This is a genomic window from Paraburkholderia sp. RL17-373-BIF-A, assembly GCF_046030175.1.
In the GTDB taxonomy this organism is placed as follows: Bacteria; Pseudomonadota; Gammaproteobacteria; order Burkholderiales; family Burkholderiaceae; genus Paraburkholderia.
This window is the reverse complement of the sequence record NZ_JARESO010000009.1, coordinates 230,032-283,380: the sequence shown is the minus strand read 5'-3', so window position 1 is coordinate 283,380 and position 53,349 is coordinate 230,032. Positions and strand designations below refer to the sequence as shown.

Here is a 53,349-nt window from a genome sequence, read left to right as displayed (position 1 = left end):
CCCCCCGCTCGACCCGTTTGAACGCCCCCCTGTCCCACTCAGCGCCCCCGGCAAATCTCCATACGCGAGAGTCTGGAGCCTGTCCCGTAGGCGACATTTGCAATAGGTCACGAGTAGTCGCGGCCTCATCGAGCTAGCGCGTCCCGCCTGGATTCCAGCAGCCAGGCGGTGCGTAGTCGCAGCTATCGCAATCGTGCATGGTGCACGACGCGAGGGATGGTCGCATGTTCACGTTTCTAAATACGGAGACTTACATGAACACGCACTGCGTTGACACTTCGTTTGCCAACGAACTTTCGGACCTGATGGCTGGCATCGCCAGCTTTAATGAAGTGGCACGCGCTACGCGCGACGCTTTCACATCTCGCAATTCATCACCCGAAAAATTTCGCGGGATGCCGGATGCTGCATACGCACGCGCTCGCGTGAAATCACTCAAGCAACGTAAAACGTCCGACTCATGCCCTCAGAGCATCAGCCGCCTTTGCTTGCTCCGTGCAGAGCGGCAAGCTGAGATGAGCGTCAACGAGTCAAGTGCAGAGAGCCCGTCGGCAACTGCGCCACTCCAGACGCAAATGCCGGCGCCTATCGTCGTGTCTAGCGGAAATCAACTCTATGAGGTGACAATTCTGACTCCGGAGATTCTTCGGGAAGGTTGCTGGCGGCAACCAGGTGGCATTAGCTTGAGCTGGTCGTCTTTTCGTGCATTGACTCGGGTCTTTTGCCCTGTTTCGAGTGAGCAGGAAATTGAGAACGTTGAGCACTATCTCGCAGCGTTGCCCACACGGACAATCGTTGCCTGTCACAACGCGTATCTTGACGACCTGCTTCGCGCACCCATCAAGCATCGGCGCACGAAAGAAGTAATCAAGCTGCGCCAAGCTATGAGGTCTGCGTCGGTCTGGACGGAAATGAGGGTGACACTTAGACCCGTATCGCATGGTCAGCTCCAAGAGCCGACTCCGATGCGCTATTTGAATCGATGCCGCCCAACCGAAGCGGCTCGAATCAAAATCTTGAGTAACGAGATTCAAGCAATCAAAGACGAGACATGTCGAGTCGTGTGTCGCCCGCCTCGCTCCCCGAGGTCGAATCTCAAAAATATCGAGCGCCTCAGTGCCAGCGACAGGTCGAGCGGTCAATTGTGAAACGTTAAAGGAGCTGACCATGGCTTTCGGACTTTTGACCGATATGTTCGCCACCTATCCCCTGCCAGCGTTCGACACGGCCGATACGATTCACCTGGCTGCTGATGGCATTCACGTCTCAAAATGGAAGAGTGAAGCAGAGCTTGAGACTCTGGTCGAGCGATACGGCGAAGGTTGCCGGGACGACCCTCACTTACCGGCGTCGACGGATACTGGGAGTCGGCGATGACTATCAATCTTCCGACCGCAGCCCCCCTGAAATCCCAGTGGCAAAAGCTGGAGAATCGTTGGTTCAGGGAAAGTCCAATTGGGACTGCATCACCACCATATTCCGACGACGAGCTACGGGCGGAGCTTGAGCGGCTCGGAACGCCTCTTGACGGCCAAAAGTACATTTGGACCGCCCGTGATAACCCGCCGTCGAGAAAGGTCCAATCCCGAAGTGGCAATGTCATATCTTTCTACACCTCTCGGAAGATGGGGCAACGGGTTGCAACTGAGAGCCGCAAGGCCGAGTACGGCGCAGTAGTGAGGTATGACTGGGATGGCACAACGCGTGAATTCTATTGCCAGCCACCGCAGGTCAGAATTCGAGTTGAAACTGAGAAGAAACGGCCTGACGGCACGGTGACCATTTATCAGGCGCCCACCCCCTACACGCCGGACATTCTCCGACTGACACCCCACGGAATCTACGTCGATGAGTGGAAAACCGAAAGGGACCTCGAGAAACTTGCTGAGGAGTATCCACGGCGCTTCTTCAAAGACGATGAGGGGACGTGGCGCTGCCCAGAACGCGAGCGCTACTTTTCCGCACTGGGCATCACGTTTTGCCTGCGTTCCGGCAACGAGAACGGCGCCGTATTTGTTTCAAATCTCGAGTTTCTTGAAGACTACCTCTGCAATAAGTGTGCGCCGCTAACCGACGGTGCCTGGCGGGCAATTGAACAAATAACCCGCGATTCCTGCCCGATGACGTTGGGCCTACTTCTCACACGCGCCTATCCCGAGCGCACTCCGTGGAACGAGCCTCTGCTGGTCGAGACTCCGCCCGACGCGTTCCTCGTCGATGACGTCTACAAGGCAATTGCTGACCAGCGTATTTTCGTCGACCTGGAAAATGATGACTTGAGCGAGCCACATGACGTTGTACTCTGCAGCTCACGTGTACAACTCGAAGCGCTTCAGTTCAACCGGCCTGTTACGAAGGCGGTCAGCGACAAGGTTACATTTGACGTTGACATGGGCACCGAATTTATGTTCAAGGGGCGCCCCGGGGTGTTCGAGGTTTCGTTTGCCAATTCAGAGTCTATTCATTATTTCGACCAGCACACCCGTAATGGTGGCCTGATGCCGGTGGCAGAATTCGAGCGCGCACTGTTCAACCGCGAAATAATTTTGCTTTCATCTACCGCGTCCACCGACGAACGCCTTGCTCAAATTGACGGCCTCACCGACTATCAGATTATCGAGGGCAAAAATCGATTCCTGATGGTCAACGCCCTTGAAGCCGGCAAGCAGGTTCGATGCAATCTAGGCAAAAGGCAGGTACAGCGAATACTGAGAGCGGTTCGCGCGGCAGGCGAATCGTTGCCCGCCCGCCGAAGAGCTGCAACTCCGAAGCGTCGCAGCGGGGGACGCCGGCAGGTTTCAGAAAGACAGCTAGAACTGATTCGTGAAGCCACTGAGCGAGGTAACAACCCAACCAATCCGAACGGGGAAGCCTCCTATCAGTTGTATATCGAACTGAGCCAAGAGGCAGGCGTGGACCTCGTCTCGAGAAAGACGTACTACTCTCACCGAAAGAAATTTATCGATTTAAAAGCACGCCAAGGTCCAAGGTTCGCATACAACGAGGAGCCAGCGACCTGGTACCTGCATGTTGAGGACAAGATACACGGTGGACGTCCCTTCCACCGCGTTCATATCGACCACACAAAGCTGGACGTCTTCATCAAAATCCGAGGCAAAGGCGGTAGGATTTTTCGAAGGCGTCCTTGGCTCACAATCGTGATGGACGCCGAGACACGAGCAGTATTGGCTTTCTACCTGTCAATTCATGCGCCGAGCACCATCAGCTGCATGATGGCGATTCGGGCAATGGTGCGAACGTTCCGACGTACACCCGCAATTATCGTCGTTGACAATGGAAAGGAATTTCATTCCGCGGCGTTCAACAAACTTTGCGACCTTCTGTACATCACGCTTCAGTTCCGCCCCGCACACAAATCCCGTTTTGGCGGCGTCATGGAGCGCTTGTTCGGAACGACAAATACCAAGCTTATTCACTATCTGGTGGGCAATAGCAAAGCATTACGCAATGTTCGTACGGTCACGAAGTCCGTTGACCCGATACGAGCCGACCTGATGAGCTTTGCTGAATTGCATGGTCTTCTCGATGAATACTTCTTCCGAGAATACAACCTGCAGGTTCACCCAGCGCACGACCATGCGCCCATCGAATACATGAATTTTCGATTCGCTGTCACAGGACGTCGTCTTGCAAGATTGACTCCCTACGATTCGTATTTCTACATCCTGACGTGCATACCTCCATCCAAAGGCGACACCCGGCAACTCGACAAACAGATGGGCGTCAAGATTGGTCATGTCTGGTATTGGGCTGACGAGTTCGCCGACAAGTCAGTCCGCCCACAGAAGCTCCCCGTTCTTATCGACATGTGGGACGTGAGCATCGTTTATGCATTGCTCAATGGCAAATGGGTCCGATGCCAGTCGAAGCTGCTCATGAAGTATCGCAGGCTGACCTACGTCGAATGGGGGTATGTGATTCACGAAGTTCGTATGCGCATGCACGGACAACCCGACGAAGCGTTGGAAACCGCGATGTACGAAGTCCTCAACGGCCACAATCTTCCGGACGTAGCATCCTTGACGGCGGCTACCCGTCAAGTCTATGGCGATGCGCGTCTCATTGAAGACCATACAGCAGCCCAGAAGGAAGCATGCCTCGACATGCCTATCACCACGCCCGCAGAGTCTGGACCGCCCGATGACGACAGCGTCATGCGCATCCCTTTACCCAAGGCGAATAGGGGCCACTTCAAGATGAATTACAACTCGCTGCCCACGTCCCAGCCACTTTAATCAAGGAGGTGTTATGAGCTCAATAACATTCGAACAGGCGGTGAACGGAAGTCCAAGCCAAAAGGGCGAATACATCAAATCCCTTCGCTTCATGCATCGAAACCTTCAAACGGTCCTCGGAGAAGTCGAGAGACATATGATTCCAGGCGCAGGCCTCTCTATCACTATAGTCGTTGGTCCAGCGGGCGTTGGCAAAACAACATTTGCCACACTCGAAACGGAGGCCCTGCTGAAGCTCTATGATGTGGAGGTACGCGAAAATCCTGGCGTGATTCCGGTCGTGTTGAACAGCATTGACGCCGCGGACGGCAAGGAAATCAACTGGCAACTGTTGTATCAGCATCTTCTCGACGACCTTCATACCTTGACCCCGGACATTCCCATCCAGCCCGGTACCGGCCGGAAGCACAACGACATCGTCAAAGGCTACCGAGCGGCGTTCGAACAAGCTCTTCGCAACAGACGGGTTCGTCACCTTCTATTGGACGAAGCGGTGCACTTAACCGATTCGAAATCGGACCCGCTTCAATACGGCAATCTCCTTAAGTCTATCGCTAACCGTGGAGAGACGAACCTGTTGCTTTTGGGCGCCTACGGCTCAGAAAAGCTGGTCCGCGCCAGCGGACAGCTCGCACGACGCATCAGTGTCGTCCACTTCCCGCGATACCACCCCACTCAAGACGACTTCGACGCATTCACGCAGTTCATCAAAGACCTCGCGAAGCATCTTCCCCTGCCGTTCAAAGTCGACCTCGAAAAGTACGTCGAGAAACTCTTCTACGCTCATTTCGGCATTCCTGGATATGCAGTTAAAACCCTGGTCAGGGCGGTAATTGCGTGCGCGTATGAAGGATGCCAGTCATGGAAAGATGACTATATCTGGAGTTCGCTACCCTCTGAGGCCGAATACGAAACGATTGTGTCCGAGACGCTGGAAGGAGAGCAGAACATCAAGCCATATCTCTCGTCGCCGCATCCCATTGCCTATCCAAGCGAGGCCGAAATGCTTGCGCGCTTCGCAGCAACTAGGGCACGACGTGCCAGTGACGATATGCGAGGGTTCCGTCGATGAAAGGTCTGTTTCGTTCGCGGTTGCCCGGCGGTTGGCCGGAAGACGCGCCGCCGCGCTCAATCCTCTTCAGCCTTCCACCCTACGGATGCTCTGGCGAAGACCGCGAGTGTCTGGGTAGCTACGTAACTCGTTTGGGTATCGCCCACAACATATCCCGCTGGACCTTGGCATATCGAATCATAGGGCCGGCTGCGCAGGAGCTGTTTGACGTCGACCCAGGCCGAATGGCTCGCGACATTGGACGTGCTGATTACGTGGCCAGTGTCTCTAGCCTAACGGAGGTGACCCATCACTGGGCCCATGCGCTGAACGGTCTAACACTCCGCACTAACCTGCAGGTTTGTACGCTGTTGCCGTTGAGAGGCCTCGTCTCGCCGCTCAAGCTAATGTCGAGCAAAAGGCGATTTTGTCCCGGCTGTTACAGGGAGGACCAGCGGATGGGACGCGACCCTTATGAGCGACTGCTATGGCATATTGACGCGGTCATTGCCTGCCCGTTGCACAAAGCGCGGCTTGTCGAGGTGCCCGAGCAGAAACGCAACGCCAACTCCGGCAACCAGGCCGACGCGTGTCAGGCTAAGGCCGAAATGCTGGATGTGGAGTCGACGTCGCTCCGTCCAGCGTCAGACTACGAGGTCGAGAGTGCGCGTCTCGTTGCAGAGCTGCTTGACGATGCGCTCTTCTTTCCTGATTGCATCTATTCACCATCCGCACAGTCCGCCTTCCTCAACCATGCCATTCATACTCTGTTCGAAGGAAAATCCGCGTACTTCGCGGCACACCTTCGCGTCGGCAAATCGCAGATGTATGGATGGGCAAAAGGCGATGTACGCATGAGCCTGCCGCGGCTTGCACTGACCGCCTATTGTTGCGGCTGTGCAATCGCAGACATATTGCTCGGCAATCGCGTGATGCTTTCGCTGCGTCCTGCGCCGGAGTGTCAGAGCGTTCGATTGATTGAGAGCGGGGTCACAGGAGCTCGACGCCCGATGGAAGAGCTCCGCGCGGAGCTTGCGGCGCTAATTCGGGGAGGCGACTTGAGCAGTGCTAGCCAAGCTGCCAAGACAATCGGGGTCTCGCGCAAGTTCTTTCGAAAAAACTTTCCGACCGAGAACGCTCTCGTGATTCAGCAAAGTCGAGAGCGCGCGGAGGCTCTTCGAATCGAGGCACGGGTAGATTACGACCAACTTTATCTCGCAGAACACAACTCGCTCCGACACGCCGGAATCTATCCTGCTCGAAGGCGCGTGGTCGAACGCATGCGCGGGAAGGTGAAAAATTTGGGGAGACACCAGGATGCGCAAAGAGCACAGTTGAAAGCTCATGCTTCTACCGGCGTGCGCTTGGCAGGGCGTGCTGGCAGGCTGGCGGGAAGTCCGAGAGTTGGACAGCCGGAGGAACGAGTCTAACGCGGGACTTGTTGTGCGCTGCTGGTATTACCTACAGATGTCGTTTACGACATTTGTAGGGTAACGACACACTGCGTAAGCCCTTGAACGAGATCGACTCTCTATGGTGCGCCCGGCTGGGATCGAACCAGCAACCCCTGCCTTCGGAGGGCAGTACTCTATCCATTGAGCTACGGGCGCTTCAACACGAAAGCGCGGCAACCAGAACGGATGCGACGCCAAAGCGAGACCGAAAGGATACCCGGTTTCGGCCACACCGTCCACCGGACGGCCCCAATGACGGCATTCGGCGGCTTTCCGACAACCCTCGCGATGCGGGTAAACGCCTGCTGAACACCCCGCCGCGCCCCTCGCCGCCGTCGAAATGTTCCGTCTATAATCGTCCGTGGCTGATTAAAGAACAAGAAGTTGCCGTCACGCTGTACCGCTCACATACCCACGGAGACGAGACAAGCATGAGCGAAGCACCACACGGAGCCCCGATCAAAACCCCCGGACAGCTCGTCGCCGCGATCATTGCCAGTTTTGCGGTACCGATCGTCATCATCGTTCTGCTAGTGATCTACGTCGACAATTCGACGCGCACCGGCGCCGGCACCGACTCTCTCTCCGAAGCCGAGGTCACCGCCCGCATCAAGCCGTTCGCCCAGGTCGACATTCGCGACGCCAACGCGCCGCGCGTCTACAAGAGCGGCGAGGAAGTCTACAAGGCCGTGTGCTCCGCGTGTCACGCGTCGGGTGCGGCAGGCGCGCCGAAATTTACCAATGCTGCCGACTGGGCGCCGCGCATCGCGCAAGGCTTCGATACGCTGCTGCACACTGCCCTCACCGGTAAAGGCGCGATGCCGCCGCGCGGCGGCACCAGCCCGGACGACTACAGCGATTTTGAGATCGCCCGCGCGGTCGCCTATATGGCCAACAACTCCGGCGGAAGCTTCCCTGAACCGGCTCAGCCGGCAGCAGGCGCCGCTGCGGCCTCCGGTGCAGCAGCGGCAGCGCCGGCCGGCGCTTCCGACGCGGGCGCGGCTCAGGCCGCCGCAGCGATGGCCGCCATGGCCAGCGTGCCGCAAGCGGCCGCGCCGGCAGCGGGCGGCACGCAAAGCGCGGACGCGTCGCAAGCCGGCAAGGCGTTGTATCAGCAGGTTTGCCAGGCCTGTCACGCGGCTGGCGTGCTGAACGCACCGAAGTTCGGCGACAAGGACGCCTGGGCACCGCGTCTGAAAGAGCCAATGGACACGGTCTATAACTACGCGCTGCACGGCAAGGGCGCGATGCCTCCGAAGGGCGGCTCGACTGCCTCCGACGCGGACGTGAAGGCCGCCGTCGACTACATGGTCAGCGCGGTGAAGTAAGACGCACCGCTCGCGGCGTTTGCCGCGTGACAAAAAATCCCTGCACCGTGGCGACGCGGCGCAGGGATTTTTTTATATCTCGGCCAACAGACACGCCTACGAGATTCGCGTTATGCGCCAGGTTGGGCGCTGTCCGCGAGCGGCTGCGCACTCGACGTTTCGAAGCGCCCACTCAAGGCTTCTGCAACAGCGCCTTCAAACTCGCGAGCCGGTCTTTCGGCGACATCGGCGCTTCTTCGGGCGTCGGCGGCGGGGCATCGTCGAGCAGCATTTCGGGGATGAAGCGCGACGGCTCGCACACCACCGTTTCACGCGCGCGCTTGCGCTTCTTGCACCAGTTCAGATGCAGGCTGCGTTGCGCACGCGTGATCGCCACGTACATCAGCCGGCGTTCTTCTTCGATGCGCGCGTCGTCGATCGGCTCGTCGTCCGGACCGCCGCGATGCGGCATGATGCCTTCCTCGACGCCCACCAGAAACACGTGCGGATACTCCAAACCCTTCGACGCATGCACCGTCGAAAGCCGCACCGCGTCGGGATCTTCCTCGCGGCCTTCGAGCATCGACATCAGCGCCACGGTCTGGATCAGGCCGAGCAGACTCTTGCCGGTGTCGCCGAGACCGTCGGCGGTGTCGTAGCCGGTGGCTTCGTCGTTCGCCGCGCCCGCGGGCTCAGCCTTGGTGCCTTTGCGCTTGAGCCACTCCATGAACTCCAGCACGTTTTGCCACTTGGCCTGCGCCTGGCGTTCGTCGAACGCATCGTACAGATAAGCCTCGTAGTGGATCGCGTCCATCAGTTCGTCGAGCAGCGTGCCGGCGGCATCCTTCTCGGCACGATCGGTGAGGCGCTGCATGAAGTCGCAGAACACGCGCATGGGTTCGATCTGCCGTGGCGACAGACGCGCCTCGATGCCGCCCATGTACACGGCCTCGAATAGCGACACCTTGGCCTGGCCCGCGAACGAGCCGAGCGCCTCGAGCGTCGTATTGCCGACGCCGCGCCGCGGCGTGGTGATCGCGCGGATGAACGCGGGGTCGTCGTTCGCGTTGGCGATCAAGCGCAAATAAGCGCAGATGTCCTTGATCTCGGCTTTGTCGAAGAACGATTGGCCGCCGGACAGCACATACGGAATCCGTTCACGCCGCAACACCTGCTCGAAAATGCGCGCCTGGAAGTTGCCGCGATACAGGATCGCGTAGTCGCGGAAATTCGCGCGCCGCTCGAACTTGTGTGCCGACAGGCGAAACACCACGGACTCGGCCTCGTGCTCTTCGTCGTTGCACGGCGTGACGGTGATCGTGTCGCCCATGCCGTGTTCGGACCACAGCTTCTTTTCGAACAGCTTCGGATTGTTCGCGATCACGTTGTTCGCGGCGGTCAGAATGCGCACCGTCGAACGGTAGTTCTGCTCCAGCTTGATCAGATGCAGCTTCGGAAAATCCTTGCTGAGCTGGCCGAGATTCTCGAGCGTCGCGCCGCGCCAGCCGTAGATCGCCTGATCGTCGTCGCCAACCGCCGTGAACGCCGCGCGCTTGCCGGCCAGCAGTTTCACCAGTTCGTACTGGCAGGCATTGGTGTCCTGATACTCGTCGATCAGCAGATAGCGCAATTTGTTCTGCCAGCGGTCGCGCACCTGCTCGTTCTTTTCGAAGAGTTCGGCGGGCAGACGGATCAGGTCGTCGAAATCGACCGCCTGATACGCATGCAGCGTCGCCACGTAATTGCGGTAGACAATCGCGGCCTGATGTTCGTCCTCGTTCGCGGCGATCGCGATCGCCTGCTCGGGCATGATCATGCCGTTCTTCCACAGCGAGATGATCGACTGGATCTTGCGGATAAAGCCCTTGTCCGTCGAGCCGACCTGCTCCTGGATCATGCCGAAGCAGTCGTCCGAATCCATGATCGAGAACTGCGGCTTCAGGCCGACGTGCTCCGCTTCCTGCCGCAGAATCTGCACGCCGAGCGAGTGGAAAGTGCAGACCGTCAACTGATTGACGGGCACTTTGCGGCCTTCCTTGCCGGGCGTGGTCAGCGTCTTGCCTTCGAGCAGCTTGCCCACGCGCTCGCGCATTTCCAATGCGGCCTTGTTCGTGAACGTGACAGCGGCGATGTGACGTGGCTCGAAGCCCTTGGCCTCGATCAGGTGCGCGATCTTCTGCGTGATCACGCGCGTCTTGCCGCTGCCTGCGCCGGCGAGCACGAGACACGGACCGTCAAGATAACGGACCGCTTCATTTTGAGCGGGGTTCAGGCCTGCGGACATCGTCTGTGGATGGGTGATGCGGTTGAAAGCGGCGGTTGAGGGCGTAGCGGAGCGGCGACTGCCGGCCGAAGGCCCGGGGGCATGCTGCGCGGCCCCGGCGGCTGGAACGGGTGCCCTGCGCGGTGCGAGGGTGTTCCGGCCCGCTGCGGTTCGCGCGAGAGGAGCGATGTTAACACGGATGCATGCAACGGATGCCCGCCTCATAAAAGCAATATCCGATCAACATGCGCCGAGCCGACGACGCTGACGGTCCACCTTCAGGACATGCCACAATTGCGGTGTTGCGCGCCGTCGCCGCGGTGGCAAAGCGGCGCGCCGATTTTGCAGGAAGACAAGCATGTCCGCATCGCTGAAGATTGGATTGATGGGTTACGGTTTCGCCGGCGCGACCTTCCATGCGCCGGTGATCGAGCACTGCGGCCGCGCGAGCGTCGCGGCCATTGCCACGAGCCAACCCGAGCGCGCGCTCGCCGACTATCCGCACACGAAGGTGGTGGCCGACCTCGACGCGCTGCTGGCGCTCGAAGAAATCGACTGCATCGTGATCGCCACGCCGAACGATACGCACTTCGACCTGGCGCGCCGCACGCTGGAAGCGGGCAAGCACGTGGTGGTCGACAAACCGGTCACGCTGAACGCCGCCGACGCCCACACGCTGGCCAACATCGCGCTCGCCCGGAGCAAACTCTTCATACCGTTTCACAACCGTCGCTGGGACGGCGATTTTCTTACCGTGCGCGACCTGCTCGCGAGCGGCGAATTGGGACGGATCACGCAATACGAATCGCATTTCGACCGTTTCCGGCCGGAGGTGCGGCAACGCTGGCGCGAGGAAGCGTCGCGAGGCGGCGGCTTGCTGCTGGACCTCGGGCCGCATCTGATCGACCAGACGCTGGCCCTGTTCGGCGCGCCGCAAACCGTGTCGGCCACCGTGCGCACCCATCGCGACGACGCCGGCGCACCCGACTACGTGCATATCCAGCTCGGCTACGGTGAGTTCGAAGTGGTGCTGCACGCCAGCGCGTTGACGGCACTGGTCGCGCCGCGCTTCACCATCCACGGCACGCGCGGCAGCTATATGAAATACGGCCTCGATACGCAGGAAGATCAGTTGAAGGCGGGCCTGCGGCCGGGCGACGAGGGTTTCGGCGCCGGCAATGCCGCCGGTGTGCTGCGCGTGCAGGAAGGCGATCAGGAGGTCGAGCGCGAGTTGCCGACGCGCAATGGCGACTACACCGGGTTCTACATCGCGGTGGCCGACGCCATCCGGCACGGCGTGAAATTCCCGGTCAGCGCACAGGACGCCGTCGACGTAATGACGGTTATCGAGCTTGCGGCGCGCAGTTCGGAAGAAGGCGTCCGGCTGCCGTTTGAGCGGATTCGCTGACGATTTGGCCGGCATGTCGAAACGGCTTGTGCACCTAAAATAGCACTCGCCACCCATGCCGCGCGGGCCAAACCCTGACAAGCCCGAAAGGAACATAACGTTACAAATAAGGCCGCGCTGCCGGTCAGCGCGGCCCGGCAGTCATCCGTTGCTACCGGGTAGCACCACACAACGACAATGACTTCCGGAGAGTCCATGCCCCGTACTATCCGCGCGCTCGCCGCGTGCGCCTTGCTCAGTTCCCTCGCCGCCTGTGTGGTGGCGCCTCAACCCCAGCCGGCGCCTCGTCCCAACCCGCAACAGATCGCGGATCAGCGCCTGCGTCAGGTCGACGGCCGCATCGACAATCTCAGCCGCCGGATCGACAACCGCGTGAATCAGGGCTATTACCCGCCGCCCCAAGGCGGCGCGCTGCATCATCGTCTAGACGTGATCCGTCAGGAAGCGCACGACATGGCCGCGCAACATGGCGGCGGCCTCTCCAGCGACGAACAGCGCGTGCTGAATCAGGAGCTGGACAACGCGGCGCACGCCATCGGCGAATAATCGCGCCGCACGTCAGGTCAGGCACCAAAAGCAGCACGAGCGCGGCATCACGTCCCGCGCTTTTTTTGACAGGCGCGAGAGCGGTGCGTCAACCGCCGCGCCGCTCGCGGGCCTTTATTTGACAAGCCCCCGGCCCTCGCGTACATTCGCCGCACGCGTCGGGAGAGCGCGCTGGCCGCTGAAAATCGCAGGCCGCGCCGCCGAAGGGGCACACCCGCAAACTCTCAGGCAAAAGGACCGACCGCGTCGAAAAACCCGCGTCCAGGCAACATCGAGGCACTCGTTTTTCGCACTCTGGAGAGCGGCAGTAGCCGTCTGCATCGTTTAATCGAGCAGATTCTGGCAAGCTGCCCACCGAAGGGGCGCGCGTTTCACCGCGGCACGTCAATGTGATCACGGTGGCGCAATCTCTCAGGTATCGAGGACAGAGGGGTCATGCAGGACCACGCTCGCAGCCAGAAGGCCGCGAGGCGTAGCGCCGCATGGCCTTTTTTGTTTCGCGAGATGCCCGAGGCCCCATGACCGAACTCAAACACACCCCGCTTCACGCCACCCACCGTGCGCTCAATGCCCGCATGGTCGATTTCGGCGGCTGGGACATGCCTGTCAATTACGGCTCGCAAATCGACGAACACCGCGCCGTGCGCACCGACGCTGGCATGTTCGACGTCTCGCACATGTGCGTCGTCGATTTCACCGGCGAGCGCGTGCGCGCCTTCTTCGAATACGCGCTGGCGAACAATGTCGCCAAACTGCAAACGCTCGGCCGCGCACTGTACTCCTGCCTGCTGAACCCGGACGGCGGCGTGATCGACGATCTGATTGTCTATTACTTCGGCGAAGATCACTTCCGCGTGGTCGTGAACGCTGGCACCGCTGATAAAGACATCGCCTGGTTCGGCCAGCTCAACGCCGAAGGCGGCTTCGGCCTGACCATCACGCCGCGTCGCGACTTTGCGATCGTCGCCGTGCAAGGCCCGAACGCACGCGAAAAAGTCTGGCAAACCGTGCCGGCCGCGCGCGCCGCCACGGAAGCCTTGAAGCCCTTCAACGCCACTCGCATCGAAAACACGCCGTTCGGCGAATTGACCGTCGCCCGCACCGGCTACACCGGCGAAGACGGCTTCGAAATCATCGTGCCGGCGGATCACGTCGAAGCGCTGTGGAACGCATTGCAAGCCCAAGACGTGCGCCCGGCCGGTCTCGGCGCGCGCGACACGCTGCGCCTCGAAGCCGGCATGAACCTGTACGGCCAGGATATGGACGACAACGTCTCGCCGCTCGACGCCGGCCTCGCCTGGACCGTCGACCTCACCTCGCCGCGCGACTTCGTCGGCAAAGGCAAGCTGGAAGCGGACGGTTCGCAGGCCGCGTTCGTCGGCCTGATTCTGCTGAAGGACAACGGCAAGGCGGCAGGCGTGCTGCGTGCTCATCAGAAAGTCGTCACGCCGCAGGGCGAAGGCGAAATCACCAGCGGCACGTTTTCCCCGACCATGCAGGAATCGATCGCCTTCGCGCGCGTGCCGAAGGGCGTGCAGCCAGGCGACACCGTGCACGTTCAGATTCGTGACAAAAACGTTCCTGCAAGCGTGGTAAAACTGCCGTTCGTGCGCAATGGCAAAGTGCTTGCGGTTTAAGCAACCGGCGCGTTCGTCCACTTTTTTCAAGTCACTACCGAATCACACCGCATAGGAGCATCCGATGAGCATCCCGGCCGATCTGAAATACACCGAATCGCACGAATGGGTCCGCACCGAAGCGGACGGCACGCTGACGGTCGGCATCACCGACCACGCGCAGGAAGCGCTCGGCGACATCGTCTTCTTCGAAGTCCAGGAACTGGGCAAGACCGTCACGGCAGGCGACACCGTCGCCGTCATCGAATCGGTGAAAGCCGCTTCCGATATCTACGCGCCGGTTTCGGGCGAAATCATCGAAGCGAACACCGCCGTGGCCGACACGCCTGATTCGGTGAACAGCACGCCGTACGAAAGCTGGCTCTTCAAGATCAAGCCGGCTGCGGACGCCACGCAGGACCGTCTGATCGACGCCGACGCGTACACCAAGTCAATCGGCGCCTGATTCACCTTTACGTTTAACCCGACAGGTGCGGTGTCCTTTTCGAACGGACAGCCGCACCGCCAGGAACACCCATGAAGCTCGAACACCCGGATCGTCTGATGAACCGCACTCCTCTCTCGCTCGCCGCGCTCGAAGTGCATGACGCCTTCGCCGAACGGCACATCGGCCCGGACGCGGCCGACCAGCACGCGATGCTCGAAGCCCTCGGCTTCGCGTCGCGCGCCGCGCTGATCGACGCCGTCATTCCGAAGACGATCCGCCGCACCGAAACGCTGCCGCTCGGCCCCTTCGCGCAACCGAAGAGCGAAGCGGAAGCGCTCGCCGCGCTGCGCGAACTCGCGGACAAGAACCAGGTGTTCCGCTCGTACATCGGGCAGGGCTATTACAACGCGCACACGCCGACGGTGATTCTGCGCAACGTGCTGGAAAATCCGGCGTGGTACACCGCGTACACGCCGTACCAGCCGGAAATCTCGCAAGGCCGTCTGGAAGCGCTGTTGAACTTCCAGCAGATGATCGTCGACCTGACGGGTCTGGCGATCTCGAATGCGTCGCTGCTCGACGAAGCCACCGCTGCCGCTGAAGCAATGACGTTGCTGCAACGCATCGGCAAGCCGAAGTCGAACGTGTTCTACGTGGCCGACGACGTGCTGCCGCAAACCATCGAAGTGGTGAAGACGCGCGCCACGCCGGTCGGCATCGAAGTAAAGGTGGGCCCGGCTGCGGAAGCGGCGAATGTGAACGCGTTCGGCGTGCTGCTGCAATACCCGGGCGTGAACGGCGACGTGCGCGACTACCGCGCGCTCACCGAAGCAATCCATGCAGCGGGCGGCCACGTGGTGGTCGCCGCCGACCTGCTCGCGCTGACCGTCCTCACGCCGCCGGGCGAATGGGGCGCGGACGTGGCCGTCGGTAACACGCAGCGCTTTGGCGTGCCGGTCGGCTTCGGCGGCCCGCATGCGGCATACCTCGCCGTGCGCGACGAATTCAAGCGTCAGATGCCGGGCCGTCTCGTCGGCGTGACCGTCGACGCGCAAGGCAATCCGGCCCTGCGTCTCGCGCTGCAAACGCGCGAACAGCATATCCGCCGCGAAAAGGCCACCTCGAACGTGTGTACCGCGCAAGCGCTGCTCGCGATCATGGCCAGCATGTACGCCGTCTATCACGGCCCGCACGGTCTGAAGACCATTGCGCTGCGCGTGAACCGCATCGCTGCGTTGCTGGCGGAAGGCGCGAAGCAGCTCGGCTACACGCTCGCCAACGAAAGCTTCTTCGACACGCTCACGTTCGAATCCGGCGCGCGTACGCAAGCGCTGCACGACGCCGCGCAAGCGAAGCGCATCAATCTGCGCCGCGTGAGCGACACGCAAGTCGGCCTGTCGATTGACGAAACCACCACGCGCCGCGATCTGGCCGATCTGCTCGAAGTGTTCGCGCAAGCCGCGGGCGCGAAAGACGTGCCGCAAGTCGACACGCTCGACGAAAAGCTTGCCGCGTCGAACACGGCGTCGGTCCCCGCCGCGCTCGAACGCACCAGCGCGTACCTCACGCACCATGTGTTCAACCGTCACCATTCGGAAACGGAAATGCTGCGCTATGTGCGCAGCCTGTCGGACAAGGATCTTGCGCTCGACCGCTCGATGATTCCGCTCGGCTCGTGCACGATGAAGCTGAACGCGACCTCGGAAATGCTGCCGGTCACGTGGCCTGAATTCGGCCAGATCCATCCGTTCGCGCCGGCTGAGCAAACCGTCGGCTACCGCGAAATGATCGATCAGCTCGAAGAGATGCTGGTCGCGGCCACCGGTTACGCTGCCGTGTCGCTGCAGCCGAACGCCGGCTCGCAAGGCGAATACGCCGGCCTGTTGATCATTCACGCGTATCACGCGTCGCGCGGCGAAGCGCATCGCAATGTCTGCCTGATTCCTGCTTCGGCGCACGGCACGAACCCGGCGTCGGCGCAGATGGCCGGCATGCAGGTGGTCGTGGTGGCGTGCGACGCGCAAGGCAACGTCGATATCGAAGACCTGCAGAAGAAGGCCGATCAGCACGCCGACAAACTCGCGGCGATCATGATCACGTATCCGTCCACACATGGCGTGTTCGAGCAGAACGTGCGTGAAATCTGCGAGATCGTGCACGCGCACGGCGGCCAGGTGTATGTGGACGGCGCGAACATGAATGCGATGGTCGGCCTGACCGCGCCGGGCCAGTTCGGCGGCGACGTCTCGCACTTGAACCTGCACAAGACCTTCTGCATTCCGCACGGCGGCGGCGGACCGGGCGTCGGGCCGGTGGCGGTCGGCGCGCACCTCGCGCAGTTCCTGCCGAACCAGATCTCGTCGGGCTATGAACGCGCGCCGAACGGCATTGGCGCGGTGTCGGGCGCGCCGTACGGTTCGGCGTCGATCCTGCCGATCTCGTGGATGTATATCGCGATGATGGGCGCGAAGAATCTCACCGCCGCGACCGAAACCGCGATCCTCAACGCGAACTACGTCGCGAAGAAACTCGCGCCGCATTATCCGGTGCTGTATTCGGGCCCGGGCGGACTGGTCGCGCACGAATGCATTCTCGATCTGCGTCCGATCAAGGAAACCAGCGGCATCACCGTGGACGACGTCGCCAAGCGTCTCGCCGACTACGGCTTCCACGCGCCGACAATGAGCTTCCCGGTGCCGGGCACGCTAATGGTCGAGCCGACCGAATCGGAATCGAAGGAAGAACTCGACCGTTTCATCGAAGCGATGATCGCGATCCGCGAGGAAATCCGCGCCGTCGAAGAAGGCCGCTCGGACCGCGAAGACAATCCGCTGAAGCACGCGCCGCACACGGCAGCGGTGGTCATCGCGAATGACTGGAAGCACGCGTATGCGCGCGAAACCGCGGCGTATCCGCTGCCCACGCTGATCGCGAAAAAGTACTGGCCACCGGTCGGCCGCGCGGACAACGTGTACGGCGACCGCAACCTGTTCTGCTCCTGCGTGCCGATCGCCGACTACGAGTAAGCTGGACAGTTATCGCGCATCGCCCGTTGCCTCGAAAAGAGGCGGCAGGGCGGTGCGTGGTTCTGCCCTCGGTTCTCTGTCGCTCCTGGCCGCAAACGGCTAACATCACACACCGAATCAGCCTAACGAGGAGTTTCGCATGGCGCGAAAGGTGCGATTGATGCAAAGCCGGACCGAAGCAACGCGAGCGCCGACATGGCGGCAAGCCTGCACGCTGCTGTTGGCTGGCGCAGCCGTGCTGCTGCCGCTGCGGCAAGCACAGGCCGCGATGAATTTTTGTGCGGCGCCCGCCCTGCAAACCAGCGAACGCACGAACGCCGATCCCGGCGTGAAAGCGCTGGTGAGCAATGTGCAGGCGCATCTGAACGATCAGCCGCATGCGCTGGCGAAACTGCACACCGAAGGCACGCTGCCGCACGAGGGCATTTACGACCAGAGCGTCGAAGCGGAGAAAGATCTCGATCTGTTGCGCGACGCCGCGCTCGCCTGGCGCGCCACCAGCGACGACCGCTATCTCAAGCTCGTCGACCGCTTGTTGTTTGCCTGGGTCACGACCTATCAACCGAGTTTCAATCCGATCGACGAAACCCGTTTTGAAGGACTGATTCTCGCGTACGACATGACGGCAAGTGCGTTGCCGGTGAAAACGCGCAATGCGTCGATGGCGTTCCTGACGAAACTCGCGAACGGCTACATCGGCCAAATCGACGCGCAACCTCGGCCGCTCAAAGGGACGTTCAAGAACAACTGGCAGAGTCATCGGATCAAACTGATTGCGATGGCCGCGTTCACGCTCGATAACCGCAAGATGATCAACGCGGCGCAGCGTCTGTTTGTCGAGCATATCGGCGACAACATCGAGCCAGATGGTTCGACAATCGATTTCAGCGAACGCGACGCGCTGCATTATGTCACCTACGATCTGCAGCCACTCGTGACGGCCGCGCTCGCCGCGCGCCGCCATAACCGTAACTGGCTGCCGGAAAAGGGCGCGGACGGCGCCTCGCTGCAAGCCGCGCTCAACTGGCTGGAGCCGTATGCGGCCGGCAGCAAGACGCATGAAGAATTCGTGCATTCGAGCGTTCCGTTCGATGCAAGACGTCGCGAGGCCGGCTTGCCCGGCTATTCGGGTCAGTGGGACCCGAAGAACGCGACGGAACTGTTTCACCTGGCGGCGCGCCTCGACGGGCGCTATACGCCGATCGCGCTGCAGCTCGCACCGACGCCGCCCGCGTGGCTCGCCGTGTGTTTGCCGCTGTCGGCGCGGTAAACCAACTCATCATCAGCAGGGAGCAGTAAATGGCAGTCAGCGTGTTCGACCTCTTCAAAATCGGCATTGGTCCGTCCAGTTCGCATACGGTCGGGCCGATGCGCGCGGCGCTGATGTTCGCACACGGGCTCGAACGCGATGGGCTGCTCGCTGCGACCGCATCGGTGAAAGTGGATCTGTACGGCTCGCTCGGCGCGACGGGCAAGGGGCACGGCACCGATCGCGGCGTCATGCTCGGCCTGATGGGCGATGCGCCCGACACTGTGGACCCGGACACGATCGTTGAACGGCTCGAAGCCGTGCGCCTGTCCCGCAAGCTGGCGCTGCTCGGCACGCACGAGGTGCCGTTCGTGCAGAAGGATCACATTTCGTTTTATCGTCAGGCGCTGCCCGAGCATCCGAATGGTCTGAAGTTGCGCGCGTTCGACGCGCAGGGCGAAACGTTGCGGGAATCGACCTATCTGTCGGTGGGTGGCGGCTTCGTGGTCACGGCTGGCGCGCCGAACACGAAGGTGCTGAGCGCCGTCGATCAACTGCCGCATTCGTTTCGCAGCGGCAACGAGTTGCTCGCGCTGTGCGAATCCACCGGCAAGAGCATCGCTCAACTGATGTGGGACAACGAGCGCGTCTGGCATACGGAAGAAGAGACGCGCGCGGGCTTGCTGAAGATCTGGGACGTGATGCAATCGTGTGTATCGCGAGGTTGCGGCATCAACAATCCGGACGCCGACGGTAACTTGCCCGGTCCGTTCCAGGTGAAGCGTCGCGCGCCGCAGTTGTATCGCGCGCTGTCGGGCAATCCTGAACTGGCATTGCGCGATCCGCTGTCGATGATCGACTGGATCAATCTCTATGCGATCGCCGTCAACGAAGAAAACGCCGCCGGCGGACGCGTGGTGACAGCGCCGACCAACGGGGCGGCCGGCATCATCCCGGCCGTGCTGCATTACTACACGCGTTTCATGCCGGGCTCGAATCAGCAAGGCGTGATCGACTTCCTGATGACCGCCGCGGCGATCGGTATTCTGTACAAGCTGAACGCGTCGATTTCCGGCGCCGAAGTGGGTTGCCAGGGCGAAGTGGGCGTCGCGTGTTCGATGGCGGCGGGCGCGCTTGCTGCCGTCATGGGCGGCACGCCACGCCAGGTCGAGAACGCCGCGGAAATCGGCATGGAGCACAACCTTGGGCTGACGTGCGATCCGGTCGGCGGCATGGTGCAGATTCCGTGCATCGAACGCAATGCGATGGCATCGGTGAAGGCGGTCAATGCGGCGCGCATGGCTTTGCGCGGCGATGGCAGCCATTACGTGTCGCTCGATTCGGTGATCAAGACCATGCGCGAAACCGGCGCGGATATGAAGACCAAGTACAAGGAAACGTCGCGCGGCGGGTTGGCGGTGAATATCGTCGAGTGTTGAGTTGCGCGCTTTCCGGGCTTTACGATGAATGACGACGCGGGCTATAAGGCTCGCGTTTTTATTCGCGCGGCACGTGATGCGCGAGCACCAAGGTTGCGCTGCGCCGTGACAGCGCAGCCGCGCTCGGCGTAAGCTGTCGAAGCGCCGCATCGGCTAGCGTCCTGCCGACGGCGGCATCCTCACATCGCACTCATGCACTGCCTGGAGGCTTCACCGCAATGTCGCAGCCGAATGCTCCTGTTTCCGGTTCCGCCGCCGCTCAAACCACTGGCGCGCGTCTCGTCGTCGATGCTTTGCTCACGCACGGTGTCGAGCGTGTTTTCTGTGTGCCTGGCGAGAGTTTTCTTGCCGTGCTGGATTCGCTGCACGACGAGACCGAACGCATCCAGACCATTGTTTGCCGTCACGAAGCGGCTGCGGCGAATATGGCGGAGGCCGTCGGCAAATTGACCGGCCGGCCAGGCGTCGCACTCGTCACACGCGGACCGGGTGCCACGCATGCGTCGATCGGCGTGCACACCGCGTTCCAGGATTCCACGCCGATGATTCTGCTGATCGGCCAATGCGCGCGCGAGCATCTCGACCGCGAGGCATTCCAGGAGATCGACTATCGGCGCATGTTCGGTCAGATGGCGAAGTGGGTCGCACAAATCGACGATCCGAAACGCATTCCCGAATATCTCAGCCATGCGTTTCACACGGCGACTTCCGGGCGTCCAGGGCCCGTGGTGTTGTCGTTGCCGGAAGACGTGTTGAGCGATGCATGCGAAGCCGTGGCCGGCGCGCCGGCGTATCAGCGCGTCGCGGCGTCACCGTCGGCGGCGCAGATCGAGAAGTTGCGCGTATTGCTAGAAGGCGCGCAACGGCCGATGGTGATTGCGGGCGGCAGCGGCTGGACGCCTGCTGCGTGCGCGGACTTTCGACGCTTCGTCGAAAACTGGCAACTGCCGGTTGGACTCGCGTTCCGCTTTCAGGACACACTCGACAACGAGCATCCGAACTATGCCGGCGACGTCGGCTTGGGTATCAATCCGGCGCTGGCGCAACGTATCCGCGACGCCGACGTGCTGCTCGCAATCGGACCGCGTTTGGGCGAAGCGACGACCAACGGCTACACGCTGCTCGACATTCCGAAGACCAAACAAACGCTCGTGCATGTGCATCAAGGTGCGGAGGAATTGGGCCGCGTGTATGCGGCGGATCTGCCGATCGTTTCCGGCATGCCAGAGCTGGCAGCGCTGCTTGCGGAGTTGAAGCCTTCGTCCGATAAACTCGCCTGGTCGGGCGCGACGGACGAGGCGCATCGAGCGTATCTCGACTGGCGCAAACCGCGTCAGATTCCTGGCGACGTGCAGATGGGCGAAGTGATCCAGCAGTTGCGCGCGCATCTACCGGACGACGCGATTCTCACCAACGGTGCGGGCAATTACGCGACGTGGCTGCATCGGCACTTTTCGTATCGCCATTACCGTTCGCAACTCGCGCCGACGAGTGGCGCGATGGGCTACGGCGTGCCGGCGGCGATCGCGGCGAAGTCGATGTATCCGCAACGCGCTGTCGTTGCGCTGGCCGGCGACGGCTGCTTCATGATGGCCGCGCAAGAACTCGCGACGGCGATGCAGTATGACCTGCATGTGCTGTTCATTGTGGTGAATAACGGTCACTTCGGCACGATCCGCATGCATCAGGAGCGGCACTATCCGAACCGCGTGCATGGCACCGGGCTCACCAATCCGGATTTCGCAGCGTTCGCGCGTTCGTTCGGCGCGCATGGTGAGACGGTGGAGCGGACTGAGGATTTTCTGCCTGCGCTAAAGCGTTCGATGGAGGCGAAGTGCGCGGCGGTGATCGAGATTCGCATGCCGCAGGAAGCGAGCACGCCGGGCGCGACGTTGGAACAGATTCGTGAGCAGGGGAGGAAGATGCGAGGGGAGTAGTTGCGTTGTCGTGCCATTCGGCAGGCGACGTCGCGAAGTACCAAACAAAAAGCCCTGCGTTCGAAAACCGCAGGGCTTTTTTTGCATCGGCTGCCGCGTCAAACCATCACGCGGCAGCCGAGTGCTCTAGCAGGCAGAGCTGCTTACTTCCCACCCACGCTTTGCAGCGTCGTCCACTTGCCGTCGACAACCTTGTACAGCGTGATGCCGCCGTTCTTCAGGTCGCCCTTGCTGTCGTACGCGAGGTTCGACGCCGTCACTGCCGGCATCGAGGTCTTCGCGAGCACCGGCAGGTACTTGGCCGGATCGGTCGAGTTCGCCTTCTTCATTGCGTCGAACATGGCCATTGCGCCGTCGTAAGCGTACGGCGAGTACGTTTGCACGTCTTCGTTGAAACGCTTCTTGTACTTCGCGACGTAGTCCTTGCCGCCCGGCATTTCTTCCAGCGGCAGGCCGGCGAGCGATGCTACCGTGCCGTTCGCCGCGTCACCCGCGATCTGGATGAACGTCGGCGTGTGGACCATTTCGCCGCCCATCAGCGGCGCCTTGATGCCCAGTGCCTTCATCTGCTTGACCATCGGTGCCGCTTGCGAATCCGCGCCGCCGTAGTAGATCAGATCCGGTTGCACCGACTTCAGCTTGGTCAGGATCGACTTGAAGTCGACGGCCTTGTCGTTGGTGTATTCACGATCGACGATCTGGCCGCCCGCTGCCTTCGCTGCCTTTTCGAACTGATCCGCCAGACCTTGGCCGTAGGCCGTGCGGTCGTCGACGATCACGATCTTCTTCATGCCCAAGGTCTTCACCGCGAACGTGCCGGCGACCGAACCTTGCTGCGTGTCGGACGTCATCATGCGGAACGTGGTCTTGAAGCCTTGTTGCGTGTATTCCGGCGCCGTCGCCATTGCGATTTCGGGGATGCCCGCATTCGCGTAAATGCGCGAAGCCGGGATCGTGGTGCCCGAGTTGAAGTGGCCGAGCATGCCCTTGATGCCGTCATCCACCAGCTTCTGTGCAACCGTCGTGCCGGTGCGCGGGTCAGCCTGGTCGTCGGCCGAATCCAGCACGAAGCGGACTTGCTTGCCGCCGATCACCGGCTTGGTCGCGTTCATGTCTTCCACTGCCAGCGTGATGCCGTTCTGGAAGTCCTTGCCGTAGTGCGCCTGCGCGCCCGTCATCGGGCCGGCGAAGCCGACCTTCACATCTTCCGTCGATTGAGCATTGGCCGTCCCCGCCAGCGACATCGCTGCAACCAGTGCAGCGCCTGCCAGCTGTTTCATCTTGTGTTGCATAGCTTCTCCTTGGTACCAGGTGTGGATGGAGCGGTTTCGGGGTCGCCGTACCGCTTCCTTCTTTTTTGAAAAGATCGTTAAGGTTCGCTCAACCGATCGTCATCAAATTCGCATTACCGCCGGCTGCTGCCGTATTCACGCTGACCGAGCGTTCCGTCAACAGACGCTCGAGCGCGTAATCCTCATCGCCGCTTTCCAACGCGCGTGCCGCGACGCCCTGCACCGAAACGATCGGGCCCGGACGCTTCGCGACTTCCTTCACCAGCGCCAGCAGTTCGTCGCTATCGCCTTCGAACAGCACGGCGTCGAACGGCGTGTCAGCGCTCTTCTTCACGCTCGCATGTGACTTCAGCGATGCGGGCAACTGCGCCACCAATTGTTCACCAGCAGCGCCTTCGAACAACGCGCGATTTCCCGTAGCCAGCGCCGCGGCGAACTGCACGCGCGCACCGCTCGCCGTCGATGCAACACACAGCACCGTGCCGCGCGCGCCGAGCGTGTACGTGTTGCGCTCGCCAGTCGGTCCCGACAGTACCGCGGTGGCGCCCGCCGGCACATGCGACAGATAGCCGTCGCAGCGTGCGGCCAGCACCGGCTGTTGTTCAGCAATCAGCCAGTCGCGATACGCCGTCAACGCAGCGGACGGATTGTCGCTGTTTTCTGCTGCGTGCGGTACATCCGCGACCAATGCCTGTGCGAGCGACTTCGGCAAACCGGCCGGACGCGTCGCCAATAAACGCTGCAGATACAGCGCGCCGCCCGCTTTCGGACCCGTGCCCGACAAACCTTCACCGCCGAACGGCTGCACACCCACCACAGCACCGATCACATTGCGGTTCACATAAATGTTGCCGACGTGAGCGCGGCTGACCACGTGAGCGATGGTTTCATCGATGCGCGTATGGATGCCGAGCGTCAGGCCGTAGCCGGTCGTGCGGATCTGTTCCAGCAGCTTGTCGAGCTGGCTGCGGCGATAACGCACCACGTGCAGCACCGGGCCAAACACTTCGCGCTTCAATTCGTCGATGCTGTCGAGTTCGATCAGCGTCGGCGGAACGAAGGTGCCTTGTGCGCAACCGTCGGGCATCGGCAGTTGCTCGACCTTGCGGCCTTTCTCGCGCATCGCCGCGACGTGCGAGTCGATGCCGCGTTTCGCGTCGAGGTCGATCACCGGACCGACATCGATCGACAGACGATCCGGATTGCCCACGGCGAGTTCGCGCATCGCGCCGGTCAGCATCTCCAGCGTGCGGTCCGCAACATCGTCCTGCAGACAAAGAACGCGCAGCGCGGAACACCGTTGACCGGCGGAGTCGAAAGACGATTGCAGCACGTCCGCGACCACCTGTTCAGCCAGCGCCGACGAGTCGACGATCATCGCGTTCTGGCCGCCCGTTTCGGCGATCAGCGGAATCGGCTTGCCGTCCGGATCGAGGCGGCTCGACAGCGTCTTGTTGATGAGGCGCGCCACTTCCGTCGAACCGGTGAACATCACCGCGCGGGTGCGCGGATCGGCCACCAACGCAGCGCCCACCGTTTCACCATTGCCCGGCAGCAGTTGCACTGCGCCCGCCGGCACGCCGGCTTCGCGCAGAATGCGCACGGCTTGCGCGGCGATCAGCGGCGTTTGTTCAGCCGGCTTCGCGAGCACGGTGTTGCCGGCAGCAAGCGCCGCGGCTACCTGGCCCATGAAAATCGCCAACGGGAAATTCCACGGGCTGATACAGACCACCGGACCGAGCGGGCGATGCGTGTCGTTGGAGAACTCGTCGCGAATCTGCGTGGAGTAATAGCGCAGGAAGTCGATTGCTTCGCGGATTTCCGCGACCGCGTTGGCCAGCGACTTGCCGGCTTCACGCACCACCAGACCCATCAGCGTATGCATCTGCGCTTCGAGCAGATCGGCGGCACGCGCGAGGCAATCGGCGCGCGCTTCGACCGGCGTGGCTTGCCAGATCGGTGCAGCGGCGACGGCATGCGCCAGCGCGGCGCTCACATGCTCCGGCGTCGCTTCCACGACCGTGCCGACGAGGTCGCGATGATCCGCCGGATTGCGCACGTCGCGCGCGACGCCGACGGCGATCTCGTTGTCTTCGAGCATCGGCGCGGCACGCCACGGATGATGCGCGCTCGCCAGCAACGCCGACGACAGCGACGCCAGCCGATGCTCGTTCGACAGATCGAGGCCCATCGAATTGAGACGCTCGGCGCCGTACAGGTTGCGCGGCAGCGGAATCTTCGCGTGCGGCGCGCCGAGCGGCACGATCTTCGAGGCTTCGTCGACCGGGTCGGCGATCAGGTCCTTGATCGCGACGCTTTCATCGGCGATACGATTCACGAACGACGTGTTCGCGCCGTTTTCCAGCAAGCGGCGCACGAGGTACGCGAGCAGCGTTTCATGCGTGCCGACCGGCGCATACACGCGGCACGGACGGTTCAGCTTGTCGCGGCCGGTGACTTCCTCGTACAGCGGCTCGCCCATGCCGTGCAGGCACTGGAACTCGTACTGGCCGGGATAGTAGTTATTGCCCGCGAGGTGATAGATCGCGGAGAGCGTGTGCGCGTTGTGCGTGGCGAACTGCGGATAGACCGCGTCGGGCGCGCTCAGCAGTTTTTTCGCGCACGCCAGGTACGACACGTCCGTGTAGATCTTGCGCGTGTAGACCGGATAGCCTTCGAGGCCGTCCACTTGCGCGCGCTTGATTTCGGTATCCCAGTACGCGCCCTTCACGAGGCGCACCATGATGCGGTGACGGCTACGGCGCGCCAGATCGATGATGTAGTCGATCACGAACGGGCAGCGCTTCTGATACGCCTGCACCACGAAGCCGATGCCGTTCCAGCCGGCCAGTTCCGGATCGAAGCACAACGCTTCGAGCAGGTCGAGCGAGATTTCGAGGCGGTCGGCTTCTTCGGCGTCGATGTTCAGGCCGATGTCGTAGCGGCGCGCGAGGATCGCGAGCGAGCGCACGCGCGGCAGCAGTTCGCTCATCGTGCGTTCCTGCTGCGAACGCGAGTAGCGTGCGTGCAGCGCGGAGAGCTTGATCGAGATGCCCGGGCCTTCGTAGATGCCACGGCCGCCGGCAGCCTTGCCGATCGCGTGGATCGCCTGTTCGTACGACGCGTAGTAACGCTGCGCGTCAGCTTCGGTGGTGGCCGCTTCGCCCAGCATGTCGTACGAGTAGCGGAAGCCGCGCGCTTCGTACTTGCGGCTATTGGCCAGCGCTTCGGAGATATTCTCACCCGTGACGAACTGCTCGCCCATCAGTCGCATCGCCATATCGACGCCCTTGCGGATCAGCGGCTCGCCGCCCTTGCCGATCAAACGCGTGAGCGCCGACGAGAGACTCGTTTCGCTATTGGTCGTCACCAGCTTACCGGTAATCATCAAGCCCCAGGTCGCGGCGTTGACGAACAGCGACGGCGCCTGGCCGACGTGCGATTTCCAGTCGCCCTTGCTGATCTTGTCGCGGATCAGCGCGTCGCGCGTGGCGCGGTCGGGAATGCGCAGCAGCGCTTCGGCGAGGCACATCAGCGCCACGCCTTCCTGGCTCGACAGCGAGAACTCGTGGATCAGCCCTTCGACGCCACCGCCCTTGCTCTTCGTACGCAGCGTCTCGACGAGCTTGCCGGCCATGGTCTGCACATCGCCCGCGAGGTTCGCCGGCAAGCGCGCCTGACCAAGCAGGAACGGCAAGCATTCCGGCTCCGGACGACGGTAAGCGGCCGTGATCGCCGCGCGCAGCACCGACTGCGGTTGCACGTTTTGCGCGAACTCGAGGAACGGGTGCGACGCGCCGTCTTCTTCCTGCTCGACCGTGGCGCCGTCGGCGAGATCCGCCGAGCCCGTCACGCCCGACAGCTCGGGCGGCAACTGACCGTGCTCGATCTTTTCGAGGTACGCGAAGATGGCCTGCTTGATGAGCCAGTGCGGAGTGCGTTCGAGACGAGTGGCGGCATCTTTCAGCCGGGAACGCAGGAGGTCGTCGACCTTGACGCCAAGGGTGGTGCTAGCCATGTTTCCTTCTTCGGATACCAGACGAATGTGCTGGAAAAAGACTAAAAGTTGGGCGAATCGTACGCCTCCCAATAAAAAGGTGCAACCATGTTAAACGCATGGTTGCACCCTGACGGGAGCCTTGTGCGGCGGGGGTTTGCGCTAGATGGCGCTGAGCGCGGGTACGGCGGTTGCGCTTAGTACTTTCCCTGGCGTGATTCTTTTTGCATTTACCCTTATCAGAACAGGTCGGCGCGCCGTTATACGGAACATAGCGGCACGCGGCCTCCGGGGACGCACAAAAAAACGGTACGGGGTTTTAGAGGACAGGCGAAATGGAAAAGTGGCTGGTGATATTGGGCATCTGGGCGATGTGCGCGACTTGCGCGGTGCTGTTCATCCGCGGCGCGACGCGTGGGCCGGGAAGGCGCGATGCCGAGGGACACACGCCCGCGGCATCGCGCGCATCGGCGAGCGACGCGCGGACCGCATTAAACGAGTGAATGGTCGCGTCCGGCGTTCCGTGCCGGACAGAGCGACGCCGATCTCCGGCTGGCACAGCGGCAGGACGCATGCACCGCCCGGCTCGACGCCGCGGCGTGGCTTAGGCGCGTGTCAATGTTGATGAAGCGGTTCGAACTGTGCGCAGCTGTCGCCGGGCGAAACGAGTTGATCGTGCAGCCGGCAAAGCCGGCTGTCCGCCACGCTCGCGCCGAACGCAGAACCGAACACCGCGAGACCCGGAATGCCCTGCTCTAACGAATCCCGATTCTCAGCGCGATACCGGCAGCCCGCGCAGCACGGCGCGCGCGTTTCTTCGCGCGCCTGTGCCGTGCTGTCGATGCGGGCCGCGTTGCGCATCACGAGCCCTGCCCCACGCTGTTCCAGTACGGCGCGAACACGTGCGCGGACAGCGCGTAGCCGATGGCGATATTGACCACCACGCCTACCGTAAAGGCGAGGAACGGCTTCAGGCCGGTGGCGGTGAGCGAGCGTAAGCGCGTGGTTAGCCCGATGCTCAGGAAGCAGAAAGTGAACGCCCACGTGCGCAACGCCGTAATCGGCGCGACGAATTCGGGCGTCACCACCTTGCGGTAATCTGCCAGTGAATAGTGGCTGGCAATCCACGTCACCAGCGCCGACGCGATCACGAAGCCGATCACGAACTTCGGAAAGCGCGCCCAGATCTCGCCGGCATTGGCCTTGGCTTTGACGCCGCTGTCTTGGGACTCCCAGCGCGTCGTCGCGACGATCGCCAGCACGAACGCCCAGATCCCGATCCAGATATCGCGGCCGACCACTTTCATCAGCGTGAACGCCTGCAATGACGCCTCCGGCGCGCCCGCAATCGCGCCGCCCGCATGCTTCGCGAAATCGCCATACGCTTGCGCGGCCGCGATGCCGGCGGCGTCGGCGAATTCCGACGTGCCTATCCAGGCGCCGGCGACCGCGGTCGACAGTCCGAGCGAGCGGGACGCGAACGGCAACACGAAGATCATCACGATCGCCCACAGCACGACCAGTGTAATCGCCACCGAAGCCTGTTCGCGCTTGGCCCGCACCGCGCCGGCAATCGCGATCGCCGCCGAGACGCCGCACACCGCGCCGCCGACGCCGAGCACGGCGGCAAAACGCCGGTCGAGGCCGAATGCCTTCGCGGCAAAGAAAATCACGAAGAAGGTGACAAGCGAGACGACGGTCGCCTGGCCGACCGCCACCGGTCCCGCCCACACCAGCAATGTGAACGGTAACGTCGCGCCGAGCAGCACGATACCGACCTTGATATAAAACTCGACGCGCAAGCCGGCAGAAATCCATTCAGGCAGCGTGAACACGTTCGAGATCAGCAGGCCCAGCGCCAGCGCGACGAGCGGCGGCTCGAGGTTGTACTTCGACGCGTTGACCCACGCGCCGAGCGTGAAAATCAGCGCCGACGCGATGAACAGAATCAGGAACGACGCCAGGAACGCGCCGATCCGCTGCTTCAGCGCTGCCAGGCTCACGCCGAATAGCAGGGCGAACGCGATAAACAGCGCGGCATAGTTGGGCAAACGCTTGCCGATATCCTGCGCGGCCTGCGCCACGCTCGACCATTTAGCCGGCGCCACCGCCAGCCACTTGATGCTGCTGCCCGACGCGAATAGCGCCCAGGCGACCACGATCACCAGCAGGCCGACCCACACTGCCCACCAGTCTTCAGTTGAAAAAAGTCCGCCACCGTGCGTGCTGTGCCGATTCGTCGGCGCCGCGCCGGGTTGCAGCGTCGGATTGGTATCGCTCATCGCCATGCCCCGAGGAAGTTGAGGTGCATCGGCGCGGGAATGTTGGAGTTTTGCCTGAAGGTGCGCCGATCCGGCGAAATATAGGCGAGCGGCGTCGCAAAACGAAACGACCATTCGCTCTAAGAATATGACCGAAAGGAGTAACGACGGCGTCGGCCCGGCGACGCGCCTTAGATGTCGAGCGGATCGACTTCGAGATTCCACCGCAGCACGCCTTTCAGACCGCGCAGCAGCGGCTGCCAGGCGCGCAAGGTCGCCTGCAAAGCGGCCCGCGACGCGCTCTCGATCAGCAACTGCGCGCGATGCACGTGCATCACCTTGACGATGGTGAGCGGCACGGCATCGTAGACAGTCACGCGTTCGGCGGCTGGAATACCGGTGAGTTCGGCCGCCGCCTGCTGCAGGAAGGCGAGCGCGGCTTCGAGCGTGCGGCCTTCGGCGCGCAACAAAGCCTGATAGACGAATGGCGGCAAGTGCGCGTCACGCCGCTCGGCCAGCGTGGAGTTGGCAAAGCCGACGTAGTCGTGGCGGCCTAGCGCGTGGTAGAGCGCGTGGCGCGGATAACGTGTCTGCACCAGCACTTCGCCGGGCAGACCCGCGCGGCCTGCCCGGCCGCTCACCTGCATCAGTTGAGCGAAGAGTCGCTCGCTCGCGCGGAAGTCGTGGGAAAACAGCGCGGTGTCGGCGTTCAGCACGCCGACCAGCGACACGCGCTGGAAGTCGTGACCCTTGGCGATCATCTGCGTGCCGACGAGGATGTCGACCTCGCCCGCATGGACGTCGGAAAACAGCGCCTGCGCGCTGCCTTTGCGGCGCGTGCTGTCGGCGTCGATTCGCAATATTCGGGCGCTGGGCACCGCGCTTGCCAGTGTTTCTTCGACGCGCTGCGTGCCTCGGCCCATCGGCGCGATGTCGACGTTGCCGCACTCCGGGCACGAGCGCGGAATGCGCGCTTCCCAGCCGCAATGGTGGCAGCGCAGTGCGCGCTCGGGCTTGTGGAGCACGACATAGGCGCTGCATCGCGGACAACCGGCGACCCAGCCGCAGGCATCGCAAGCAAGCTGCGGTGCGTAACCGCGGCGGTTCAGGAACACGAGGCTTTGCTCGCCGCGTTCGAGTCGCGCCTTCAGCGCGGCGATCAGCGGCCCCGACAAGCCTTCCACCGATGCCCGTCCGCGCCGTCGCTCCTCTTCCAGATCGATCAGTTTGACGGTGGGCAGCACGGCCTCGGCGACGGCACGGCGCGACAACGTGAGCCGTTTGTAACGCCCCTGGTCAGCCTGCCACCAGCTCTCCAGCGACGGCGTGGCCGAGCCGAGCACGACCGGCAAGTCGAGTTGCTTGGCGCGATAGATCGCCAGATCGCGCGCCGAATAACGCAAGCCTTCCTGCTGCTTGTAGGCCGGATCGTGCTCCTCGTCGACGACGATGATCGCGAGCTTGGGCAGCGACGCCAGCACCGCCAGTCGCGTGCCGAGCACGATGCGGGCGCGGCCGGTGTGCGCGGCGAACCAGTTGCGGGCGCGCTCGCCTTCCGCGAGACCGCTATGCAGTGTGACGATCGACGTGCCTTCGAGCGCGGCGAAGCGTGCGCGGAAGGCCGCCTCGAACTGCGGTGTCAGATTGATTTCGGGCACGAGGACGAGCGCCTGGGCGTCGGGCTTCGCGGCCAGTATCTCGGCGAGCGCACGCAGATAGACCTCGGTCTTGCCGCTGCCCGTCACGCCGTGCAGCAGGAACGGCGCAAAGCCTTCGGCGTCGCGGATTGCTTCGACGGCGGCCGCCTGCTCATCAGTGAGCGTGGGCAGCGTGGGCACGGGCGCGTCAGGCGAAGCGGCGGCGGCAAGGACGGCGGCGGCCTCGATGATGTCCAGCGCAACCCAGCCTTCCGCTCGCCACGCGTCGAGCGTCGCGATCGCTTTCGGGTGCAGAGCGCGGGCGTCGGCGGCAAGCAGGAATTCTGTCTCCGCCAAGGCCTGCGCCAGCTTGCGCAATGCACTTGCCCGAGCCGGCAGGGCATCGGGCAACGCCGTGCGGCCTTCAGGCGTCAGGCTGTAGCGCTCTTCCGGTGCGAACAGGCGCGACCAGCGGGACGCATCGCGCAGCGCCTGCGGCAACGCGGGCAACGCGACTTCCCCGAGACCACGCTGGTAATAGTCGGCAGCGAAGGCAGCCAGCTTCAGCCATTCCGACGATATCGGCGGACAAGCGGTGCATACGCTGCTCACCGAGCGAAGACGGTCGGACGGTACGTCGCTGTGAGCGGTCACTTCGCAAACGAGCCCGACGACATGGCGCTTGCCGAACGGCACGCTCACCAGGATACCCGGCGCGACGGGTTCGGGCGTGTCGCACCGGTAGTCGAACAGGGTCGGCAGCGGATGATCCAGCGCAACGCGGACGAACACGTCACTCACGCGCGAGTGGAGATCAGAAGAATGGGCGCGACACGACGCCGCATCTTGGTGCCCGTTACGCAGACGGTGAACCCGTCGAAGTTAAAGTAAAACTTCAATTTCGGCGCTAAGTTTTGGATTCCGCTGAACAATTGCAATCGGTCCGCGTGCCTGTGGATAACTTTGTTGAGAACTTTGCCCGGACAGCCCGGGAACCGCGCCGCAGCGGCCTTCTGTGGGATTCCGCACATTCTGTACTGATGCCGTGAAACCCTTGCCAGACAAGGCTTAGATCAAATGCGCCTGCAATGTGCAAGGGCCAGGACGCGACTAAAGCTTCTACCGCGCCGCAGCGTGATGAATGTGCATAAGTCAAGTCTTGACTTTCTCAGGACCGCCATCTGACGGCCCGCTAGCTGCAAATTTTCCCTTAGGCCGAGAGCCCAGTTCGCTGCGTTGCAACAAAAATTGGTAACGATTACGGCTTCATACCGGTGCATGAGCGCCACTGCGAATCGCCCGGCTGTGACGATGCACCTCGTCCACGAGTTCGGCGACGTTCTCCGGCGGCGTGAACTGCGAAATGCCGTGGCCGAGATTGAACACATGGCCCGGGTGATTCCCGAAGCTGTCGAGCACCGCGCGCGCTTCCATGCGGATCGCAGCCGGCGGCGCGAACAGCACCGAGGGATCGATGTTGCCTTGTAGCGCCACCTTCCCGCCCACGCGCTCGCGCGCCTTGCTCAGGTTCACCGTCCAGTCGAGGCCGACCGCATCCACGCCGATCTCGGCGATCTCGTCGAGCCACAGGCCGCCGCCCTTCGTGAAGGTGATCACCGGCACTTTTTCGCCGTCGTGATCGCGCTTCAGCTGGCTCACCACCTGCTGGATGTAGTGCAGCGAAAAGCGTTGATAGACGCCGTCCGCCAGCGCCCCGCCCCACGTGTCGAAAATCATCACGGCTTGCGCGCCTGCTTCGATTTGCGCGTTCAGGTAAGCCGCGACCGAGCGCGCGTTGACGTCGAGAATGCGATGCATCAGATCCGGCCGCGCATAGAGCATCGACTTGACCGTGCGGAAATCCGCCGAACCGCCGCCTTCGACCATATAGCACGCGAGCGTCCACGGGCTGCCCGAAAAACCGATCAGCGGCACGCGTTGACGGCCTTGGGCGTCGGTGAGCGCGGTGCGAATTTCGCGCACGGCGTCGGTCACGTAGCGCAGCGTCGCGTCGATGTCCGGCACCGCGAGACGCGCGACGTCATCTTCCGTGCGTACCGGGCGAACAAACTTGGGACCCTCGCCGGTCACGAACTCGAGGCCGAGCCCCATGGCGTCGGGCACGGTCAGGATGTCGGAGAACAGGATCGCGGCGTCGAGCGGGTAACGCTCGAGCGGCTGCAAGGTGACTTCCGTCGCGAACGCCGGGCTCTTTGCCAGACCGAGGAAACTGCCCGCTCGACCACGCGTGGCGTTGTATTCCGGCAGGTAGCGGCCAGCTTGCCGCATCAGCCAGATCGGCGTGTAGTCGGTCGGCTGGCGCAGCAGCGCGCGCAGGAAAGTGTCGTTCAGGAGTTTATGGGCCACGTTGCGTACGACTGAGGGCAAAGGGGCATTTTACCGGACCCGGCTCACCGCATCGTGCTTGATCCGGCCAATAACTGTTGTGCGCGTCGCTCGCGGCCGGTTTTCCGCAGGTTGGCCGTGGCGTCGCGACCTGGCTGAACGGCCAATGTTCAAGCGCGAATTGCCGGGCTATTATCCAACGGACTTACCAAACAATTACATACAACCAAGGAGACTCGATGAACAAGGCAGCATTCGCACTGCTCGGCGCGCTGGCCAGCGTTTTGATGCACGCCGGCGTGGCCGGGGCACAGACCAGCGCCACCGCCGGCGCGCCCTCGCGGCTCGACGACATCCTCGCGCGCGGCACGCTGCGCGCCTGCACGACTGGCGACTACAAACCGTACACGTTCTATAAGACAGACGGCCAGTTCGAAGGCATCGATATCGACATGACGGAGTCGCTCGCTAAATCGCTCGGCGTCAAGACGGAGTACGTTAAAACGTCATGGTCGAACCTGATGAACGACTTTGTGGCCAAATGCGACGTCGGCGTGGGCGGCGTGTCGCCGACCCTCGAACGGCAAAAGCGCGCGTTTTTCACAGAGGCCTACATGGTCGACGGTAAGACGCCGATCGTTCGGTGTGACGACGGCAACAAATATCAGACCGTGGCGCAAATCGACCAGCCGGCGACGCGCGTGATCGTCAATCCGGGCGGCACCAACGAGCGCTTCGCGAAACAGTACTTTCCGCATGCAAACCTGACCGTCTATCCGGATAACGTGACGATCTTCAAGCAGATCCTCGCCGGCAAGGCGGACGTGATGGTGACGGATGCGTCGGAGACCCTGTTGCAGCAGAAGCTGAATCCGGGACTTTGCTCGGTGCATCCGGACAAGCCGTTCCAGTATGGAGAAAAGGCCTGGTTGCTGCCGCGTGGCGATGTGGCGTTCCAGCAGTACGTCGATCAGTGGTTGCACCTTGCGCGCGCCACAGGCGAATACCAAGCTATTTCAGATAAATGGCTGAAGTAGCGTAATGCGTTTTTCGGCCGCCTTCTTTTCGGTTTCCACTGTAAGGCGGTGTCGGTCGAGAAACGCCAAAAGGACCTGCCTCACGCGCCAATCATGTAACGGTGCAGGGTGCTGTTAAGTAAAAACCGAACAATACCGTCAAATCCATTAACCAGCGAACCGGCCCTTGTGCCCCGATTGCGTATAGGAGGGATGTTGCAACGCAGCCAGGCGACATTATTTGGATTCCGGAAATCGGTCCGGGTGGGCAAGCACCTGTAACACGGGCGATTCCTGTTCCAAAAGATGAACGTGCAACCATTTCATGCGGAATCGACTTAACGGATTACGCCGCATTATGCATCGCGAATAGCATCAATCATGCGTATGAAATTGCGAGCGAGTCATCGGTAAAAATTGCGTTTTAAACGTTTCCTTTTGGCAATTTATCCTGCAGCGCCTTATCTGGCGGGCGTTACAACCTGAAACACTTTGTTACCGCGCTCGTAGGTTAATTCGCCCACAATGCCCTCAACGGTTTCAACACGGATGTGGCTGGGTGCGTGGTGTGAGCGGATACGATGCACTTGCCGGTCGGCGTATGCCGAAGCCCTGTGAAGGGGCATCCCTGCTGGGGCCGTGTCGACGCAGGGTCGTCGTCTCAGTCGGTTCCTTCTTTGGTCTCCTCGCGCTAACCCCGTAGCGTGTGGTTTTTAGCGGGCTCCAGGCCCGCTTTTTTTTCGTCTGGCCAAACGTTTGCGCAGCGCGGTAAGGCGCTGTTTTGGGCATATTCGCGGTACTTGAGCGACCTTGCGCAGCAAACGGTTCGCCCTTCCGGTTTTATCTTTTGTACCTCATTGGCTGATCCGCTTCGTGCAATGATGTGCCGCGCGCGGACCAGCGGTTGAGCGTTACGCCGTCTTGTCTTCCCGCAGCTTCAATTCACTGATCATCTGCTCGCGCATGATGAACTTCTGCACCTTGCCGGTTACCGTCATCGGCAGTTCGTCGACGAAGCGGATGTACTTCGGCACCTTGTAGTGCGCAATCTGCCCCTGGCAAAACTGCTGGATCTCTTCAGCCGTCGCTTGCTCGCCCGAGCGCAATACGACCCACGCACAGACCTCCTCGCCGTACTTCGCGTCGGGCACGCCGAACACCTGCACGCTCTGGATCTTCGGGTGGCGGAACAAAAACTCTTCGATCTCGCGCGGATAGATGTTTTCGCCGCCGCGAATCAGCATGTCCTTCAGTCGGCCGACGATGTTGCAGTAGCCTTCGGCATCGAGCGTCGCCAGATCGCCGGTATGCATCCAGCCGTCGACAATGCTTTCGCGTGTCTTCGCCTCGTCACCCCAATAGCCCTGCATCACCGAATAGCCGCGCGTGCACAGTTCGCCGGTTTCGCCCACCGGCACGATCTCGCCGAGCGGGTCGACGATTTTCACTTCGAGATGCGGCTGGATGCGGCCGACCGTCGTCGTGCGCTTGTCGAGCGGATCGGTCGTCGAGCTCTGGAAAGAGACCGGGCTGGTTTCCGTCATGCCGTAGGCGATGGTGATTTCGCCCAGATGCATTCGAGAGACGACCTTCTTCATGGTCTCGATCGGGCAAGGCGAGCCCGCCATGATGCCGGTGCGCAAGCGCGAGAAGTCGTAGGTGGCGAAGTTCGGATGGTCGAGTTCGGCGATGAACATGGTCGGCACGCCGTGCAACGCGGTGCACTGCTCTTCCGCGACTGCGGCCAGAGTTGCAGCCGGCTCGAAGCCCTCGCCCGGAAATACCATATTCGCGCCGACCGACACGCACGCCAGCACCGCCAGCACCATGCCGAAACAGTGATACAGCGGGACGGGGATGCACAAGCCGTCCTGTTCGGTCAGCCGCATCGCCATCGCGATGTAGCGCGCGTTGTTCACCACGTTGCTGTGGGTCAGCGTCGCGCCCTTCGGATTGCCTGTGGTGCCGCTGGTGAACTGGATATTGATCGGCTCATGGCACGAGAGCGTGGCGCCAATGGCGTCGAGCTTCGCCACGTCGAGCGACACGCGCCCCTGCTCGATCACGTCGGAAAAGCTCAACATACCCGGCGTTTCCGTGTCGCACATGCGAATCACGTAGCGCAATTCCGGCAATCTTGCCGCATGTAGTTCACCAGGTGCTTGCGTGGCCAGCTCGGGCGCGAGTTCCTGCAGCATCTCCAGGTACATCGACGTCTTGAAACGCTCGGCAGCGATGATCGCCTTGCAGCCGACCTTGTTCAGCGCGTACTCGAGCTCCGCAAGCCGATACGCCGGATTGATGTTGACCAGCACGGCGCCGATGCGCGCGGTCGCAAACTGAGTCAGCAACCATTCCACGCGATTGGGCGACCAGATGCCGACGCGGTCCCCCTTCTCGACACCGAGCGTGAGCAGCCCGGCCGCCAAAATGTCGACTTCCTCGGCGAACTCCTTCCATGTCCAGCGAATGCGCTGCTCGCGAAACACCACCGCCGGACGGTCCGGAAAGCGTGCGGCCGTATCGCGCAGAAACTGGCCGACTGTTGCTTCGCTCAGCGGGATATCGGTCGACCCACGGACATACGACAGTCCGTCTTTGGGTTCGATGAGTGCACCTTCGCCTGACACGTGCATTGCCATGGTGTTGTCTCCGTGAGCTGAGCAGAAGCTCGCCTATTGAAATGAATTTGAAATCGATTGTGCCACCGGCGCGTGTCTGTCCGGCATCAAGTCTTACCCGCAGCGCATTTCCAGACTGCCAAGGCGTGGCGCCAATCGATTCGAAAACTTCGATTTTGCTGACCTTTCCGTAAACGTCAAGTTGTGGTCAAAAAAAAGCAGCCGCGAAGGCTGCTTTCTCTCTGATACGTATTGCCTAGTTCTGACCGCGCAGCTTGCGCAGACGCTGAATCGCAGCGAGCTGAGCCGTCGCGTACGCCAGTTCCGCTTGCGCGGTTGCGTATTCGAGGTTCGAACCCGTGTTCTGCAGCGCTTCTTCCGCACGCTTGCGTGCATCTTCAGCCTTGGCTTCGTCGAGGTCCTTGCCGCGGATAGCCGTGTCGGCGAGAACCGTCACAGCGCCCGGCTGGATTTCGAGGATGCCACCGGCGACGAAGACAAACTCTTCTTCACCGTTTTCAGCTTCGATGCGCACCGCACCCGGACGAATCCGCGTGATGAGCGGCGTGTGGCCCGGCAAAATGCCGAGTTCACCTGCTTCGCCCGGCAGCGCGACGAACTTCGCCTGGCCCGAGAAGATTTGCTCTTCCGCGCTGACGACGTCTACTTTAATGGTTGCCATATCGACTCCTGGTGAGCGTAATTCGAGGGCACCGACATGGGCCGGCGCCCGCTTCTATACACCCGACCTTTACTGGATCTTCTTGGCCTTTTCGAAGGCTTCGTCGATCGTGCCGACCATGTAGAACGCTTGCTCCGGCAGGTGGTCGCACTCGCCGTCGACGATCATCTTGAAGCCACGGATCGTTTCCTTAAGCGGCACGTACTTGCCCGGCGAGCCCGTGAACACTTCAGCGACGTGGAACGGCTGCGACAGGAAACGTTGGATCTTACGAGCGCGCGCCACGGCGAGCTTGTCTTCCGGCGCCAGTTCGTCCATGCCCAGAATCGCGATAATGTCGCGCAGTTCCTTGTAGCGCTGCAGCGTTTGCTGCACACCGCGCGTGATCGAGTAGTGCTCTTCACCGATCACGTGCGGGTCGATCTGACGCGAGGTCGAATCGAGCGGGTCGACTGCCGGGTAGATCCCCAGCGAAGCGATGTCACGCGACAACACGACCGTTGCGTCCAAGTGGCCGAAAGTCGTAGCCGGCGACGGGTCGGTCAAGTCATCCGCAGGGACGTACACGGCCTGAACCGACGTGATCGAGCCGGTCTTGGTCGACGTAATACGCTCTTGCAGCTTACCCATTTCTTCAGCCAGCGTCGGCTGATAGCCCACTGCCGACGGCATACGGCCGAGCAGTGCCGACACTTCCGTGCCTGCCAGCGTGAAACGGTAGATGTTGTCGACGAAGAACAGCACGTCGAGACCTTCGTCACGGAAGTGCTCAGCCATCGTCAGACCGGTCAGCGCGACGCGCAGACGGTTGCCCGGCGGCTCGTTCATCTGGCCGTACACCAGCGCGACCTTGTCCAGAACGTTCGAGTCCTTCATTTCGTGATAGAAGTCGTTCCCTTCACGGGTACGCTCGCCAACACCGGCGAACACGGAGTAACCACCGTGTTCCTTAGCGATGTTGTTGATCAGTTCCATCATGTTCACGGTCTTGCCCACGCCGGCGCCACCGAACAGGCCAACCTTACCGCCCTTGGCGAACGGGCAGATCAGATCGATAACCTTGATGCCGGTTTCGAGCAGTTCCGTCGACGGCGACAGCTCCTCAAACGCCGGAGCCTTCTGGTGAATACCGCGAACCACGTCCGAGTTGATCGGGCCAGCTTCGTCGATCGGGCGACCCAGCACGTCCATGATCCGGCCGAGGGTCGGCTTGCCGACCGGCACGCTGATCGGGTTGCCGGTGTTCTTCACCGTCGTACCGCGGCGCAGACCGTCCGATGCACCCAGACAGATGGTACGGACGACGCCGTCACCCAGCTGCTGCTGGACTTCGAGGGTCAGTTCCGAACCTTCGAGAATGAGCGCGTCGTAAATCTTCGGCATGTGGTCACGCGGGAATTCCACGTCGATCACCGCGCCGATGCACTGTACGATCTTGCCTTCTACCAAAGCAGTAGTACTCATCGCTTTTCCTTTAGATACTCAATTCTTCACTTGCGCAAAGGCGCAGTTTCGGTGGGTGCGCCACGAAGGCGCACACGAAGCGGCGTGCCTGACCGTCAAGGTCAGACTGCCGCCGCGCCACCGACGATTTCCGACAGTTCTTTCGTGATCGCGGCCTGACGGCTCTTGTTGTACACGAGCTGCAGTTCGCTGATGACCGTCTTCGCGTTGTCCGAAGCGGCCTTCATCGCGACCATCCGTGCCGACTGCTCCGATGCCATGTTTTCCGCGACGGCCTGATAGACCAGCGCTTCGACATAACGCACCAGCAGTTCGTCCACTACTGCCTGCGCATCCGGCTCGTAGATGTAGTCCCACTGCGTGCTCGGCGTCGTGCCGTCTTCTTCCTTGCGCTCGAACTGATCTGCCGACAGCGGCAGCAGTTGCTCGATCACCGGCTCCTGCTTCATCGTATTGACGAAGCGCGTGTACGCCAGGTACACCGCCGAAACCTTGCCTTCCGAGTACAGGTCGAGCTGCACCTTCACCGCGCCAATCAGCTTTTCCAGATGCGGGGTGTCGCCCAACTGCACGACGTTCGACACCACATGGGCGCGCAGACGATTCAGGAAACCCAGCCCCCTGGTGCCGATCGCAGTTGCTTCGATCGTCTTGCCCTGGTCTTCCAAGTCCTTGAACTTCTGCAGCGACGCACGCAGCACGTTGGTGTTCATGCCGCCGCACAGACCTTTGTCGGTCGTGACGAGGATGATGCCGGCCGCCTTCGCGCCTTCGTTCGACACCATGAACGGGTGACGATACTCCGGGTTCGCACGGCTCATGTGCGCAGCGATATCGCGGACCTTGTCGGCATACGGGCGAGCAGCGCGCATGCGCTCCTGGGCGCGGCGCATCTTCGATGCGGCCACCATCTCCATCGCTTTCGTGATCTTGCGCGTGTTTTGCACGCTCTTGATCTTGCCGCGAATTTCCTTCATTCCAGCCATTGCTTGCTCCTTGTCGGCCCGAGTTAGCGCTTTAGCGGTTACTCGGGTCCCATGCAAAGCGATCGAAGTAGCGCGGGTTCAGTTTCCTGCGACCCGCGCCGCTTCAAGGTCCGTTCATGCCTTGCGGATCACTCGCGGATCAATAAGCGCCGGACTTCTTGAAGTCTTTGAGAGCCGCATGCAGCAGGGCTTCGTCGTCCTTCGAGAGTTCCTTGGTATCTTCGATGCGCTTGACCAAGTCAGCGTGGCTCGACTTCAGGTGTTCGCGCAAACCCTTTTCGAACGGCAGCACTTGCGAAATTTCCAGATCGTCGAGGTAGCCGTTGTTCGCAGCGAACAGCGCAACCGCCAGTTCCCACACTTGCAGCGGCTGATATTGCGGCTGCTTCAGCAATTCCGTCACGCGGCGGCCGCGCTCCAGCTGCTTGCGGGTGGCTTCGTCGAGGTCCGAGGCGAACTGCGCAAACGCAGCCAATTCACGGTACTGCGCGAGGTCGGTACGGATACCGCCCGACAGCTTCTTCACGACCTTCGTCTGAGCCGCACCACCGACGCGCGACACCGACACGCCGGCGTTAATTGCCGGGCGGATACCTGCGTTGAAGAGGTCGGTTTCCAGGAAGATCTGGCCGTCGGTAATCGAGATCACGTTCGTCGGAACGAATGCGGTCACGTCGCCTGCTTGCGTTTCAATGACCGGCAGTGCTGTCAGCGAACCGCTCTTGCCCTTCACTTCGCCGTTCGTGAACTTCTCGACGTACGCTTCCGAGACGCGAGCGGCACGTTCCAGCAAACGCGAGTGCAGATAGAACACGTCACCCGGGTAAGCTTCGCGGCCCGGCGGGCGGCGCAGCAGCAACGAGATCTGGCGGTATGCCCAAGCTTGCTTGGTCAAATCGTCATACACAATCAGTGCGTCTTGACCGCGGTCGCGGAAGTATTCGCCCATCGTGCAGCCGGCGTACGGAGCGAGGTATTGCATCGCAGCCGATTCCGAAGCCGAAGCGGCCACGACGATCGTGTACTCCAGCGCGCCGGTTTCTTCCAGCTTGCGCACCACGTTCATGATCGACGAAGCCTTCTGGCCGATCGCGACGTAGATACAGAAGAGGTTCTTGCCCTTCTGGTTGATGATCGCGTCGACTGCGACAGCGGTCTTGCCGCACTGGCGGTCGCCAATGATCAGCTCACGCTGGCCACGGCCAATTGGCACCATCGCGTCGATCGACTTCAGACCGGTTTGGACCGGTTCCGAAACCGACTTACGCCAGATCACGCCCGGAGCAATCTTTTCGATTGCGTCGGCTTTCTTCGCATTGATCGGGCCCTTGCCGTCAATCGGGTTGCCCAGTGTGTCGACCACACGGCCGAGCAGTTCCGGGCCCACCGGCACTTCCAGAATGCGGCCGGTCGTCTTGACCACGTCGCCTTCCGAAATGTGTTCGTACTCACCCAGAATCACGGCGCCGACCGAGTCGCGCTCGAGGTTCAGTGCGAGACCGAAGGTGTTGCCCGGGAATTCGAGCATTTCGCCCTGCATCACTTCCGACAGGCCGTGAATACGCACGATACCGTCGGTCACGGAGATCACGGTGCCCTGGTTGCGAACGTCTGCGCTCGCTTCAAGGCCCTGGATCCGGCTCTTGATCAGCTCGCTGATCTCAGAGGGATTGAGTTGCATTATTCGCTCCTGATAGTCAATTCTGTTGCGTGCCAGCCGCTTCAGCGCTTTGGGCGCTTCAGGCCGTCAGAGCCGTCTGCATGCTGGCAAGCCGCGCGCGGACCGAGGTATCGAGCACTTCGTCGCCAACTGTCACGCGCACGCCGCCGATCAACGACGAGTCGATCTCGACCGTCGGCTTCAGCTTGCGTTTGAACTTGCGTTCGAGACTTGCGACGAGGTCGTTCAACTGCGCGCCTTCGAGCGGGAATGCGCTGACGATCAGCACATCTGCCGCCCCTTCGCGGGCGTTCTTCAACTCTTCGAACTGCACAGCGATTTCCGGCAGCAATTGCAGACGATGGTTGTCCACCAGCATTTGCACCAGATTCTTCGCTTGCGCATTGTCCTTGAGCGGCGACTTGACCGCGGCCAGCAGCAGTTCGCTGACCTGGGCGCGGCTTACTTTCGGGCTCGAGGCGATCGACAGCACTTCGGGCAGACGCGCAACCTGTGCCAGCTCCTGCACGAGCGTGGACCAGGCGGCGATGTCACCAGCTTCGGCCACGCCAAACAGCGCTTCTGCGTACGGACGGGCGATGGTTGCAAGTTCGGCCATGATCAGAGCTCGGCTTTCAGTTGAGTCAGCAGGTCAGCGTGAGCTGCCTGGTCGACTTCGCGCTTCAGGATCTGTTCAGCGCCCTTCACAGCAAGTGCAGCGACTTCGCCGCGCAGCGTTTCGCGCGCTTTCACGACTTGCTGTTCCGCGTCGGCCTTCGCTTGCGCGATGATGCGAGCGGCTTCAGCCTGTGCTTGAGCCTTGATTTCGTCAGCGACTGCCACAGCGCGCTTTTCTGCGTCAGCAATACGTTGCTGACCGTCGTTGCGTGCCTGAGCGAGTTCCTGGTCGACGCGCTTGTGAGCGGCTTCGAGTTCTGCCTTGCCCTTTTCAGCAGCCGACAAACCGTCAGCGATCTTCTTCGAGCGCTCGTCGAGGGCGTTGATCAGCGGCGGCCACACGAACTTCATCGTGAACCACGCGAGGATCAGGAACACGACCATTTGCGCAAACAGGGTTGCGTTGAGATTCACGGTGTTTCCTTAAACGTTGCTAGTTCGGAAAGTGAAACGGCAAGGCGCTCATCGATTCTGTATTCGATCAGCGCCCAAGTGCCCGTTCCGCCCTGCGCCTTTACCAGTTATAGCTCAGGCGCAAACTTCCGAGGAACCTCAGCCTGCCAGCTTCGACAGCAGCGGGTTCGCGAACGCAAACAGCATTGCCACACCAACGCCAATCAGGAACGCCGCATCGATCAGACCAGCCAGCAGGAACATCTTGGTTTGCAGCGGGTTCATCAGTTCAGGCTGACGTGCACATGCTTCGATGTACTTGCCGCCCATCAGGCCGATACCGATACAGGCGCCGATTGCACCCAGGCCGATGATGATGCCGATACCGATGGCGGTCAGACCCTGGATGTTGGCGATGAAAGCTTGCATGATCACTCCTTTGTGAAAAGTCTTTTAGAACTGGTTGGAACTGGGATTTAATAAAACAAAACTAAAAACAATTCGTCGTTCGACACGCCGTGATTAGTGGCTGTCGTGTGCCTGTCCGATGTACACCAGCGTCAGCATCATGAAAATGAACGCTTGCAGCAGAACGATCAGGATGTGGAAGATTGCCCAAACCGTGCCTGCGATGACATGGCCGATAAAGCCGAGCACTGACGCGTCCGCGCCGAAACCCCACATGCTGCCGAGCAGGGCAATCAGCAGGAACAACAGCTCGCCCGCGTACATGTTGCCGAACAGCCGCATGCCGAGCGAAACCGTCTTTGCGACGAACTCGATGATGTTCAATGCAAGGTTCGGGATCCACAGCAGCGGATGCGCGCCGAACGGAGCCGACAGCAGCTCATGCACGAAGCCGCCGGCGCCCTTGATCTTGAAGTTGTAGTAAATCATCAGCGCGAACACGCCGAGCGCGATGCCGAGCGTGCCGTTCAGGTCGGCGGTCGGCACGATGCGGTGATGGGGGATCACTCCCGAGAGGCCCAGCCAGCCGATCACGCGGCCCGGCAGGTCGACGGGGATAAAGTCGAGCGAGTTCATCAATGCGACCCAGACGAACACGGTCAACGCGAGCGGCGCGATGAACGTGCGGGTGCCGTGGATCATCGACTTCGACTGATCTTCGACCATCTCGACCAGCATTTCGATCGCGCACTGGAAACGACCCGGGACACCGGACGTCGCCTTGCGGGCTGCCAGATGCAGGATGGCGATCGTGGCCAGACCGCAGACGATCGACCAGAAAAGGGTGTCCAGATTCCAGACGTGAATGTCGAAAATCGACGTCTGGTGCGCGGTGGAAAAGTTCTGCAAGTGGTGCGCGATGTACTCGGACGGATCCAGAGCGCGCGTGCCTTCGCTAGCTGCCATATCGTTAATGCCACCCAAATTGTCGAAAATCGTCTTAGGCCGAGCCCGCGGCAATTCTGTGTTGCGGGAACGCGCCGGGTGCGGATCGTGTCATATCCGCACTCCTTACGCCAGCGCTGCGCGCCAGCCTGAATTTTTTGCTGCTACTTTTGTTGCTGCTACCTTAGCGCCAGGCTAAGGCGATCCAGTACGTCTTGAGCGCGATGAGGTAAGTCACGAGCAGCGGAACCCAGCGTACGTCGTGATACCAGAAGGCGATGGCTACAAACATCGCGATCGTTGTCCCCATCTTGAGCGCTTCGCCGATCATCCAGCTCATCACTGTTTCAGCGCCGCTCAGCGTTCTAAGTCGTGCCGCGAACAACGCGCCTGGCACCCAGCAGATCGCCCCCCCCAGGAACGCGGACAGCGCAGCAGCGCCCGGCGGCTTGTAAAACAGCCACCACACCAGCGTAGCACCCAGGGACAAAACCATTTGCGCTGCCACGACCTTGAAAGGCGTAACGCGCGATGGACGACTCACGTTGGGACCAAATAGCTTTTCAGCTTCAGCCCGCGTGAGCGGAACGATATTGTTATCTTGCTGCTCGACATCCCACGCTTCGTCAGGTGTCGCTTGCTGACCGGTGGACGCAACGGAAGCTTTGCGTTCATCGCGGTGTTCGTCGTGCCCATTCTTCGGCGCTTGATTCGACGTTTTGACCGCCATCGCAGTGTTCCGAAAGTCTTGTTCCAGCCCGCGAGCTTACGCTGCGCTTACGGGGTTCCCGTGCAATTAAATCCGGGCGATTGTAAGCGATAGTTGCAGGCAATTCAAGACTTTAGGCCGTTCAATAACCAGCGTGAAAAGCCTCTCCACCATGCGGGAACGACCGCTTTGCGGGGTGAAAGACGTCAAATGTAAGGCTGTCGGGGGGTGCCAAAACATGCGGTTTGAATCGCGTGAGTTTGCACGCGTCGAGAGGCCGTTTAAACGTCGTAGCAGACGTCTCGAAAATGCAACAAACGTCGATTTTTGCCTATGCAAGTGGACATGGCGGACGGCGCCGGGTAGGTGCGAAGTGGTGCGCTCTTATTCGTGAACTAACTGGTGCGTGACGATCCCCGAGACAGGCTTTCGCGAAGTATCTCGCTCGCTCGCGTCCAATGAGTGCGCTAGTGAGTTGGCGGGCAGCTTTCAGCTTTTGCGTCGGGCACGCCCTCCTCCGTGAAATTCATCCGCGCGGAGATTGCAGCATAACAACTACGCGCGCGACCGCCGTAATCCTCGCGGCCGACGAGTCCCGTCGGACGTTTCGATATATGAGCAATCCTGATTATCTGGCGCCGCTTTTATTTAGGAATCCATCGAACGTTGATATGGATCACCGATCGGTCGCAAAGTCCGATCAGTGCTCTATGCGTTTGTTTTGCAAGCCCGCCGCCCCAAAGCACTCATGGCGTACCCAACAGCTTGCGATCGGCATTCAGGCCCATCGCAAGCCTATCAGGCGCCCCTCCCATTCGACTCGCCGATCAGGCAGTGGCGTTGCCACGCAGCCGGACCAGAATGCCTTCCAGCGCGTCCAGATCACCGAAGTCCACCAGCACCTGGCCGCGCCCGCGTCGACCGAGCTTGATCTTGACCGTCGCCGCCAGCAAGTCCGACAACTCTTCTTCGAGCCGCCGCGTATCGCGGCCACCATCGGGATTTGCACGCGCCTTCACCGCTGGCGCAGTCTTTGTGGTCGCCGTCACCAGCTTTTCGGTTTCGCGGACCGACATGCGCTTGTTGACGACCTGGTTGGCCAGCGTGATCTGGGTCGCGGCGTCGACGGCCAGTAGCGCACGAGCATGCCCCATGTCCAGATCACCAGCCAGCAGCATCGTCTGTACGGGCGACGCGAGGTTGAGCAAGCGCAGCAGATTCGATACCGCACTACGCGAGCGCCCGACCGACTCCGCAGCCTGTTCGTGCGTGAAATTAAACTCGTCGAGCAAGCGCTGGATGCCTTGCGCCTCTTCCAGCGGATTCAGGTCTTCACGCTGAATGTTCTCGATCAGCGCCATCGCGGCGGCGGCCTGATCCGGCACGTTCCTCACCAGCACCGGCACTTCGTCGAGGCCCGCGAGACGCGCCGCGCGAAACCGCCGCTCGCCGGCGATGATCTCGTACTTGTCCGCCGACACAGGACGCACGAGGATCGGCTGCATCACGCCCTGCGCGCGGATGCTGGCCGCCAGTTCCTGCAATGCGCCCTCGTCCATACGCGTACGCGGCTGATACTTGCCCGCTTGCATCTTGCTGAGCGGCAGCACGTTGGGCGCACCTTCGATCGTCACCGCCTCGGTAATGTCAGCGGTGCCACCCAGCAATGCTTCCAGGCCGCGACCCAATCCCTTTTTTCTCGCTACTGCATTCATCGTGCTTCCTCGATCCGCTTAGGATGCCTGGGGCGCGTCATTCAATGCGCGCACCCGCTCAATCATTTCCGCGCCGAACTGCACATACGCCTGCGCACCGCGCGATGCCCTATCGAACACCACGCCCGGCAATCCATAGCTGGGTGCCTCGGCAAGACGCACGTTGCGCGGAATCACCACGTCGAACACTTTGTCGCCGAAATGTTCTTTCAGCTGATCTGAAACTTGCTGTTGCAACGTGATGCGCGGATCGAACATCACGCGCAGCAGACCGATCACCTTCAGGTCGCGGTTCAGGTTCGCGTGCACCTGTTTGATCGTGTTGACCAGATCGGACAAGCCTTCGAGTGCAAAGTACTCGCATTGCATCGGAATCACGACGCCGTGCGCGGCGCACAGGCCGTTAAGCGTCAGCAGCGACAAAGCCGGCGGGCAGTCGATCAACACGAACTCGTATTCGTTTTCGACCGCCGCGAGCGCGGCCTTCAATTGACGCTCACGGTTCTGCACGCTGACCAACTCGACCTCGGCCCCCGCGAGTTCGCGGTTCGCGGGCAGCACGTCGTAACCGACTGCTTCCGGCCGCACTCGCGCATCGGCCACCGCGACGCCGTCGACCAGCACTTCGTAGACGGTGTTGGCGCACGCTGCTTTATCGATGCCACTGCCCATCGTGGCGTTGCCCTGCGGGTCCAGGTCGATGAGTAGGACTCGCTGTCCCTGCGCTGCCAAGCTCGCGGCCAGATTGACTGTGGTCGTCGTCTTACCGACGCCGCCTTTCTGGTTCGCAACGCAGAAGATTTTTGCCATCGTTGGTGTGTCCCTTTTGCAGCTTGGATGAAGTAAAAATCGTGGGTGATACTGATGCGACGTTGCGGCTGGCCGGCGCCAGCCTCCAGCCCGCTAGGCGCCCGCGTCTATCAAAACCTTGATCAGGTGCCGCTCGGCGTCGAGCGAAGGCACGTTCAGCCGAATAATCTGTTCCACGTGGGCGCCCGCCGGCAAGCGTTCGATCTCGCCGTCCGGGCGCACCCCTTTCATGGCCCAGATCGCGCCCTGCTCCGCAACCAGATGACGGGCCAGTGTAACGAAATCCGCGAGCTCTGCGAATGCGCGCGAGACAATTACGTCGAACTTTGCCGGTACTTCGGCGCCCGGCCGCAAAGTCTCGACCCGGCCGGTCACTACCAAGAGGTTCGCGAGGCCGAGTTCGGCCTTGGCCTGTGCCTGAAAAGCTGTCTTTTTATGAACGATGTCGTTCACGGTGACGGTCCATTCCGGCAAAACGATCGCCAGCACGATGCCTGGCAGGCCACCGCCAGAGCCGACATCGAGTACAGAAGACGGGCGGAGCGGAGCCAGATGCGGCACGATCGAAAGCGAATCCAGAATGTGCTGAATCAGCATCTGCCTCGGATCGCGGATCGCCGTGAGGTTGTAGACGGCATTCCACTTCGACAGCAACGCGACGTAGTCGAGCAGCTTGCCCAGTTGCGCGCTGCTCAAGTCAAGGCCGAGTTCGCGAACACCGTCCTCTAGCAACGGCGCCAGCGCGTCCCTACCACCTCCCTTCTGGCTCACGGTCATTGCGTCACCGGCGTACTGTCGCTGCCGGGCTCGGTGGGTTTCGTCGGACGACGACCCAAGCCGCGCTTCAGATGGACCATGAGCAAGGAGATCGCTGCCGGCGTAATGCCCGAAATGCGCGACGCCTGGCCAATGGTTTCGGGGCGGAATTGCGTCAGCTTCTGGCGCGCTTCGAACGACAGCCCTCGGACTTCCGCGTAGTCCAGTCCCTCGGGCAGACGCGTGCTTTCGTGCGCCTCGTTTCGTTCGATTTCGCCTGCCTGGCGGTCGATATAGCCCTGATATTTGATGCCGATCTCAATCTGTTCCTTGATCTGGGCGAGCAGCACGTCGTCTTCTGCCAAGGTTTCAGGCGCGGCACATGCGCCGGCGCGCAATCCGCAAACCCCGTCGTACGACACGCCCGGGCGACGCAGCAGATCCGCCAGGCTGTACTCGTGGTCAATCGGCTTGCCGAGCAACGCCGTCGCTTCGTCAGCCGGTAATGTCTTAGGATTGACCCAGGTCGTGCGAAGACGCTCTGTTTCACGTGAAACAGCGTCGCGCTTGCGGCTGAAAGCGTTCCAACGGACGTCGTCAACCACGCCCAACTCACGGCCAATCTCGGTGAGACGCATATCCGCGTTGTCTTCACGCAGGCTCAGACGGTATTCAGCACGGCTCGTGAACATGCGATACGGCTCGGACACGCCACGCGTCACCAGATCGTCGACCAGCACACCGAGGTAGGCCTGATCGCGGCGCGGGCACCATGCTTCCTTGCCTTGCACAAACAGACCCGCATTGATCCCCGCCAGTAGACCCTGTGCGGCCGCCTCTTCATAGCCGGTCGTGCCGTTGATCTGACCCGCGAAGAACAACCCATTGATCACCTTGGTTTCCAGCGACGCCCTCAGCCCACGCGGATCGAAGTAGTCGTACTCGATTGCATAGCCGGGCCGCAGGATATGCGCGTGCTCCAAGCCGCGCATCGAGCGTACAAGCTCCAGTTGTACATCGAACGGCAAACTCGTGGAAATTCCGTTGGGGTAGAACTCGTTGGTCGTCAGCCCTTCCGGCTCGAGAAAGATCTGATGCGATTCCTTCGACGCGAATCGGTGAATCTTGTCCTCGATCGACGGGCAATAGCGCGGCCCCACTCCTTCGATCACGCCGGTGTACATCGGCGAACGGTCGAGACCGCCGCGGATGATGTCGTGCGTACGCTCGTTGGTATGCGTTACCCAGCACGGCACTTGTCGTGGATGTTGCTCGACGCGACCGAGAAACGAGAACACCGGTACTGGATCCAGATCGCCCGGCTGCTCTTCGAGTTGCGAGAAATCGATCGTGCGACCGTCGATACGAGGCGGCGTCCCGGTCTTCAGGCGACCTTGCGGCAGCTTCAATTCCTTGAGGCGAGCAGACAGCGACACCGCCGCCGGATCGCCGGCGCGGCCACCGGTGTAGTTGTTCAAACCCACGTGAATCTTGCCGTCGAGGAATGTCCCAGCCGTCAAAATCACCGCACGTGCGCGGAAACGGATGCCCACCTGCGTGACAGCGCCGACGACGCGATCGCCCTCCACCATCAGATCGTCGACTGCCTGCTGAAACAGCCACAGGTTCGGTTGGTTCTCGAGCCGATGCCGGATAGCCTGCTTGTACAGCAGACGGTCAGCCTGAGCGCGCGTCGCGCGAACGGCCGGGCCCTTCGACGAATTCAGGATGCGGAACTGAATGCCGCCCTCGTCCGTCGCGGCCGCCATTGCACCGCCGAGCGCGTCGACTTCCTTCACAAGATGACCCTTGCCAATACCGCCAATCGACGGATTGCAGCTCATCTGGCCGAGGGTTTCGATGTTGTGGGTCAGCAGGAGCGTCGTATTGCCCATGCGCGCCGAAGCTAAAGCAGCTTCGGTACCGGCATGACCGCCGCCGACGACGATTACGTCAAATTCTGTGGGAAAGAGCATCGCGGATCTCACGCCAGATCGTCGCGTGAGCCTTTCAAAGGAAAATGTATGAGCGAATTATAACGGGTTCGGTTTAGGCCCGAATTTCGTCCGAATGGCCAACCAATAAAAAGCGGTGTGTTTCACGTGAAACACACCGCTTTGATCAACGGGAAACAGCAACCAACCTAAGCGCTAAGCCACTTTTTTGGCCAGCCCAAGGTACGTTTCGATCACGCGCGGATTCTGCGCCAAATCCGCCGCCGGTCCTTCCAGCGCCAACTCGCCGGTCTCCAACACGTAGCCGTAGTCAGAGATTTGCAACGCGGCACGCGCGTTCTGCTCGATCAGTAATGTGGCAACGCCGGTCTGCCGCAAAGCGCTAATAATGTGGAAAATTTCTTTCACGATCAACGGCGCAAGACCGAGACTCGGCTCGTCCAGCATCAGTAGGTCCGGCTTGCCCATCAGTGCCCGGCCCACTGCCAGCATCTGCCGTTCGCCACCGGATAAGGTACCGGCAGCCTGCTTGCGTCGTTCCTTCAGCCGCGGAAACAACGTAAAGACTGGCTCGAGCTGGTCGAGGAAGTTGCGCTCCCCTGCCCGCTTGCGCCGATAGGCACCGAGGACCAGGTTGTCTTCCACCGTCATCGACGCAAACAGCTCGCGCTTTTCCGGCACCAGGCACATCCCGCGCGCGACGCGCTTTTCGACTGGCACCGCGCTGACATCTTCGCCCTGATACAGAACGGCGCCCTTCGCGTGGCCCGTGGTCGGCAATGCGCCCATGATTGCGTTCAGCAGCGTGGACTTGCCCGCGCCGTTCGGGCCGATCACCGAGACGATCTGCCCGGGCCGCACCTTGATCGCCGCGCCGTGCAGCGCCTCGACCTTGCCATAGCGGACCGACAAACCGTCCACGTCGAGAATCGGACCAGCAGCATTCATCGTGTTCTCCATCACTCCACCCCGCCGAGATACGCTTCCAGCACAGCCGGGTCTTGTTGTACCTCTTGCGGTAAACCTTCCGCGATTCGGGTTCCGAACTCCATGACCACGAGCCGATCGGTGAGATTCATCACGAAATCCATATCGTGCTCCACCAGCAACACGCTCATACCCTCTGCCTTGAGGCGGCGTAGCAGGTCGGCCAATTGCAGCTTTTCCTGATAGCGCAGACCAGCGGCCGGTTCATCCAGCAGCAGCAGCGTCGGGTCACAGCACAACGCGCGAGCGATTTCGAGAATCCGCTGCTGCCCCAACGCGAGGCTGCCGGCTTCGTCGTACATGTGCTGTTCCAGGCCGACGCGACGAATCTGACGAGCCGCCTCCGCCATCAGCCGCGCTTCTTCGGCGCTATTCAGGCGCACGACGCTTCGCCACACGCCGGCTTGCCCGCGCAGATGCGCGCCGATCGCAACGTTCTCGAGCACCGTCATCCCCGGCAGGAACTTGACGTGCTGAAAAGTGCGGCCGATTCCGCGTTTGACGATTTCACGTGAATTCAACGAATCGATGCGCTCGCCGCGGAACGTGATCTCACCGCTGGTCGCCTGCAACACGCCCGTCACCAGATTGAAGGTGGTCGACTTGCCAGCGCCATTCGGGCCGATCAGGCCGATGATCTGCCCTGCTTTCACCTCGAAGCTGACATCGTTCACCGCAACCAGACCGCCGAATTGCTTGCGCGCCTTGTTCACCGTCAGCAGGTCCTCACCGGCTGCTGGTTTGCTGCGCTGCGGCAACGGTTCAGCGTGATCCGCCAGATGAGCGCGCGGACCCTTCGGGAAAAACCGCGCGACGAACGGCCATACGCCTTGGCGGGCGTACTGCAGCAACAGCACCATCAAGATGCCGAACACGATCACTTCGAAGTTGCCGTTCTCGCCGAGCAGCTTGGGCAGCAATGTCTGCAGATAATCCTGCAGCACCGTCAGGATCGCCGCGCCGAGCACCGCGCCCCAGACGTGGGAGACGCCGCCAACCACGGCCATAAACAGAAACTCGATGCCGTGGTTCAGACCGAACGGCGTCGGGTTCACCGCGCGCTGCAGATGCGCGTAAAGGAAGCCCGACACCGACGCCAGCACTGCCGCGTACACGAAGATCACCACGCGCATCCAGCCGGTGTTCACGCCCATCGCTTCGGCCATCATGCCGCCGCCGCGCAGAGCGCGGATCGCCCGCCCCGGTCGACTATTAAGCAGATTCTGAACTGAAATCACCGCGCCGAGCACGACCAGCCAGATCAGGTAGTAGATGTGACGGCCCGACTCCAGGTTGATGCCGAACACATTCAGCACCGGAATCCCGTTGATGCCGTCGTATTTGCCGAGCATCTCAAGATTGCCGAACAGGTAGAACAGCGCGAGTCCCCACGCAATCGTCCCGAGCGGTAGAAAGTGCCCAGACAGGCGCATCGTCACAAGCCCGAGCATCAGCGCGATCAACGCCGTCACCACCACACCGGCGATCAGCGCGAGCCACGGCGAGACGCCGTACCGTGTCGTCAGATACGCGGTCGCATAGGCGCCGATCCCGACAAATGCGGCCTGCCCAAAGCTCGTCATTCCGCCGATACCGGTCAGCAGCACGAGGCCGATCGCCACGATCGAATACAGGCCGATGTAGTTGAGCAGCGTCACCCAGTACTCAGGCACGTGAATCGGTTGCGGCAACACCGGCAGCGCGAACAGCACCACGAGGAACAACCAGAAGAACTTGTTTTGCATGATCCGTTTCATCGCGTCACTCCTCTTCCTCTTCGGCGTGCGGGCTGGCAAGACTTCGCCAGAGCAACACGGGGATGATCAGCGTGAACACGATCACTTCCTTATAGGCGCTCGCCCAGAACGACGAATACGACTCCAGCAGGCCGACCAGGATCGAGCCCGCAGCCGCCAGCGGATAGCTGACGAGGCCGCCGATAATCGCCCCCACGAAGCCCTTCAAACCGATCAGGAAGCCCGAGTCGTAGTAGATGGTGGTCAAGGGCGCGACGAGGATGCCGCACAGCGC

General features: G+C 61.5%; 39 protein-coding genes, 1 tRNA gene and 2 riboswitches (1 of these 42 only partly in view). Of the genes, 15 read left to right on the top strand and 25 right to left on the bottom strand.

Going from position 1 to position 53,349, the window contains the following annotated elements; all coding sequences use genetic code 11:
* Positions 1-1,167: 1,167 nt before the first annotated feature.
* Genes P0D80_RS14400 through P0D80_RS14385 form a run of 4 tightly spaced genes read left to right on the top strand, consistent with a single transcriptional unit; the run spans position 1,168 to position 6,737 of the window.
* Positions 1,168-1,377, top strand: coding sequence for a hypothetical protein (locus tag P0D80_RS14400; protein WP_408284688.1), 210 nt, complete (start codon positions 1,168-1,170; stop codon positions 1,375-1,377).
* A complete protein-coding gene (locus P0D80_RS14395) occupies positions 1,374-4,256 on the top strand; it encodes a TnsB C-terminal domain-containing protein (protein ID WP_408284685.1) in 2,883 nt (960 codons plus the stop codon). Before P0D80_RS14400 ends, P0D80_RS14395 begins: the two co-directional genes overlap by 4 nt.
* Before the next feature lie 13 nt (positions 4,257-4,269).
* Positions 4,270-5,328 carry an AAA family ATPase gene (locus P0D80_RS14390; protein WP_408284682.1) on the top strand — a complete coding sequence of 353 codons (1,059 nt, stop codon included), beginning with the start codon at positions 4,270-4,272 and terminating at the stop codon, positions 5,326-5,328.
* Complete coding sequence (locus P0D80_RS14385) at positions 5,325-6,737, top strand: TniQ family protein (RefSeq protein WP_408284680.1); 1,413 nt, start codon at positions 5,325-5,327, stop codon at positions 6,735-6,737. The genes P0D80_RS14390 and P0D80_RS14385 overlap by 4 nt, the downstream gene beginning before the upstream one ends.
* A 104-nt stretch (positions 6,738-6,841) precedes the next feature.
* Here the strand turns inward: P0D80_RS14385 and P0D80_RS14380 are convergent.
* Positions 6,842-6,917 (bottom strand) — tRNA-Arg (locus tag P0D80_RS14380).
* Positions 6,918-7,192: 275 nt separating this feature from the next.
* On the opposite strand from P0D80_RS14380, the gene P0D80_RS14375 reads away from it, so the two are divergent.
* On the top strand, positions 7,193-8,089 hold the full coding sequence (locus P0D80_RS14375) for a c-type cytochrome (protein ID WP_132376553.1): 897 nt from the start codon (positions 7,193-7,195) through the stop codon (positions 8,087-8,089).
* Between the two features lie 172 nt (positions 8,090-8,261).
* Here the strand turns inward: P0D80_RS14375 and P0D80_RS14370 are convergent, their stop codons facing one another.
* A complete protein-coding gene (locus P0D80_RS14370) occupies positions 8,262-10,352 on the bottom strand; it encodes a UvrD-helicase domain-containing protein (protein ID WP_408176378.1) in 2,091 nt (696 codons plus the stop codon).
* Positions 10,353-10,689: 337 nt separating this feature from the next.
* Between P0D80_RS14370 and P0D80_RS14365 the strand changes: the two genes are divergently transcribed.
* The 8 genes from P0D80_RS14365 (at position 10,690) to P0D80_RS14330 (ending at position 22,000) form a co-directional block, all read left to right on the top strand.
* Entirely contained in the window at positions 10,690-11,739 is a 1,050-nt protein-coding gene (locus P0D80_RS14365) for an oxidoreductase (RefSeq protein ID WP_408284677.1), read from the top strand.
* A gap of 195 nt (positions 11,740-11,934) precedes the next feature.
* Positions 11,935-12,285, top strand: a complete 351-nt coding sequence (locus tag P0D80_RS14360) for a hypothetical protein (protein ID WP_132376550.1) — start codon at positions 11,935-11,937, stop codon at positions 12,283-12,285.
* A 149-nt stretch (positions 12,286-12,434) separates the two neighbouring features.
* A riboswitch (glycine riboswitch) is annotated at positions 12,435-12,535 on the top strand.
* A 34-nt stretch (positions 12,536-12,569) separates the two neighbouring features.
* Positions 12,570-12,723: riboswitch (glycine riboswitch) on the top strand.
* A gap of 80 nt (positions 12,724-12,803) precedes the next feature.
* Positions 12,804-13,922, top strand: a complete 1,119-nt coding sequence (gene gcvT, locus P0D80_RS14355; RefSeq protein WP_408284674.1) for a glycine cleavage system aminomethyltransferase GcvT — start codon at positions 12,804-12,806, stop codon at positions 13,920-13,922.
* 64 nt (positions 13,923-13,986) lie between these two features.
* Positions 13,987-14,367: a glycine cleavage system protein GcvH gene (gcvH, locus tag P0D80_RS14350; RefSeq protein ID WP_012434788.1), complete on the top strand. Its 381-nt coding sequence runs from the start codon at positions 13,987-13,989 to the stop codon at positions 14,365-14,367.
* 71 nt (positions 14,368-14,438) lie between these two features.
* Positions 14,439-17,375, top strand: a complete 2,937-nt coding sequence (gcvP, locus tag P0D80_RS14345; RefSeq protein WP_408284672.1) for an aminomethyl-transferring glycine dehydrogenase — start codon at positions 14,439-14,441, stop codon at positions 17,373-17,375.
* Positions 17,376-17,514: 139 nt separating this feature from the next.
* On the top strand, positions 17,515-18,645 hold the full coding sequence (locus P0D80_RS14340; RefSeq protein WP_408284670.1) for an alginate lyase family protein: 1,131 nt from the start codon (positions 17,515-17,517) through the stop codon (positions 18,643-18,645).
* 29 nt (positions 18,646-18,674) lie between these two features.
* A complete protein-coding gene (locus P0D80_RS14335) occupies positions 18,675-20,063 on the top strand; it encodes an L-serine ammonia-lyase (RefSeq protein WP_408284669.1) in 1,389 nt (462 codons plus the stop codon).
* Between the two features lie 218 nt (positions 20,064-20,281).
* Positions 20,282-22,000 carry a thiamine pyrophosphate-binding protein gene (locus tag P0D80_RS14330; protein WP_408284667.1) on the top strand — a complete coding sequence of 573 codons (1,719 nt, stop codon included), beginning with the start codon at positions 20,282-20,284 and terminating at the stop codon, positions 21,998-22,000.
* Between the two features lie 143 nt (positions 22,001-22,143).
* Here P0D80_RS14330 and P0D80_RS14325 read toward each other — a convergent pair whose 3' ends face one another.
* Positions 22,144-23,292 (bottom strand): branched-chain amino acid ABC transporter substrate-binding protein, encoded by a 1,149-nt coding sequence (locus P0D80_RS14325; RefSeq protein ID WP_132376545.1) that lies wholly within the window; start codon positions 23,290-23,292, stop codon positions 22,144-22,146.
* An 88-nt stretch (positions 23,293-23,380) separates the two neighbouring features.
* Entirely contained in the window at positions 23,381-27,310 is a 3,930-nt protein-coding gene (gene putA, locus P0D80_RS14320; protein ID WP_408284665.1) for a trifunctional transcriptional regulator/proline dehydrogenase/L-glutamate gamma-semialdehyde dehydrogenase, read from the bottom strand.
* Positions 27,311-27,624: 314 nt separating this feature from the next.
* Here putA and P0D80_RS14315 point away from each other — a divergent pair, with 314 nt between their 5' ends.
* Positions 27,625-27,792 carry a hypothetical protein gene (locus P0D80_RS14315; RefSeq protein ID WP_165923883.1) on the top strand — a complete coding sequence of 56 codons (168 nt, stop codon included), beginning with the start codon at positions 27,625-27,627 and terminating at the stop codon, positions 27,790-27,792.
* A gap of 112 nt (positions 27,793-27,904) precedes the next feature.
* Here P0D80_RS14315 and P0D80_RS14310 read toward each other — a convergent pair whose 3' ends face one another.
* The 4 genes from P0D80_RS14310 to hemE all read right to left on the bottom strand — a co-directional run bounded on the left by P0D80_RS14310 (position 27,905) and on the right by hemE (position 33,554).
* Positions 27,905-28,150 carry a hypothetical protein gene (locus P0D80_RS14310; protein WP_132377015.1) on the bottom strand — a complete coding sequence of 82 codons (246 nt, stop codon included), beginning with the start codon at positions 28,148-28,150 and terminating at the stop codon, positions 27,905-27,907.
* The gene (locus P0D80_RS14305; protein WP_408176369.1) at positions 28,150-29,571 is read right to left on the bottom strand and encodes a YeiH family protein; all 1,422 of its coding nucleotides are present in this window, start codon (positions 29,569-29,571) and stop codon (positions 28,150-28,152) included. Before P0D80_RS14305 ends, P0D80_RS14310 begins: the two co-directional genes overlap by 1 nt.
* A gap of 170 nt (positions 29,572-29,741) precedes the next feature.
* Positions 29,742-31,988: a primosomal protein N' gene (locus P0D80_RS14300; RefSeq protein ID WP_408284662.1), complete on the bottom strand. Its 2,247-nt coding sequence runs from the start codon at positions 31,986-31,988 to the stop codon at positions 29,742-29,744.
* Positions 31,989-32,453: 465 nt separating this feature from the next.
* Complete coding sequence (gene hemE, locus P0D80_RS14295; protein ID WP_132376541.1) at positions 32,454-33,554, bottom strand: uroporphyrinogen decarboxylase; 1,101 nt, start codon at positions 33,552-33,554, stop codon at positions 32,454-32,456.
* A 218-nt stretch (positions 33,555-33,772) separates the two neighbouring features.
* Between hemE and P0D80_RS14290 the strand changes: the two genes are divergently transcribed.
* Positions 33,773-34,570, top strand: a complete 798-nt coding sequence (locus P0D80_RS14290) for a transporter substrate-binding domain-containing protein (protein WP_408284661.1) — start codon at positions 33,773-33,775, stop codon at positions 34,568-34,570.
* 890 nt (positions 34,571-35,460) lie between these two features.
* Here the strand turns inward: P0D80_RS14290 and P0D80_RS14285 are convergent.
* The 17 genes from P0D80_RS14285 to P0D80_RS14205 all read right to left on the bottom strand — a co-directional run.
* Complete coding sequence (locus tag P0D80_RS14285; RefSeq protein ID WP_408284659.1) at positions 35,461-37,191, bottom strand: AMP-binding protein; 1,731 nt, start codon at positions 37,189-37,191, stop codon at positions 35,461-35,463.
* Between the two features lie 235 nt (positions 37,192-37,426).
* Positions 37,427-37,852, bottom strand: coding sequence for a F0F1 ATP synthase subunit epsilon (locus P0D80_RS14280; protein WP_012434800.1), 426 nt, complete (start codon positions 37,850-37,852; stop codon positions 37,427-37,429).
* 69 nt (positions 37,853-37,921) lie between these two features.
* Positions 37,922-39,316, bottom strand: coding sequence for a F0F1 ATP synthase subunit beta (gene atpD / locus P0D80_RS14275; protein ID WP_408176364.1), 1,395 nt, complete (start codon positions 39,314-39,316; stop codon positions 37,922-37,924).
* Positions 39,317-39,417: 101 nt separating this feature from the next.
* Positions 39,418-40,302, bottom strand: a complete 885-nt coding sequence (atpG, locus tag P0D80_RS14270) for a F0F1 ATP synthase subunit gamma (protein WP_408176363.1) — start codon at positions 40,300-40,302, stop codon at positions 39,418-39,420.
* A gap of 139 nt (positions 40,303-40,441) precedes the next feature.
* Complete coding sequence (gene atpA / locus P0D80_RS14265) at positions 40,442-41,983, bottom strand: F0F1 ATP synthase subunit alpha (RefSeq protein WP_132376536.1); 1,542 nt, start codon at positions 41,981-41,983, stop codon at positions 40,442-40,444.
* Between the two features lie 58 nt (positions 41,984-42,041).
* Positions 42,042-42,581: a F0F1 ATP synthase subunit delta gene (locus P0D80_RS14260; protein ID WP_006050846.1), complete on the bottom strand. Its 540-nt coding sequence runs from the start codon at positions 42,579-42,581 to the stop codon at positions 42,042-42,044.
* 2 nt (positions 42,582-42,583) lie between these two features.
* A complete protein-coding gene (locus tag P0D80_RS14255; RefSeq protein ID WP_408284655.1) occupies positions 42,584-43,054 on the bottom strand; it encodes a F0F1 ATP synthase subunit B in 471 nt (156 codons plus the stop codon).
* A 138-nt stretch (positions 43,055-43,192) separates the two neighbouring features.
* Positions 43,193-43,462, bottom strand: coding sequence for a F0F1 ATP synthase subunit C (gene atpE / locus P0D80_RS14250; protein WP_007180033.1), 270 nt, complete (start codon positions 43,460-43,462; stop codon positions 43,193-43,195).
* 93 nt (positions 43,463-43,555) lie between these two features.
* The gene (gene atpB, locus P0D80_RS14245) at positions 43,556-44,407 is read right to left on the bottom strand and encodes a F0F1 ATP synthase subunit A (protein ID WP_132376534.1); all 852 of its coding nucleotides are present in this window, start codon (positions 44,405-44,407) and stop codon (positions 43,556-43,558) included.
* Between the two features lie 163 nt (positions 44,408-44,570).
* A complete protein-coding gene (locus P0D80_RS14240) occupies positions 44,571-45,116 on the bottom strand; it encodes an ATP synthase subunit I (RefSeq protein ID WP_408284653.1) in 546 nt (181 codons plus the stop codon).
* An 806-nt stretch (positions 45,117-45,922) separates the two neighbouring features.
* Positions 45,923-46,810, bottom strand: coding sequence for a ParB/RepB/Spo0J family partition protein (locus tag P0D80_RS14235; RefSeq protein ID WP_408284651.1), 888 nt, complete (start codon positions 46,808-46,810; stop codon positions 45,923-45,925).
* Between the two features lie 18 nt (positions 46,811-46,828).
* Positions 46,829-47,620: a ParA family protein gene (locus tag P0D80_RS14230; RefSeq protein WP_132376531.1), complete on the bottom strand. Its 792-nt coding sequence runs from the start codon at positions 47,618-47,620 to the stop codon at positions 46,829-46,831.
* A gap of 93 nt (positions 47,621-47,713) precedes the next feature.
* Positions 47,714-48,397 (bottom strand): 16S rRNA (guanine(527)-N(7))-methyltransferase RsmG, encoded by a 684-nt coding sequence (gene rsmG / locus P0D80_RS14225; RefSeq protein WP_408284649.1) that lies wholly within the window; start codon positions 48,395-48,397, stop codon positions 47,714-47,716.
* On the bottom strand, positions 48,394-50,352 hold the full coding sequence (mnmG, locus tag P0D80_RS14220; protein ID WP_408284646.1) for a tRNA uridine-5-carboxymethylaminomethyl(34) synthesis enzyme MnmG: 1,959 nt from the start codon (positions 50,350-50,352) through the stop codon (positions 48,394-48,396). Before mnmG ends, rsmG begins: the two co-directional genes overlap by 4 nt.
* 174 nt (positions 50,353-50,526) lie before the next feature.
* Positions 50,527-51,279, bottom strand: coding sequence for an ABC transporter ATP-binding protein (locus tag P0D80_RS14215; protein WP_206001998.1), 753 nt, complete (start codon positions 51,277-51,279; stop codon positions 50,527-50,529).
* Positions 51,280-51,290: 11 nt separating this feature from the next.
* Positions 51,291-53,075: a branched-chain amino acid ABC transporter ATP-binding protein/permease gene (locus tag P0D80_RS14210; RefSeq protein ID WP_408284643.1), complete on the bottom strand. Its 1,785-nt coding sequence runs from the start codon at positions 53,073-53,075 to the stop codon at positions 51,291-51,293.
* A 4-nt stretch (positions 53,076-53,079) separates the two neighbouring features.
* Positions 53,080-53,349, bottom strand: the 3' portion of a protein-coding gene (locus P0D80_RS14205; protein WP_408176354.1) for a branched-chain amino acid ABC transporter permease. Its footprint extends 786 nt past the window's final position; only the last 270 of its 1,056 coding nucleotides appear in the window; its start codon lies off the right edge, out of view; its stop codon occupies positions 53,080-53,082.

Bases quoted from the DNA above. Each gene is read 5' to 3' on its own strand.
- P0D80_RS14400 (WP_408284688.1), top strand. From the start codon at position 1,168: ATGGCTTTCGGACTTTTGACCGATATGTTCGCCACCTATCCCCTGCCA.
- P0D80_RS14395 (WP_408284685.1), top strand. From the start codon at position 1,374: ATGACTATCAATCTTCCGACCGCAGCCCCCCTGAAATCCCAGTGGCAA.
- P0D80_RS14390 (WP_408284682.1), top strand. From the start codon at position 4,270: ATGAGCTCAATAACATTCGAACAGGCGGTGAACGGAAGTCCAAGCCAA.
- P0D80_RS14385 (WP_408284680.1), top strand. From the start codon at position 5,325: ATGAAAGGTCTGTTTCGTTCGCGGTTGCCCGGCGGTTGGCCGGAAGAC.
- P0D80_RS14375 (WP_132376553.1), top strand. From the start codon at position 7,193: ATGAGCGAAGCACCACACGGAGCCCCGATCAAAACCCCCGGACAGCTC.
- P0D80_RS14370 (WP_408176378.1), bottom strand. From the start codon at position 10,352: ATGTCCGCAGGCCTGAACCCCGCTCAAAATGAAGCGGTCCGTTATCTT.
- P0D80_RS14365 (WP_408284677.1), top strand. From the start codon at position 10,690: ATGTCCGCATCGCTGAAGATTGGATTGATGGGTTACGGTTTCGCCGGC.
- P0D80_RS14360 (WP_132376550.1), top strand. From the start codon at position 11,935: ATGCCCCGTACTATCCGCGCGCTCGCCGCGTGCGCCTTGCTCAGTTCC.
- gcvT (WP_408284674.1), top strand. From the start codon at position 12,804: ATGACCGAACTCAAACACACCCCGCTTCACGCCACCCACCGTGCGCTC.
- gcvH (WP_012434788.1), top strand. From the start codon at position 13,987: ATGAGCATCCCGGCCGATCTGAAATACACCGAATCGCACGAATGGGTC.
- gcvP (WP_408284672.1), top strand. From the start codon at position 14,439: ATGAAGCTCGAACACCCGGATCGTCTGATGAACCGCACTCCTCTCTCG.
- P0D80_RS14340 (WP_408284670.1), top strand. From the start codon at position 17,515: ATGGCGCGAAAGGTGCGATTGATGCAAAGCCGGACCGAAGCAACGCGA.
- P0D80_RS14335 (WP_408284669.1), top strand. From the start codon at position 18,675: ATGGCAGTCAGCGTGTTCGACCTCTTCAAAATCGGCATTGGTCCGTCC.
- P0D80_RS14330 (WP_408284667.1), top strand. From the start codon at position 20,282: ATGTCGCAGCCGAATGCTCCTGTTTCCGGTTCCGCCGCCGCTCAAACC.
- P0D80_RS14325 (WP_132376545.1), bottom strand. From the start codon at position 23,292: ATGCAACACAAGATGAAACAGCTGGCAGGCGCTGCACTGGTTGCAGCG.
- putA (WP_408284665.1), bottom strand. From the start codon at position 27,310: ATGGCTAGCACCACCCTTGGCGTCAAGGTCGACGACCTCCTGCGTTCC.
- P0D80_RS14315 (WP_165923883.1), top strand. From the start codon at position 27,625: ATGGAAAAGTGGCTGGTGATATTGGGCATCTGGGCGATGTGCGCGACT.
- P0D80_RS14310 (WP_132377015.1), bottom strand. From the start codon at position 28,150: ATGCGCAACGCGGCCCGCATCGACAGCACGGCACAGGCGCGCGAAGAA.
- P0D80_RS14305 (WP_408176369.1), bottom strand. From the start codon at position 29,571: ATGAGCGATACCAATCCGACGCTGCAACCCGGCGCGGCGCCGACGAAT.
- P0D80_RS14290 (WP_408284661.1), top strand. From the start codon at position 33,773: ATGAACAAGGCAGCATTCGCACTGCTCGGCGCGCTGGCCAGCGTTTTG.
- P0D80_RS14285 (WP_408284659.1), bottom strand. From the start codon at position 37,191: ATGGCAATGCACGTGTCAGGCGAAGGTGCACTCATCGAACCCAAAGAC.
- P0D80_RS14280 (WP_012434800.1), bottom strand. From the start codon at position 37,852: ATGGCAACCATTAAAGTAGACGTCGTCAGCGCGGAAGAGCAAATCTTC.
- atpD (WP_408176364.1), bottom strand. From the start codon at position 39,316: ATGAGTACTACTGCTTTGGTAGAAGGCAAGATCGTACAGTGCATCGGC.
- atpG (WP_408176363.1), bottom strand. From the start codon at position 40,302: ATGGCTGGAATGAAGGAAATTCGCGGCAAGATCAAGAGCGTGCAAAAC.
- atpA (WP_132376536.1), bottom strand. From the start codon at position 41,983: ATGCAACTCAATCCCTCTGAGATCAGCGAGCTGATCAAGAGCCGGATC.
- P0D80_RS14260 (WP_006050846.1), bottom strand. From the start codon at position 42,581: ATGGCCGAACTTGCAACCATCGCCCGTCCGTACGCAGAAGCGCTGTTT.
- atpE (WP_007180033.1), bottom strand. From the start codon at position 43,462: ATGCAAGCTTTCATCGCCAACATCCAGGGTCTGACCGCCATCGGTATC.
- atpB (WP_132376534.1), bottom strand. From the start codon at position 44,407: ATGGCAGCTAGCGAAGGCACGCGCGCTCTGGATCCGTCCGAGTACATC.
- P0D80_RS14240 (WP_408284653.1), bottom strand. From the start codon at position 45,116: ATGGCGGTCAAAACGTCGAATCAAGCGCCGAAGAATGGGCACGACGAA.
- P0D80_RS14235 (WP_408284651.1), bottom strand. From the start codon at position 46,810: ATGAATGCAGTAGCGAGAAAAAAGGGATTGGGTCGCGGCCTGGAAGCA.
- P0D80_RS14230 (WP_132376531.1), bottom strand. From the start codon at position 47,620: ATGGCAAAAATCTTCTGCGTTGCGAACCAGAAAGGCGGCGTCGGTAAG.
- rsmG (WP_408284649.1), bottom strand. From the start codon at position 48,397: ATGACCGTGAGCCAGAAGGGAGGTGGTAGGGACGCGCTGGCGCCGTTG.
- mnmG (WP_408284646.1), bottom strand. From the start codon at position 50,352: ATGCTCTTTCCCACAGAATTTGACGTAATCGTCGTCGGCGGCGGTCAT.
- P0D80_RS14215 (WP_206001998.1), bottom strand. From the start codon at position 51,279: ATGAATGCTGCTGGTCCGATTCTCGACGTGGACGGTTTGTCGGTCCGC.
- P0D80_RS14210 (WP_408284643.1), bottom strand. From the start codon at position 53,075: ATGAAACGGATCATGCAAAACAAGTTCTTCTGGTTGTTCCTCGTGGTG.